This is a genomic window from Methylobacter sp. sgz302048 (assembly GCF_052162025.1).
In the GTDB taxonomy this organism is placed as follows: domain Bacteria; phylum Pseudomonadota; class Gammaproteobacteria; order Methylococcales; family Methylomonadaceae; genus Methylobacter.
In genome coordinates this window covers 1711497-1769167 of sequence record NZ_CP197401.1, presented here as the reverse complement: position 1 = coordinate 1769167, position 57671 = coordinate 1711497, and the positions used below count along the sequence as shown (strand labels likewise).

The following is a 57671-nucleotide window of genomic DNA, read 5'->3' as shown; positions in this document are numbered from 1 at the left end:
TGCTTCCAGATGCACGAAGGCCGCCGGCACCATGTATTCGGGCAGTGTCTCGGCCAGGTGCGCGCGCAAGTCTTCCACGGCCAGCCCGGCGTCGCCGGTGTAGTAGGCCACCAGCCGCTTGCCGCCGGGGCCGTCTTCGCGGGCCAGCACGGCCGTTTCCCGAACCGCCGGATGGTCGGCCAGCCGGGCCTCGATCTCGCCCAGTTCGATGCGGAAGCCTCTAATTTTGACCTGGAAGTCGTTGCGGCCCAGATACTCGATGCTGCCGTCTTCCAGCCAGCGGGCCAGGTCGCCGGTCTTGTACAGCCGGGCTTCGGGATCGCGGCTGAACGGATCCTGGATGAAACGCTCGGCGGTCAGCTCGGGCCGATTCAGGTAGCCGCGGCCGACCTGGACGCCGCCGATGAACAGTTCACCGGGCACGCCGACCGGCACCGGTTCGCCCTGCGGGTCCAGGAGGTAGATCCGGGTGTTGTCGATCGGCCGGCCGATCGGGATGCTGCTCGCCGTTGTCCTGGCCTCGCAGGCCCAGGCCGTCACGTCGATGGCGGCTTCGGTCGGGCCATAGAGGTTGTGCAGTTCCGTATCCTTGAGCAGTTCGTGAAAACGGTTGCTCAACGCGACCGGCAAGGCTTCGCCGCTGCAGATCACCCGCCGCAAGCTGGTGCAGTCGGCGGCTTTGCCGTATTCCAGAAAGATTTGCAGCATCGGCGGCACGAAGTGCAGCGTGGTGATCCGGTTCTGCCGGATGACTTCGCTGAGATAGCCGGGGTCTTTGTGGCCTTCCGGCTTCGCCATCACCAGGCGGGCACCGGTCAGCAACGGCCAGAAGAATTCCCAGACCGAGACATCGAAGCTGAACGGGGTTTTTTGCAGGACGGCATCGTCCGCTGTCAGGCCGTAGGCTTTCTGCATCCAGTTGAGCCGGTTGACCACGCTGCGGTGTTCGTTCATGGCGCCTTTCGGCTGGCCGGTCGAGCCGGAGGTGTAGATCATGTAAGCTAAATGGCGCGGCTTCAGGCCCAACGACTGCGGCGCCAGGTTCGTATCCGGCTGCTCGCCGATCCGCCCCCAGTCGCGGTCCAAGGCGATCGTATGGGCCTGCGTCTGGGGCAGGATGCCTTTGAGCCGCTCTTGCGTCAGCAGCACCTGGGGCGCAGCATCGGCCAGCATGTAGGCCAGGCGATCTTCCGGATAAGCCGGGTCCAGCGGTACATAGGCGCCGCCGGCTTTCAGGATGCCCAGCAGGCCCACCACCATTTCCAGGCTGCGCTCTGTACAGACCGCGACCAGGACATCGGGGCCTACGCCTAAACGGCGCAGATGGTGCGCAAGCTGATTGGCCCGGGCGTTCAGTTCGGCGTAGCTCAGCGCCTGATCCTCGAATACCAGCGCCACCGCATCGGGCTGTTGTGCCGCTTGCGCCTCGAACAGTTCATGCAGGCAGCGGTCCCGCGGATAGTCAGCCTGGGTGGCGTTCCAGTCGTATAGTACGCGTTGCCGCTCGGCCTCCGGCAGCACGCCGATCTGGCGCAGAGCAGTATCCGGCGCCTGCTCCAGGGCTGTAATCAGGTTGTCCAGTGCCGTATGCATCATCGCGCACAGCCGTTCCGGCGCCACCGGCGGCAGGGTTTGCGCCGTCAGCGAAAACCCTTCGCCCAGGTCGTCCACATCTAACACGATCGGGTAATTGGTGCGCTCTCCGCCCGATAAGGTTTCGATGCCCTGCCAGGCGGCGGCATGGTCGGCCGAGGCATCGGCTTGGCTATGCCGGTAGTTGAGCAGTGCGCTGAACAGCGGCGCCGGCGCGGGCACGGCGCTGCAGCGTTGCGCCAGGCTCAGCGGCGCATGTTCATGGCGCAGCAGGTTGGCCAGTTGTGTTTGCACGTCACGGGCTTGCTCCAGGACACTGCCTTGGGCCAGCTGCACGCGCAACGGCAAGGTGTTGATGAACATGCCCAACACCCGGCCGGCGCCTTCGCCGCCCTGCATGCGCCCGAACAATACCGTGCCGAACACCACGTCATCGCGCCCCGTGGTCCGCGACACCACCATAGCCCAGGCCAGGTGAAACAGGCCGGCGGCGCTGATGCCCAAGGCCCTGGCCTGTTCCCGCAGGCGTCGAGCCAGATCTGCGGCGATGGTCAGCTCGGCTTCCTGAATCCGGCTGCCGTCGCCCATTACATCGAGCAGACCGAACGGCGCGGTCGGCTCGTCGACATCGCCGAGCATCTCGCGGAAAAAGGCTTCGTGCTCTTCCCGGCTGATCCCTAGCCGCGCCTGCGCAACAAAGTTGCGGAACGGCAGCGGCGCCGGCAGTTGCTCTGCCTGTCCCAACTGATGCATCTGGATCTCCTCCAGCAGGACGGCCATCGCAGTGTGATCGAGCGCCAAATGATGGGTCAACAACAGCAGCAGCCAACGCCCTTTCCTTGAATCATAGACCGTGAAGCCGTTGATCATCGGTGCCTGACGCACATCGAGGCGGTAACGTCTCGTATCGTAACGTTCAGCCAACTGTTCGGCGGCATCGCCGGCTTCAGGGTCCAGAATGACCTCTTCAATCGCCAGTTTCGCTTCGCGCCAGACCACCTGCACCGGTTCCGGCAGGCCTTCCCAGGCCACGGCCGTGCGCAGGATATCGTGGCGTGTGATCTCGGCCTGCAGGGCGGCCAGGAACCCGTCTAGACGTTCACGCGTGTCGAACGCCAAGAGAGAGGGCAAGAGATAGGCATCCCCTTCGGACTCCATCAGGTGGTGGAACAGAATGCCTTCCTGCAGCGGCGCCAGCGGATAGATGTCCTGCACGTTGGCTGCCCCACCCGGCACGGCGGCAATGATGCGGTCGATATCGGCCTGCGCCAGATCAACCAGCGGCAGCAGGTCCGGCGTAATGGCCGTGCAGCCGTCAGGAATGCAGTTGGCCGGGATGACCAGCTGCTCGATCTGGCTGCCGTTATCGGCCAGCGCCGCCAACCCGGCCAGCGTCGGTGCGGTGAACAAGGCCTGTACGTCGGCAGCCAACCCGGCCTGACGCATCCGTGCGATCAAGGTCACGGCCAGCAGGGAGTGCCCGCCCAGCTCGAAGAAATTATCATGGCGGCCGATCTGGTCGATCTTGAGCAGTTCGGCCCAGATGGCCGCCAGGGTTTGTTCGGTCTCGCCCTGCGGCGCTTCATAGCCGCGCGCGGCATAGGCATCGCCTTCCGGCGCCGGCAGGGCCTTGCGGTCCAGTTTGCCGTTCGGGGTCAGCGGCAGCACATCCAGCTGTACGAAGGCGGCGGGCACCATGTAGTCTGGCAGCGTTTCGGCCAGATGCGCGCGCAGATCATCCACGGTCAGCCCGGCATCGCCGGTGTAGTAGGCTACCAGCCGCTTGCCGCCGGGACCGTCTTCGCGGGCCAGTACGACCGTTTCCCGGACCGCCGGGTGTTCTGCCAGCCGGGCCTCGATTTCGCCCAGCTCAATGCGGAAGCCGCGGATCTTGACCTGGAAGTCGTTGCGGTCCAGAAAATCGATGTTGCCATCGGCACGCCAACGGCCCAAATCACCCGTTTTGTAAAGCTGTGCCCCCGGCTCTCCGCCGAAAGGATCGGCGATAAAGCGCTCGGCGGTCAGCTCGGGCCGGTTCAGGTAGCCCTGCGCTACGCCCGGTCCCCCGATATAGATCTCGCCGGCCACACCGATAGGCACCGGCTGCTGTTGAGAATCCAGAATGTAGATTTGGGTGTTCGAAATCGGACGGCCAATGGGAATACTATCGGCCTGCTCGGCGATGGCTTCAACTGAATAGGAAGTCGCAAAGGTCGTGGTTTCGGTCGGGCCGTAGACATGAATCACATGGCATTGAGGCTGGCTGTCCAGGAACTGCTTCACAATAAGCGGCGAAGATCTCTCGCCACCGAAGAGCACGTGTTTTAACTGCCCCAGAACCTCGGGCAAGATAACGGCGTATTGATTAAACAACGCTGTCGTCAAAAACATGCTCGTTACGGCATGCTCGGTCAGCAGACGGGCGAACGTTGTCGATTCAAGCACGGCGGATTGCGGAAGAATCAGCATGCGCGCACCGTTTAACAAAGCCCCCCAGATTTCAAAAGTCGAGGCATCGAAGGCGGGGTTGCTGCAGTGTGCGATACAGTCTGTCGGCTCAATCTGCAGATAGCCATTGTTGATAACCAGCCGATTGATCGCGCGATGCGGAATAATCACGCCTTTGGGCACACCGGTCGATCCCGAGGTATACATGATGTACGCCGGCGTATCGGCAGCTAGTTGCAGGTGTAAATCGGCCGATGAGCAACTGGCGATGGCTTCATTTGCCTGCGCCAGGTCAAGCACCTGCACGCCTGGCCAGTTCTGGCCCGCTTCGCTGTTTTGCGCAACGATCACCTGCCTGGCCTGACAATCCTGAATCATGAACGCCTGCCGATCCGCCGGAAACTCGGGATCGATCGGTACGTAGGCACAGCCGCTCTTAAGCACGGCCAGTTGCGCCACCAGCATCTCCACACTGCGTGCCATAACGACCGGGATGAAATCGCCAGCCGCTACGCCTGAATTGTGCAAATGGTGCGCCAGACGGTTGGCCCGGGTGTTCAACTCGGCGTAGCTCAACCTTCCGCCGTCCCATATCACGGCATCGGCCTCGGGACTTTGGGCAACCTGCGCCTCGAACAGTTCATGGACGCAGCGGTCGCGGGGATAGTCGGCCTGGGTGGCGTTCCAGCCGTACAGCACCTGGCGGCGCTCGGCTTCGCTGAGCATCGGCAGGCGGGCAATGGCCTGGCTGTCGTCCGCCACCAGGCCGGCCAGCAGGGCTTGCCAGTAGCCCAGATAGCGGGCAATAGTATCAGCGTCAAACAGCGCCGTGGCATATTCAAGACCGCCGACGATGCGGTCGCCGTCTTCTTTCAGCAGGAGGCTCAGGTCAAACTGGGCGCTGGCGTGCTCAGCCTCTACCGGCGTCAGGCTGAGGCCGGGCAGGCTCAGTTCCCAGCCGGGCGTGTTTTGCCAGCCGAACATGACCTGGAACAACGGGGCGTGCGCGAGGCTGCGAGGCGGCTGCGCAATTTCGACGACTTGTTCGAACGGGATGTCCTGGTGGGCCTGGGCATTGAGAGTCTGGATTTTGACGCGTTCGAGCAGAGCCGCGACCGTGGGCGAATCCGACAGGTCGATCCGCAGGGCCAGGGTATTGACGAAGAAACCGATCAGGCCTTCGATTTCGGCTCGCCCCCGATTGGCCGTGGGGGTGCCGATCACCAGGTCGTTCTGGCCCGAGAGCCGCGACAGGGTCAGGGCCCAGCCGGCCAGCAGGGTCATGAACAGGGTCACGCCGTGGCGCTGGCTGAAGGCTTTGAGCTGCGCACTGAGGCTGGCGTCCAGCTGAACGGCCAGCAGGGCGCCGGCATAATCCTGCTGTGGCGGCCGAGGCCGGTCAGTGGGAAGTTCCAGCAGGGCGGGCGCACCCGCGAGGGTCTGTTGCCAATAAGCCGCCTGGGCGTGCAGCTGCTCGCCTTCGGCCCAGCGCCGCTGCCAGACGGCATAGTCGGCGTATTGGATGTCCAGAGCCGGCAAAGGATCATCTCCGCCGCAGCTGTAAGCGGCGTAAAGGCGGCCCAGCTCTTCGAACAGCACGCCCATGGACCAGCCGTCGGAAATGATGTGATGCATGGTGACCAGCAGCACATGTTCGTCGGCCGCCAGCCGGACGAGGCGGCCGCGCACCAGCGGACCCTGGGCCAGATCGAACGGCGCCTGGGCTTCCTGTTCGGAAAGCCGGGCCAGGGCGGCCGAAGGATCAGCGACGGTGCTGAGATCGTGTTCCAATAAAGTGAAGCTGCTGCGGTCAGCGTCGAGGATTTGCTGAAACGCCTCGCCGTCCTGCTCGATGAACAGGGTGCGCAAGGCTTCATGGCGGGCCACGATCCGGTCCAGCGCGCGCCGCAAGGCCGTCACGTCCAGATAGCCTGTCAGCCGTATCCCGCCCGCGATATGGTAGGCTTCACTGGCGCCTTCCATTTGGGCGATAAACCACAACCGCTGTTGGGAGAAGGACAGCGGCAAAGATCGGCTGCGATCGGCTCGCTCGATCGGTGCCAAAGTGCTGGCATCACTCTGCTGCAGCTGTCTGGCCAGGTCCTGCAGGACCGGATAGTCGAACAGGTCGCGCAAGGCCAATTCGCATCCAGTGCTCTGCCGGATGCGGGTGATAACCTGCACCGCCTGCAGCGAATGCCCTCCCAAATCGAAGAAGTGGTCACGGCGTCCGACGCGCTCGATCTGCAGGATATCCTGCCAGATCGACGCTAGGGCCTGTTCGGTCTCGCCTTGCGGCGCTTCATACTGCTGCGTTTGCAGGGCACTGGCATCCGGCGCCGGGAGCGCCTTGCGATCCAGCTTGCCGTTAGCGGTCAGCGGCAGCGCCTCCAGGATCACAAAGGCTGCAGGCACCATGTACTCGGGCAACCCGGCCTTCAACTGCGCACGCAGCTCGTCAATGTTCAGGCTGGCATCGGTCATGGCCGTCAGATAGGCCACCAGGCGCTTGTCGCCGGGCTGGTCTTCACGCGCCATGACGACGGCCTCGTGCACACCGGCACAGGCTGCCAGCCGGGCCTCGATCTCGCCCAGCTCGATGCGGAAGCCGCGGATCTTGACCTGGAAGTCGTTGCGGCCCAGGAATTCAATACTGCCATCTTGCCGCCAGCGGCCCAGGTCGCCGGTCTTGTACAGCCGCGCGTTGGGATCGTTACTGAAGGGATCCTGGATGAAGCGCTCGGCGGTCAGCTCGGGCTGGTTCAGGTAACCGCGGGCGATGCCGTCGCCGGCCACATGGATCTCGCCGGCGACCCCTATCGAAACCAGTTCACCCTGTGGATCAAGGAGGTAGACGCGGGTATTGGCGATGGGCTTGCCGATTGGCGGCAGCCCATCGCCTCCCGCCGGTACGGTGCAGGAGGTCGAGACGACGCTGTTCTCGGTCGGGCCATAGTTGTTGACCAGTTCGAACGGCAGCCCGGCCGGCGGATGGCCGTGCAGCCGGTCGCCGCCGGTCAGCAGGCAGCGCAGGGCCAAGTGTTCGGGCCGGGGCGAAGCCAGCATCAGTTCGGCCAGCGGCGTCGACATGAACGCGATCGTGATGCGGTCGTCGGCCAGCTGCTGCCACAGCGCCTCCGGCTGGCCCAGCCGTTCGGGCCGCACCAGGTGCAGGCAGGCGCCGGCCGACAGGTACGGCCAGGTCTCCCAGGCGCTGGCGTCGAAAGCCAGGCCCGCCAGTTGCGTGGCCCGGTCGGCGGCGCTGACCTGGAATTGGCGGTTGTGCCAGCTGACCAGGTTCATGACGCCGGCATGCGGCACCATGACGCCTTTGGGCTGGCCGGTGGAGCCGGAGGTGTAGATGACGTAGGCCAGATGTGCCGGGGTCAGGCCGACTACGGCCAAGTCCGGGTTATCGGAAGGCTGATGAGCCCACTGCGCCGCCTCCGCAAAAAGATCAATCAGCTTGGCGCCGGCTGACCGCTCCGTCAGCCGGACCTTGAGGCCCGTGTCGGTCAATAGCGCCAGCGGAGCGCTATCCTCGAGCATGTAGGCCAGGCGCTCTGCCGGATAGGCCGGGTCCAGCGGCACGTAGGCCGCCCCCGCCTTGAGCACGGCGAGCTGACTGATCACCAACTCGACGCTGCGCGCCAGGCAGATTGCCACCCGGTCGTCGGGCTTTACGCCCAGGCGACGCAGATAATGCGCCAAGCGGTTGGCGCGCGCGTTCAGTTCGGCGTAGCTCAGCTGTCGGTCTTCGAACACCAGTGCCGGCGCATCGGGCGTCTTGCGCACTTGCGCCTCGAACAGTTCATGCAGGCAGCGGTCCCGCGGATAATCAGCCTCGGTGGCATTCCAGTCGTAAAGCACCTGGCGGCGTTCGGCTTCCGGCAGCACGCCGATCCGGCGCATGGCCGTGTCCGGCGCCGTCTCCAGGACCGTAATCAGGTTGTCCAGCGCCGTCTGCATCAGGGCGCACAGCCGTTCCGGCGCCACCGGCGACAGGGTTTGCGCCGACAGCGCAAACCTTTCGCCCAGATCGTCCACGGACAGCACGATCGGATAATTGCTGCGCTCTTCGCTCGATGACAGGATTTCGATGCCCTGCCAAGCGTTTGCGCCGTCGACCATTGCCTCCGTTTGGCTATGCCGGTAGTTGAGCAGTGCGCTGAACAGCGGCGCCGGCGCGGGCACGGCGCTGCAGCGTTGCGCCAGGCTCAGCGGCGCATGCTCATGGCGCAGCAGCTCGGCCAGCCGTGTTTGCACGTCACGGACCTGTTCCAGGACGCTGCCCTCGGCCAGCTGCACGCGCAGCGGCAGGGTATTGATGAACATGCCCAGCCCCCGCTCGGCACCTTCGCCGCCCTGCAGGCGCCCGAACAGCACCGTGCCGAAGACCACGTCATCGCGGCCTGAAGTCTTTGACACCACGGCGGCCCAGGCCAGGTGAAACAGACTGGCGGCGCTGATGCCCAGCACTCTGGCCTGTTCGCGCAGACGTCGGGCAAGATCAAGGCCGAGGTCTTGCTTCGCTTCTTCGATGCCTGCACCGTCGCCCCGCACGTCGAGCAGGCCGAACGGCGCCGTGGGCTCATCAACACCCGCCAGCATGCCGCGGAAAAAGGCTTCGTGCGCTTCCGGCTTCATCCCGAGGCGTGCCTGCGCGACGAAGTTGCGGAACGGCAGCGGCGCCGGCAGTAAGTCGCTCTTGCCCAGCCGGTGCATCTGGATTTCCTCGAGCAGGATATCCAGCGCAGTGTTATCGAAGGTCAAATGGTGGGCCAACAGCAGCAACAGCCACTGCTTCTTCTTGGCGTCATAGGCCATGAAGCCGTTGATCATCGGCGCGACTCGCACATCGAGGCGATAATGCCGCGGATCGTAACGCTCCGCCAATTGTTCGGCCGCATCGCCCGCTTCAGCGTCTATGGCGACCTCCTCAACTTTCAACGGAGCCTGGCGCCACACGATCTGCACGGGCTCCGGCAGGCCTTCCCAGGCCACGGCCGTGCGCAGGATATCGTGGCGTGTGATCTCGGCCTGCAAGGCGGCCAGGAACCCGTCAAGACGTTCGCGCGTGTCGAACGCCATCAGCACCGGCATCAGGTAGGCGTCGCCTTCGGATTCCATCAGGTGATGGAACAGAATGCCTTCCTGCAGCGGCGCCAGCGGATAGATGTCCTGCACGTTGGCCGCCCCGCCTGGTACGGCGGCAATGATGCGGTCGATATCGGCCTGTGCCAGACTGACCAGCGGCAGCAGGTCCGGGGTAATGGCCGTGCAGCCGTCAGGGATGCGGTTGGCCGGAATGACCACTTGCTCGGCCTGGCTGCCGTTGTCGGCCAGCGCCGCCAGACCGGCCAGCGTTGGCGCACTGAACAGGGCTCGCACGTCAATGTTCAAGCCGGCCTGGCGCATGCGTGCGATCAAGGTCACGGCCAGCAAGGAATGCCCGCCCAGCTCGAAGAAATTATCGTGGCGGCCGATCTGGTCGATCTTGAGCAGGTCGGCCCAGATCGCCGCCAGGGTTTGTTCGGTCTCGCCTTGCGGCGCTTCATAGCCGCGCGCGGCGTAAGCATCGCCCTCCGGCGCCGGCAGGGCTTTGCGGTCCAGCTTGCCGTTGGCAGTCAAAGGCAGCGCTTCGAGGTAGACGAAGGCGGCCGGCACCATGTACTCGGGCAGCGTCTCGGCCAGATAAGCCCGCAGGTCGTCCACGCTCAGCCCGGCGTCGCCGGTGTAGTAGGCCACCAGCCGTTTGCCGCCGCTCCCGTCTTCGCGGGCCAGCACGGCCGTTTCGCGGACCGCCGGATGGCCGGCCAGCCGGGCCTCGATCTCGCCCAGTTCGATGCGGAAACCCCGGACCTTGACCTGGAAGTCGTTGCGGCCCAGGAATTCGATGCTGCCGTCGGCCAGCCAGCGGCCCAGGTCGCCGGTCTTGTACAGCCGCGCGTTGGGATCGTTACTGAACGGATCCTGGATGAAGCGCTCGGCGGTCAGTTCGGGCCGGTTCAGGTAGCCGCGGCCGACGCCGTCGCCGGCCACGAAGAGTTCGCCGGCCACGCCCACCGGCACCGGTTCACCCTGCGCATCGAGGAAGTAAATGCGGGTGTTGGCCATCGGCCGGCCGATGGTGACGCTGGCCATCTCGGGATTATGTTTGACGTAGGCGGCCGTGCAGGAGACGGTGGCTTCGGTCGGGCCGTACGTGTTGACCAGCTTGGTTTTCTTATCGGGGCAGAGCGCTTCCCAGGCTTGCAGCTTCTGCGGCGACAGCGCGTCGCCGGTTACGTTGAGCAGGCGCACGCCGGCCAATTGCGCCCGCGCCCGCTCCGGCGAGCGTTCCCATTCGGCCACCAGCGTGTGCCAGTGCGCCGCGGTCAGATGCACGAAGGTCGGGCGCAGTTCGCTGTCCATGCCGAACAGGCGCTCGCTCGGCGCCAGCGTCGCGCCTGACAGCAGTGCCGGGAAGATCTCTTCGACAGAGAGGTCGAAGTTGATCGAGTTTTGCTGCAGGACCGTATCGGCACGGGTCAGTTCAAATACTTGTGCCGCACCCAGTGCATAATTGACCAGCGCCTGGTGCTCGATCATCACGCCTTTCGGCTGGCCGGTCGAGCCGGAGGTGTAGATGACGTAAGCCAGATGCTGCGGCGTCAGACCCAGTGACTGCGGCGCCGGGTTCGTGTCCGGCTGTTCGCCGATCCGCTCCCAATCGCTGTCCAAAACGATCGTATGGATCTCCGTCTGAGGCAGGATGCCCTTGAGCCGCTCCTGGGTCAGCAGCACCTTGGGCGTCGCATCGGCGAGCATGTAGGCCTGCCGGTCGGCCGGATAAGCCGGATCCAGCGGCACGTAAGCGCCGCCGGCTTTCAGGATACCCAGCAGCCCCACTACCATCTCCAGGCTGCGTTCCACGCAGATCGCGACCCGGTCGTCGGGCTTGACACCCAGACTGTGCAGGTAGTGCGCCAACTGGTTGGCCCGGTTGTTGAGTTCAGCATAGGTCAAACGCCGGTCTTCGAACACTACCGCCACCGCATCCGGATTGTTCCGCACTTGCGCCTCAAACAGTTCATGGACGCAACGGTCACGGGGATAATCGGCATCGGTAGCGTTCCAGCCGTACAGCACCTGACGGCGCTCGGCTTCGCTGAGCATCGGCAGGCGGGCAATGGCCTGGCTATCGTCCGCCACCAGGCCGGCCAGCAGGGCTTGCCAGTAGCCCAGGTAGCGGGCAACGGTATCAGGGTCAAACAGCGCCGTGGCATATTCAAGACCGCCGACGATGCGGTCGCCGTCTTCTTTCAGCGAAAGGCTCAGGTCAAACTGAGCACTGGCGCGCGCCACCTCTACCGGAGCCAGACTGAGGCCGGGCAGGCTCAGTTTTCCGCCAGGCGTGCTTTGCCAGTCAAACATGACCTGAAATAAAGGAGAATATGCCAGGCTGCGAGGCGGCTGCACGATTTCGACGACTTGTTCGAACGGGATGTCCTGGTGGGCCTGGGCATTGAGGGTCTGGATCTTGACGCGTTCGAGCAGAGCCGCAACCGTGGGCGAGTCCGACAGGTCGATCCGCAAGGCCAGGGTGTTGACGAAGAAACCGATCAGGCCTTCGATTTCGGCCCGCCCCCGGTTAGCCGAAGAGGTGCCGATCACCAGGTCATCCTGGCCCGAGAGCCGTGACAGGGTCAGGGCCCAGCCGGCCAGCAGGGTCATGAACAGGGTCACGCCGTGGCGTTGGCTGAAGGCCTTGAGCTGTGCACTGAGGTTGGCGTCCAGCCGGACGGCCAGCAAGGCACCGGTATAATCCTGCTGTGGCGGCCGAGGCCGGTCAGTGGGGAGTTCCAGCAGGGCGGGCGCACCGGCAAGCGTTTGTTGCCAATAAGCCGCCTGGGCGTGCAGCTGCTCGCCTTCGGCCCAGCGCCGCTGCCAGACGGCATAGTCGGCGTATTGGATGTCCAGAGCCGGCAAGGGATCATCTCCGCCGTGGCTGTAGGCGCCGTAGAGGCGGCCCAGTTCGTCGATCAGGATGCCCATGGACCAGCCGTCGGAAATGATGTGATGCATGGTGACCAGCAGCACATGTTCGTCGGCCGCCAGCCGGACGAGGCGGCCGCGCACCAGCGGACCCTGGGCCAGGTCGAACGGCGCCTGGGCTTCCTGTTCGGAAAGCCGGATTAGGGCGGACGAAGGGTCAGCGACGGTACTGAGATCGTGTTCCAGGAGCGCGAAACTGCTGCGGTCGGGGTCGAGGATATGTTGGCTCGCCTCGCCGTCCTGCTCGATGAACAGGGTGCGCAAGGCTTCATGGCGGGCCACGATCCGGTCCAGCGCGCGCCGCAAGGCCGTCACGTCCAGATAGCCTGTCAGCCGTATCCCGCCCGCGATATGGTAGGCTTCACTGGCGCCTTCCATTTGGGCGAGGAACCAAAGCCGCTGTTGGGAGAAGGACAGCGGCAGGCGCTGGTCACGGTCGGCATGAGGGATAGGAGTATCCTTTAATTGCTTGCGTTTTAATTTTCCGGCTATCGCTTGTTTAACTAATGCTTCGCGTTCAAGCGTTGATAATTTATCCGTGGAATAACTTTTCATGCTACTGTCCTTGACTTAGGTTGAAACATAATTTTCGCCATGATTGATACTCCTCAAGAATCATTTATAGACTTCATAACTTGTAGATTCCATAACCTGCGCTAAATCATCCTCATCAAACTGAGCCAATTGCGCATCAATGATCCGCTCTGCAAGAAATGAAAGTACTGGCGCCATGAAGACATCATGCAGCACCAGCTCAACCTCGAATTGCTGCTTGATTTCAAGCACCAACTTGACTACCAGCAAGGAATGCCCGCCCAGCTCGAAGAAATTATCGTGGCGGCCGACCTGCTCGATCCCTAGAAGATCCTGCCAGATGTCAGCCAGGGCTTGTTCAGTCTCGCCTTGCGGCGCTTCATAGCCGCGCGCGGCATAGGCATCGCCGTCCGGCGCCGGCAGGGCCTTGCGGTCCAGCTTGCCGTTGGCGGTCAAGGGCAGCGCGGCCAACTGCACGAAGGCGACCGGCACCATGTACTCGGGCAGGGACTCGGCCAGATAAGCCCGCAGGTCATCCACGGCCAGATCGTCATCGCCGGTGTAGTAGGCCACCAGCCGCTTGCCGCCGGCCCCGTCCTCGCGGGCCAGCACGGCCGTTTCCCGGACTGCCGGATGGCCGGCCAGCCGGGCCTCGATCTCGCCCAGCTCGATGCGGAAGCCGCGGATTTTGACCTGGAAGTCATTGCGGCCGAGGAATTCGATGCTGCCGTCTTCCCGCCAACGGCCCAGGTCGCCGGTCTTGTACAGCCGCGCCTGGGGATCGTGGCTGAACGGATTGGCGATGAAACGCTCGGCAGTCAGTTCGGGTTGATTCAGGTAGCCTTTCGCCAGCCCGGCGCCGCCCACGTACAGCTCGCCCACGGCACCGACCGGGACGGGCGTAAGATGATCGTCCAGCAAGTAAACGCGGGTGTTGGCGATGGGCTTGCCGATCGGCGGCAGCCCCTCGCCTCCCGCCGGCACCGAGCAGGAGGTCGAGACGACGCTATTCTCGGTCGGGCCGTAGTTGTTGACCACTTCGAACGGCAGCCCCGCCGGCGGATAGCCGTGCAGCTGGTCGCCGCCGGTCAGCAGGCAGCGCAGGGCTAAGTGTTCGGGCCGGGGCGATGCCAGCATCAGTTCGGCCAGCGGCGTCGGCATGAACGCGATAGTGATGCGGTCATCGGCCAGCTGCTGCCACAGCGCCTCCGGCTGGCCCAGCCGTTCGGACCGTACCAGGTGCAGGCAGGCGCCGGCCGACAGGTACGGCCAGGTTTCCCAGGCGCTGGCGTCGAAAGCCAGGCCCGCCAGTTGCGTGGCCCGGTCGGCGGCGCTGACCTGGAATTGCCGGTTGTGCCAGCAGACCAGATTCACGACGCCGGCATGCGGCACCATGACGCCCTTAGGCTGGCCGGTGGAGCCGGAGGTGTAGATGACGTAGGCCAAGTGTTGCGCTGTCAGACCCAGCGCCTGTGCTGGCAGGTTTGTATCCGGCTGTTTGTCGATTTGACTCCAATCGCCGTCCCATGCAATTACCTGGGCATCGGTCTTGGGCAAACTGCCTTTGGGCGACTGCTGTGCCAGCAACACTTTGGGTGCGCTATCCTCGAGCATGTAGGCCAGGCGCTCTGCCGGATAGGAAGAGTCCAGCGGCACGTAGGCCGCCCCCGCCTTAAGCACGGCGAGCAGGCTGATCACCTGTTCGACGCTACGCGCCAGGCAGATTGCCACCCGGTCGTCGGGTTTTACGTCCAGACTGCGCAAATGGTGCGCCAATCGGTTGGCGCGCGCGTTCAGTTCGCCGTAAGTTAAAGTTCGACCGTTGTGAACAACCGCCGGCGCGTCCGGCTGCGCTGCAACCTGGGCCTCGAACAGTTCGTGGATGCAGCGGTTGTGTGGATAGTCGGCCTGGCTGGCGTTCCAGTCGTACAGCACCTGGCGGCGCTCGGCCTCCGGCAGCACGCCGATCTGACGCATGGCGGTATCCGGCGCCGTCTCCAGGGCCATGATCAGATTGTCCAGCGCCGTGTGCATCAAGGCACACAGCCGTTCCGGCGCCACCGGCGGCAAGGTTTGCGCCGTCAGTTCAAACCCTTCGCCCAGATCGTCCACGGATAATACGATCGGGTAGTTGCTGCGCTCTTCGCCCGATGATAGGACTTCGATGCCCTGCCAAGCAGGTGAGCTGTCAGCCGAGGCTTCGGCCTGGCTATGCCGATAGTTGAGCAGTGCGCTGAACAGCGGCGCCGGCGCGGGCACGGCGCTGCAGCGCTGCGCCAGGCTCAGCGGCACATGTTCATGGCGCAGCAAATCAGCCAGTCGCCGCTGCATTTCACGAGACTGTTCCAGGACACTGCCCTCGGCCAGCTGCACGCGCAGCGGCAGGGTATTGATGAACATGCCCAGCCCCCGCTCGGCGCCTTCGCCGCCCTGCATGCGTCCGAACAGGACCGTGCCGAACACCACATCATCGCGTCCCGAGGACCGTGACACCACCATAGCCCAGGCCAGGTGAAACAGGCCGGCGGCGCTGATGCCCAGCACTCTGGCCTGTTCGCGCAGGCGTCGGGCAAGATCAAGGTCGAGGTCTTGCTTCGCTTCTTTGACGCCTGCACCATCGCCCCGCACGTCGAGCAGGCCGAACGGCGCAGTCGGCTCGTCGACATCGCCGAGCATCTCGCGGAAAAAGGTTTCATGCGCTTCCGGCTTCATCCCGAGGCGTGCCTGCGCGACGAAGTTGCGGAACGGCAGCGGCGCCGGCAGTTGGTCGCTCTTGCCCAGCTGGAGCATCTGGATCTCCTCCAACAAGATGCCCTGCGCAGTGTTGTCGAGTGTCAAATGGTGAGTCAACAGCAACAGCAACCAACGCCCTTTCCTTGAGTCATAGGCCGTGAAGCCGTTGATCAGCGGTGCGACTCTCAAGTCGAGGCGGTAATGTCTGGGATTGTAACGTTCCAGCAATTTTTCGGAGGCATCGCCGGCTTCAGAACCAATTACGACATGCTCGATCTTTAACTTCGCTTCGCGCCAGACCACCTGCACCGGTTCCGGCAGGCCTTCCCAGACAAAAGCAGTGCGCAGGATGTCATGGCGCTCGATCACGGTCTGCAAAGCGGCCAGAAAACCGTCCCGGTGTTTCTCCGTATCAAACGCCATCAAGACGGGCATCAGGTAGGCATCGCCTTCGGACTCCATCATGTGGTGAAACAGGATGCCTTCCTGCAGCGGCGCCAGTGGATAGATGTCCTGCACGTTGGTCGCCCCGCCCGGCACGGCGGCAATGATGCGGTCGATATCGGCCTGCGCCAGATCAACCAGCGGCAGCAGGTCCGGCGTAATGGCCGTGCAGTCGACCGGAATGCGGTTGGCCGGGATAACCAACTGCTCGACCTGGCTGCCGTTGTCGGCCAGCGCCGCCAGACCGGCCAGCGTTGGCGCACTGAACAAGGCCCGCACATCAATGTTCAGCCCGGCCTGGCGCATCCGTGCGATCAAAGTCACGGCCAGCAGCGAATGTCCGCCCAGCTCGAAGAAATTGTCGTGGCGGCCGACCTGCTCGATCTTGAGCAGCTCGGACCAGATGGCTGCCAGGGTTTGTTCGGTCCTGCCTTGCGGCGCTTCATACTGTTGAGTTTGCAGGGCGCTGGCATCCGGCGCCGGCAGGGCCTTGCGGTCCAGCTTGCCGTTCGGGCTCAGCGGCAGTGTATCCAGGATCACAAAGGCGCTGGGCACCATGTACTCGGGCAGCGCGGCCTTTAACTGCGCACGCAGCTCATCAATGCTCAGCTCGGCATCGGTCATGGCCGTCAGGTAGGCCACCAGCCGCTTATCGCCGAGCTGGTCTTCGCGGGCGATAACAGAGGCCTCGCGCACACCGGCACAGGCTGCCAGCCGGGCCTCGATCTCGCCCAGTTCGATGCGGAAGCCTCTAATTTTGACCTGGAAGTCGTTGCGGCCCAGATACTCGATGCTGCCGTCTTCCAGCCAGCGGGCCAGGTCGCCGGTCTTGTACAGCCGGGCTTCGGGATCGCGGCTGAACGGATCCTGGATGAAACGCTCGGCGGTCAGCTCGGGCCGATTCAGGTAGCCGCGGCCGACCTGGACGCCGCCGATGAACAGTTCACCGGGCACGCCGACCGGCACCGGTTCGCCCTGCGGGTCCAGGAGGTAGATCCGGGTGTTGTCGATCGGCCGGCCGATCGGGATGCTGCTCGCCGTTGTCCTGGCCTCGCAGGCCCAGGCCGTCACGTCGATGGCGGCTTCGGTCGGGCCATAGAGGTTGTGCAGTTCCGTATCCTTGAGCAGTTCGTGAAAACGGTTGCTCAACGCGACCGGCAAGGCTTCGCCGCTGCAGATCACCCGCCGCAAGCTGGTGCAGTCGGCGGCTTTGCCGTATTCCAGAAAGATTTGCAGCATCGGCGGCACGAAGTGCAGCGTGGTGATCCGGTTCTGCCGGATGACTTCGCTGAGATAGCCGGGGTCTTTGTGGCCTTCCGGCTTCGCCATCACCAGGCGGGCACCGGTCAGCAACGGCCAGAAGAATTCCCAGACCGAGACATCGAAGCTGAACGGGGTTTTTTGCAGGACGGCATCGTCCGCTGTCAGGCCGTAGGCTTTCTGCATCCAGTTGAGCCGGTTGACCACGCTGCGGTGTTCGTTCATGGCGCCTTTCGGCTGGCCGGTCGAGCCGGAGGTGTAGATCATGTAAGCTAAATGGCGCGGCTTCAGGCCCAACGACTGCGGCGCCAGGTTCGTATCCGGCTGCTCGCCGATCCGCCCCCAGTCGCGGTCCAAGGCGATCGTATGGGCCTGCGTCTGGGGCAGGATGCCTTTGAGCCGCTCTTGCGTCAGCAGCACCTGGGGCGCAGCATCGGCCAGCATGTAGGCCAGGCGATCTTCCGGATAAGCCGGGTCCAGCGGTACATAGGCGCCGCCGGCTTTCAGGATGCCCAGCAGGCCCACCACCATTTCCAGGCTGCGCTCTGTACAGACCGCGACCAGGACATCGGGGCCTACGCCTAAACGGCGCAGATGGTGCGCAAGCTGATTGGCCCGGGCGTTCAGTTCGGCGTAGCTCAGCGCCTGATCCTCGAATACCAGCGCCACCGCATCGGGCTGTTGTGCCGCTTGCGCCTCGAACAGTTCATGCAGGCAGCGGTCCCGCGGATAATCGGCCTGGGTGGCGTTCCAGTCGTACAGTACGCGTTGCCGCTCATCAGCCTCCAGCAGACTTATTCGGCTTATAGGCACATCGAGCGTAGAGGACGCAAGCCTGGCAAGCAAACCCAGCAAGCGGCGCATATGAGCGGCTAGACTTTCTTCGCTGTAATGCAGAGGATTGCCATTAAAATCAAAGCGCAAGTCAAAACCGCTCTGGTTGTCATAAACACTCAGAGAAAGTTCGAACTCCGGTCCAGTGGAAAGATTATGGTTCTGTGCCGGATAACCCGCAAAGCTTTGAACATAATCGAAAGGCATGACATTGACAGTCATGCCATAGAAGTGACTTCCGTTTGTAGGTAACCCCAAATCCTGACGAAGATCTTCGCTCCGGTAGCTTTGATGGCGGAACGCATCCCGCATTGACTTTGTGGTTTGGCTGAGAAACTCGTCAAAATTTTGACCGGGATCAACTTTCAATCTCAGCGGCAGGATATTCGACATCATGCCGGGAATATTGCGCATTGCCGCGCCAATCCGTGCGGATACCGGCATGCCGACAACAATATCTTCCTCGCTTGTAAATCGATGCAAATAAAGCGCTGCGGCAGCCGTTATGATTTGGGCCAAACTTGCGCCATGAGCCGCTCCCAGGCTGCGTAACGCCTCTGCCGTCGAATAGGCTAAATAATCCGTCTTACGGATAGACTGACGGCATGGAATCGGGCCCGTTTGTTTACCCGATAGCGTTACCGGCTCAGGCCTGTCTTTAAGCTGGGCTAGCCAGTAATTCCGATCTCGTTCATACCTTGCCGAGTTACGGTAATTCTCTTCATTCTCCAATACATCGAGCCATGAACCGAAATCATTAAGTTCTAACGGATTAACTCCGCTTAGGGAAGCATATAAATCCGTAACTTTCTGGGCAAAAAGCGGCCCACTAAATCCATCTGCAATAATGTGGTGTGTACGTTGATAATAAATAAAGAAATCGGAACGTATTTTTAAAAGAGCAAACGTAAATAGTGGATCAAGAATAATATCGTTAGCTTTTGCCATGTCGTCTCGCATCCAATCTTTAGCAGTGACATGGGGATCAGCTTCAGTACTAAAATCAAAATAATGTATGAGCCAATTCTTATCCTTAGAAAAGTATTGCCTTGGTCCTTCGTCAGTCGCAATAAAATGAAGGTGTAGGTTATCGCTTTGATCCAAAGCGCCGCTCACTGCTAATCTGAACAATTCTGGATCGATAGCGCCTGAAATTTCGATATATTCACCAATGTTATAGGCAGGGTTTTCAGGTTCCAACATTTGAGCAAACCATATAGAGGTTTGCGCGCTAGTCAATGGATAGTATAAGGACATAATTTTTGCCAATCCTTGTAGATTGAGTTGAAATAACGCCCCAAGAAGTCAGCCATAACTTGATTAGCCAATCCCGGACAACCGTTTTTATTTTTCTTGCATCACTTTAAATTTGCTTAATGTTAATTCGATGAATTATTGAACTTTAATGCTAACGCTTGGTATAAGACGATAAACTTTGGCTATTAATTATTAAGAGGACAAACTTTATCTAACACTTACAGTAAGGCGACCAATAGGTAATGCTATCGTACTACTCATCCAATTTGGATCGCGTGCAATTAAGTAACCTTTAAGCGATTTTTGACAAATTATATAGATCTGTGGAACTGTAGGTAATCAGTATGAGCACTTATAGTATTTGCACTTATAGTAAAAGCACTTATAGAAATTCAACCAACCCTCTGGACAATTCATAATTCTGCCGCCAAGTTTGGCCGACTGGGCGAGACTGCCTAATTTAACCTCAATTCAGTTTAAGCCTCATGAAGAAAGGGTAATCGTTCGACGCAATATGCGTATAGGTGCAAATTTACCTGTACCTTTTAGGGTATTCGCACTCAACAAAAGCCTGCTGCTTTTTGGAAAGCCCGGCATGTGTCCCGGGACACATGCCATATCAGTGATAACAACAACCTGCTCCCTTTTTCATCCCGAATTCAGGTTAACTTAGGAATTGAAAGCTCAGGTGATCAGTTTTAAAGAACGACTGAAATCGCCCCTATATCCTTGCACTCTCTATTTACCCCCTTCGCTATCCCCGCCATTTACTATCTGAATCAGCTCGGCCGCAATGCTGACGGCGATTTCCTCTGGCGTATGGCTGTTGATCGGCAATCCGATCGGCCCGCGGATGCGTTGCAAAGTTTCGGCAGGCAGCTTGGCGCCGAGGTTAGACTTAATTTGCGCTATTTTGTTCCGGCTGCCCAGTAGGCCCAGATAACGCACTTTTTTGCCGGCCAACCTTTCGGCCACTTTTTCATCGGTTTTGTGGCTATGCGTCATGATGAACACAAACACCTGATTGCCTTCCGGTATGGCATCGCTTATGAAACGATACGGCATGATCTTTTTATGATGCGCGTCGGTATTGTGCTTGAGCGTATCCAGGTTGTCGCGCTCGTCAATGACGGTAATCTCGAAATCGAGCATGGCAAGAATCTTTGACAGCGCCAGGCTGACGTGCCCGCCTCCGATCAGATAGGCCTGCCTGCGGAGGCCGACGTTTTCCTCGTAGCGCCAACTGCTTGCGGTTTGCAGGAAGCTTTGTCCGGGCAGGGTGCGCGCCGGGTCGAATGCCATGCCGTCCGTGGACAATGTCAGCACGCCCTGCAAGTTGCCGGCCAGATGACAAACCGCGCTGTCGCTGGCTTGGCAGCCGTACAACAGGACCGTCTGCTCGCCGCCGCAGAGCATGCCGGTCGCCTGCCCTTCCGTCCCCAAAAGATTGTGGCGCTGCCGGCTCAAGCAGGGCTGGAACGAACCTTGCGCCAGCAGCGACCGGGCCTTTTCGACCAGGCTGTGCTCCACCGCGCCGCCGCCAATCGTGCCGAAGCACTCGCCGCTCGCCAGCACCGCCATTTTCGCGCCGGCCTTGCCGGGTGAACTGCCCTGGCTACCGACCACGATCATCAGCACGGCGGAACCGTGCCGTTCCAGCCCGTCTGCGAGCCGTTGCCAGAATATTGCCTGATTAGCCAAAGAACTTCACACTCAATGCGTAATAAACCGCCATCGAGGCGGAAAATGCCGCGCTGGCCGGAAAACGCCAGCGCAACGGGATGAAATGTTGAATCACATAATTGGCCGCGAAGCCAATCGGCGCGATCCGCACGAAGGAAGCCAGCCCGACACTCAGCAGATGCCATTGCACTTCGGCAAACCGGCCTGAAAAACAGTGAATCAGCGCCATATGCCTCGCGATCCAGAGCGGGTTAAAAAAAGCCTGGGCCATCAACGCTTTTCCGATGCGGCTGTGGATGTCATGATGGCCGAAGCGCCGCTCCAGCCAGGCAAAATACGTCGGAATTTCGATTGCATATAAAGTGCCGCCTAGCAGCAGCATGCCGATCAGGCGAGACCACTGGAATTCTCCTGTCAGCAGCGCCGCAATGCTGTCGCCTATTGCATAAACCAGCGCGCCGGACAGGCTGTTACGCAACGTCAGTAATCGCATTCATACAGCGCCAGCAGTACTTTCTCCGGCGTCATGGGTGCGATGGCTTCGGCTTGCCAGCCGGGATTGAAGGCTCGTATCGCCTTAACCAGGGCAAAGTAACCGCCGATGCCGTACATGAGCGGCGGCTCGCCGACGGCTTTCGAATGCATGAGGCCGGCCGGATTGTCGCTGTCCAGAAATTCGACGGCAATCTCCGGCGCGGAATAAATGTCGGGAATCTTGTAAGTGGTCAGGCTATCGGTCAGCAGCCGGCCCTGACCATCATAGAGGATTTCCTCCATGGTCATCCAGCCCAGCCCCTGCACGACGGCGCCTTCCACCTGCCCCCGGTCAATAGCGGGCGCAAGGCTTCTGCCGCCGTCATGAACGATGCTGACGTCGGTGACGCGATAAGTACCGCGCAGGCAATCGACCGATACTTCCACGGCGGCGCAGCCGTAGACATGATAGGCAAACGGCCTGCCCTGCTCCTTGCTCCTGTCGAAAAAAACTTCGGGCGTTGCATAATGGGCATGCGCCGACAGCGCCGAGCGGGACAGATAGGCCTCGCTGACGAGTTTATTCCAGCCTATTGCCATCGGCTGGCCGTTTAAAAAGACCTGCTCCTGCTGGATGCTGATCTGCTCAGGCCCGGCGTCGCCGCCCAGCAATCCGGCCGCAACCGTTCTAAGCTGTTGAAGAATCTGCCGGCAGGCCAGCAATGTCGCCTGTCCATTCAGATCGGCGCCGCAACTGGCCGCCGTGGGCGACATGTTGGCGATGCGCGCGGTATTGGTGCTTTCGACTCTGACGCGGGCTTCGTCGATGGCAAACGCCAGCGCGGCTATTCTCCTGATTTTCTGCTTCACGCCCTGCCCCATTTCAACAGCGCCACAGCTGACGCTGACCGAACCGTCCGCATAGACGTGCACCAGAGCGTCCGCCTGATTCAAAAAGGTGGCGGTAAAAGAAATGCCGAAGCAGATCGGCATCAGGGCCAGCGCTTTTTTTTCGAGGCTGTGGCTGGCGTTGAAGTTTTCAATGGTCCGTTGCCGCTGCGGCAGACCGAAACTTTCGTGCAGTTGCCGCCAGCACCGTTGCGCCCGGCAGTTTTCGACCTGCATGCCATACGGGAACTGCTGACCTTCCTGAAGCAGATTTTTCTGCTGAATGCTGGCCGGATCGACATTCAGCGCCGCGGCAGCCTTGAAAATCGCCGCTTCCAGAACAAATAGGGCCTGCGGCCCGCCGAAGCCTCTGAAAGCCGTATTGGGCGGCAGATTGGTCCGGCAGCTGACGGCCGTGGCGCGCACATTGGGGATGAAATAACTGTTGCCAGCATGGAACAGCGTCCGCTCCAGTATGGCGAGCGACAGATCGGCGACCGCGCCGGCATTCTGGTAGAAACAGACTTCGTAAGCCAGGATTTTGCCAGTCTTGTCCAGGCCGATCTTGAAATCCGCATCATAGGGATGGCGCTTGCCGGTCCAGCGCATGTCATCGCCTCTGTTCAGTCTGATTTTGACCGGCTTGTTCACGCGGCTGGCCGCCAGCGCCGCCATGGCCGCCCAACCGGTCGCCTGCTCTTCCTTGCCGCCGAAACCACCGCCCAGGCGCACGACATCGACTTCCACCTGATGCATGGCGCAATCCAGTACTCGGGCGATAACGCGCTGCACCATGCTGGGCGATTGCGTGGCCGACACGACCTTGAGGCAATCGTTCTCCAGCGGATAGGCGACAGCAACCTGCGTTTCCAGATACACATGCTCCTGCGCGCCAGACGCGGCCGAGCCTTCGACAATCACATCGCAGACCTGCCAGGCTTGATCGACATCGCCAAGCGAGAAAATGCGCGGCGGCGCGATATGCAGGCCTTGCGCGTGCGCCATGCGGGCATCGAACACGGCCGGCAATTCGCTATAGCTGACGCGCACCAATCCGGCCGCCTGCCTGGCGATGGCTGCGGATTCAGCCACGACCACGGCGATCGGCTGGCCCTGATAAACGACCTCTTTTTCAGCCAGCAGCACTTCATCGGGTGCGGCATTGCCGATGTTGTTGCTGCCCGGAATATCCTTGGCCAGCAGAATTGTAACGATGCCAAGTTGCTCTAAGGCCTCCTGCAAATCGATCCGCTCGATCAGGCCGTGGGCGATATTGGATACGACCGGACAGGCATGCAGCAGGCCGGCCGGTTCGGCCATGTCGTCGGTAAAAATGGCTGCGCCCTGTGCGTGCAAATCGATATCGCTAGCGTGCATGTAACTGCTTCCAGTAGAGGGTGTCGGGAAAAAGCTTCAGAAAATGCGCGAATATCAGCTGCCTTAGCAGCAAGCGCTTGTAGCCGGCGGAGCCGCGGCTGTCGGAGATCGGAGCTATCTCGCCCTGGGCGATGTCGACGGCTTCCAGGACGGTTGCGGCCGTGATCGCTTTGCCCTGCAGATAGGCGCTGGTTGCCGCCAGATAAAACGGAACCGGCGCAATGCCGCCGGCGGCCAGATGGGCTTTGATGATGCGCCCGCCGGCATGCTCGATGCTCATGGCCGAGTTGACGCTGGCGATATCCAGATACGTGCGCTTACTGACTTTCTCGTAGCTGAAACTCTGCGCGACGGCTGTATCAAACCGGATTTCCAGAACCTGCTCGCCGGCCTGAAGGTCGGTTTGTCTGTAGCCCCGGAAGAAGTCCTTCAAAGCCACTGTCCGGCGGCCGGTTGCCGATGCGATGACCAGCCGCGCATCCAGGGCTAGGAAAAACACAGCCAGATCGCCGATCGGCGATGCATTGACCAGGTTGCCGCCGACTGTTGCGCGCGCCCGGACCGGTGCCGAACAGATCAGTTCAAAGTCCTGCGCCACGGATGGAAACCACTGCTGAAACAGTGGCGATGTCCGCAGCTGCTCGATCGTCGCCGCGGCTTCGATGACGCATTCGCCGCCCTCATGGCGAATGCCGCCTTCCGAAGCGGGCAAGAAATTCAGCGGCTGCGCCTGCAGCCAGGCCGGTTTCTGCACGAACAGGTCCGTGCCGCCGGCCACGAACACGACATCGGGCGATGCTTTTTCCTGATGCGGCGGCAATGCCGCCAGCGTTTCTTTTACCGTTAAGAAATATGCCGGAAGGATCTGCCAGTGTACGAGATCCTCAATTCGGCGATCCATCGACGAACCGGCCAGGTCAAATTGCCGGCACAGCTGTTTAATGGCTCGCTTGATGCCGGCATAGCCCGTGCAGCGGCACAGATTGCCCGCTACTGCATCGACGGCGGCATGTTCATCCGAGATCAGGCTGTTCAGGAAAAAGCCGGTCAATGCCATGACCAGCCCAGGCGTGCAGTAACCGCACTGGATCGCGCCATTGTCGACCAGCGCCTGCTGGATCGGATTCAGGCGTTCGCCGTTCAGGCCTTCGATCGTCACGACATGGCCATCGGCCACGGCGCCCAGCGGCAGCAGGCAGGCATTGACGGCCTGATAGCGCAGCCCGCCGGCCAGCCGTTTGCCCAGCAGGATCTGGCAGGCGCCGCAATCGCCTTCGCGGCAGACGTCTTTCGTGCCGGTCAGACCGCGATGGCAGCGCATCACATCCAGCATGACCATGCCGGCCGGCAATTGTTCTTCGACCAGATGCTGATTAAGCAGAAACTGGCTCATGGTCTTACACCGTCAACGACGTAAAGGTAAACGTCCGGCCGTCAAACAGGCCCTGATCGCTCAGCTTTAATTCGGGAATCACCAGCAACGCCATGAAAGACAGTGTCATGAACGGCGCGCGCAGCGGCGAGCCCATCTTCTTGGCGATCGCGTTCAGCTCCGCATAGCGCGCCGCGACCGTATCGCCATCGTCATGGCTCATCAGGCCAGCGATCGGCAGCGGCAGCAGCTCGACGCCGTCCTGGTCGGCTGCCGCAATGCCGCCCTGCGCGGCAATGACCGCATTGATGGCCCGGCAGACGGATTCGGCGTCGGCGCCGACCGCGATAATATTGTGGGAATCATGGGCAACGCTCGAAGCCAGGGCGCCCTGCTTCAGTCCGAAGCCTTCGATAAACGCCAGCGCCGGCTGGGCGTCCTGGTAGCGGTTCACGACGGCCAGCAACAGCAGGTCGCGTTCCGGATCGGGCACTATCCTGTTATTTTCAATTCTGGGCGCATGCAGCATTTCCTGCGTGAACAGATCGCCATCGGCCGCTTTGATGACGCGGATTTGCCTGCCCTTCGCCTCCACGTCCAGATGGGCGTCCGTTATAGGACTGGCATTAAAGCGATTGATGGGCTCAGGCTTGATGCGGGTCAGCAGGCTTGTACCCTGCTGCGCGACTTTCTGCCCAGCTATCCAGGTGCTGATCGGTTTGAATGTGTTGATATTTTCGACTTCCACGGCGTCCATGCGGTCGCCGACCCGCAATTGGCCAACGGCCAAGCCATAGTGTTTTATCGGATTCAGGCAGGCGCAGCGCAGCACGTCAAAAACGGCATGGCCGTAGGCGACGGCTCTGGCTACCAGCAGATTGATATGGCCTGCGACCAGATCATCGGGATGCTTGTCATCGCTGCAGAACATCACGCGCTCAGGATATTCGCTGATCAGCGTATGCAGGGCATCGAAATTCCGCGCCGCCGAGCCTTCCCTGATCAGGATATGCATGCCGGTCGCCAGTTTGGCGCGCGCTTCGTCGAGCGTGCTGCACTCATGGTCCGTGGAAATGCCCGCTTCGGCATAGCGCCGCATGGCGTCGCCTTTCAAGCCGGGCGCGTGGCCGTCGATCGGGCAGCCGTAACGTTTGGCCAGGTCCAGCTTCGCCATGATCTGCGGATCGTTGTTGAGCACGGCCGGATAATTCATCATTTCCGACAGATAGCCGGTCAGCTTGTTCTGGAACAGATAGTCCAGCTGTTCGCTTTCCAGACGCGCGCCGGCCGTTTCAAACGGTGTGGCCGGCACGCAGGACGGTGCGCCGAACAGGATCGGCAGCGGCGTCAGCGCGGCGTTGTCGCACATGAAGCGAATCCCCTCCAGCCCGAGCACATTGGCGATCTCATGCGGGTCCGAAACCGTTGCCACGGTGCCGTGCCGGCAGGCGATGCGCGCAAACTCGGCCGGCGTCAGCATCGAGCTTTCGATATGGACATGCGCATCGATGAAACCGGGCAACAGGTAAGTCTTGTTCGGGTCTTCATAACCCAGTTCGGCTATAGCGGTGATAATGCCCCGCTCCCAGCGTACTTCAGCCAGAAAAATCCGCCGCTCCAGCGGCTGAACAATATTTGCTATCACACTGCCTTGGTGCATATCCCCCTCTTATTCACTGATGTTACGCACGTGCGGTTTCATCCCGTCTGCCGCATCGAGCACCGGCGCTTTTAGCGGCGGTAGGCAGGGTTGATAACCCCAGCATTTTGGCCATCCATGCTGGGTTTTCGCTAAAGCTCCAACCCAGCCTACACAGGCTGTTAAAAGCAAGTAACTCGCCTTCGGGTGCGATAAACCCGATTAAATAAAACCGTCGCGCCAGCGACACTTTAATTAAATCTCAACTAACTGCGTAACATCAGTTATTCACTGACGTTACGATGCCAATTCATTGAGCATAATACATCAGATTCGCTGCTGCGGCGAAAGCCGACTGGTTTTTCCGCCATTGCACGTTGCTGCAGAGAGGCTGAACAGATTCTTAAGTATTTGTACCCATTGTCAGGTTCAATAAGAACGAGGAATACTTATGCCCCTAAAGCACGCCTAGCGCGTTGATAATATGAATAATACCGGAATTATCTATGCCTCAACCTCTATGCAGAAGGCGAAGAATTAGCCTGTTGCCTTCGAGATAAAAAGGCATTTCGCAAATGCCAACCAAGCGACCTGGAGGCCGAACAAATCGCAGAAGAATATTCAGACATAAGAAACTGGCAACGTCCAACTTGCCTGCCTTCCCGCACGGTATAAGCTGACCGTGATTAAGCCAGGCAATTCATATGACGACATAAGGGCGCGCATCACTGATGCACTGATCTATTCTGCCTAAGCCGCAGAGAGTCTTGACCTTGGCGTATGGAAGCGGCTATTCGATTTGCCAGCCGAGCCTGTAATTACTTAGATTTCTAAGGAGTCTATATGTCTAGTAAGACTATTCTTGTCTCACTCTTGGCAATAAGCAGCTTTTCCGCACCCGCCCCCGGCACAGCCGCCGAGCAGTTGCCTGATTTATGGAATATCATCCCGGCAGAGGAGATGAAGATTGTGCCGACAAATACCGGACTGGAGTTCCGTTACACGCACAATATTGCCAATGCGGGTCCAGGCCCGTTCGAGATCCAGCCCAATTACAATGAGGCGTCCGGCAATTTCCAGGGCCTCCAGCATATTTACTCACTCGACGCCGGCCAATGGTCGATCAGCCGAAAGATTCGCATAGCCGGCGCGTTCGAGTTTCACGCCGAGCATGGGCACTTCCACTACCCCTTGGCAGCCTTCGGGCTTTACTCGGTTGCTCCGGATGGCGGCCTCGGAGCACCCGTTGCGCTGAGTCCCAAAATCGGTTTTTGCATCGTCAACTCGTTCGCCTATGATAAAACACTGCCGAATTTTGGTGCCTTCACCAATCAAGGACCGTGTACTGACCCAAGGTCTCTGCGGGGTATAGCTGTCGGTTATGTAGATAATTACGATTACAATGATGAAGGCCAATCTATTCCCCTCCCCATTAATCCCGCTACCAAAAAGCCAGGCCTGCCCGATGGCACTTATTGGTTCCGGGCGATCGCTGACCCGAACAATTTCATCGTCGAGAGCAACGAAAAAAACAACATTACCGGCATCAAGATCGTCATCAAAGATAATGCGGTCATACAAACATCCGATCCCGTATTCCCGGATTCGACACCGCCTGACATTGTCATGATATCACCTCCGGACGGCGATCACCTGTTCGGCACTATCTCTCTCAGAGCAAATGCGCATGCAACCGGCAATGCTGGCGTACAGTATCTTCTCGACGGCGCGCCATTGGGTAAAAGCACCCAGGCGCCGAATTACCCCTTTGCCTGGGACACGACGACCGTAACGAACGGCACCCATTGGCTGGCCGCCCAAATCACTGATGCGGCCGGGCGCACCGGCACCTCACCCGTCGTGGTAGTGCTACCTGCGGCCCAGGGCGAGAAAGATGCCACGGTCCCGACCATCACATTAACTCAACCTAAGGCTAATTCAACAGTGTCCGGCATTGTTGAGGTTGGCGCGACAGCGACCGATGACAGGCACGTTGCGCGCGTTCAGTTCTTTATCGATGGCAAACCGCTAGGTTCTGCGATCACCAGACCACCCTTCATGACTCGATGGAACACCAAGACTGCAGCTGACGGCTCACACGTGCTGACCGCCTCGGCCACCGATGCGGCCGGACAAACCGGCAATACCGACAATGCGGGCAATCCGGCAAAACAAACCGTCACCGTGGACAACACTGCGCCGCCGCCAGACGTTATCGGTAAAGAAGTCGTTGTGGTCCAGGAAGGTCCTGGGGCACTAACCACGCCCCCGTTTTCCACTACGACAGCGGGCGATTTGCTCATTGCTTTTGTAGCCTATGATGGTCCGGCCAATCAGGCTCAGACGACCACGGTAAGCGGCGCCGGCCTGAGCTGGCAACTTGTCAAACGCAGCAATACTCAAGGCGGTACGGCAGAAATCTGGTCAGCACGAGCACCTGGCATACTGACCAACGCCACAGTCACGTCAGCCCCCGAGAAAGGTTCTTTTGACGGTTCGCTCATTGTCGTTGCATTCACCCACGCCGCCGGCACAGGCATTCAAGGCATCACAGGCGGTTCATCCGGCGCACCTAATATCACCCTGCCCGGCATAGCGGCAGGTAACTGGGTATGGGCGGTCGGCAACGATTGGAGCGGTGCAGCAGCCCGAAAGCCCGTACCTGGGCAAGTACTCGTCTATCAGGGAATCGATACAGGAGCCGACAATACTTTTTGGGTGCAATCGACCAGTGCACCATCCGATGCCCTCGGTCTGGTGGATATCCATGACAGCGAGCCGACCGGCAATCATTGGAACTATGCCGCTGTAGAGATCATCGCAACACGCGGCGGCTCCGGGACAGGCGCGGGTCTTAACGCCTCTTTTGACGGCACCATGCTGACGCTCCCGGTCGTCAAGGTCGGCAATCAAAACTACCGGGTAACGCTGAGAATCACCCCGCTCAAAGGCAGCCCGACCGGCTACGGCTTTGTACTGGATAGCGCCGTACCGACTACGGCTTCTTCGGATACTGCCGCGACTTATGACCCTAAATCCGGACAACTGCTTTTACCTTCGGTAACGTTGATGTCCGAGGGCGTCAGTCAAGGCAGCGGGGATGCCCGACTAAAATGGGTAGCTGGCTCTGCCTCAATGCTCTTTGCCCTGGAAAGCCCCAATCTTCCGAATATTTCGCCCCCGGCTGTTTACTCTTCTGATAGCGGTGTCATGACGCTGCCGGTTGTCAAGGTCGGCAATCAAAAGTACCGTGCAACGCTAAGGCTCATTCCGCTCAAAGGCAGCCCGACCGGCTACGGATTCCAGCTGGATAGCGCTGAACTGACCACAGTGTCTTCGAATACTGCCGCAACTTTTAACCCCGACAATGGACAAATCGATCTGCCCGAAATAAGGCTGATACAAAATGGCGCCAGAATGGGCCAGACGACTGTATCTGCCAAAATGGAGTTAGTAGCAGGCTCTGACCCTGTGGTGTTTAAATTGACCAGTTTGCCTCCCATCGATGAAAAACCGTGGCAGTAATTAAGGACGGGCTTCTCATTATGGGCGTGAAATCGATTTATCTTTGCTTATTTAACCATCGCGCCCACCACAGGCAGAGCCAGCACTCGCGCCACGAGCCGATATTACGATCAGCACAATCGCCATTTTTTAATACATGCGCCGCCTGAACAGCCAGGAGGCGCAGATCAGCGTGACGCTGCCGATCACGGCCAAAGGCCAGTATTGCGAAAGCAATACGGACATCGGCAGGCCTTCAAGAAAAACGCCGCGGACGATAACCAGGAAATAGCGCAAGGGATTGAGCAATGTAAGCTCCTGTACGAACGGCGGCATATTGGCGATCGGCGTGGCAAAGCCGGACAGAATGACGGACGGCACTAAAAACAGGAATGCCCCCAAAAGACTCTGCTGCTGAGTGACAGACAGCGATGAGATCATCAGGCCGATGCCGATATTGGCAAGCACAAACAGCACCACGCCCAGATACAGCGCAGCCAGACTACCGATCATCGGAACCTTGAACCAGAACACGGCCATGAAAATGATGAATGAGGCTTCAAGAATGCCGATAATCATCGCCGGCAACGCTTTGCCCACCAATATCTGAAAAGGCGTCAGCGGCGTCACCAGCAACTGGTCAAAGGTGCCCTGCTCGCGTTCGCGGGCAATGGAAAGCGCTGTGACGATGACGGTCACGACCTGCGTCAGCAGTCCCACGATGCCGGAAACGATAAACCACTGGCTTTCCAGGTTCGGGTTGAACCAGGCCCTGATCTGCAATTGCGCGGGCGGCAGCGGCAGGCGATGCCGCTCGGCCCAGTCCAGATTAAACGCCGCCACTATGCTTTGCATGTAATTCAGGGCGATCAGCGCCGTGTTGGAATCGCGGCCGTCGATCAGAATCTGCACTTCGGCAGGCTTCCGGCCCAAATACAGATCGCGGCTGAAATGCGGGCCGAGATGCAGTACGGCCAACACCTTCTTCTCGTCAATGGCCGGCGCGATCTGTTCCTGACGGGTGATTCTCAAAACTTCCGTAAACGCCGGCGCCGCGGTAAAGCGCTCAATAAAATCGCGCGAGGCAATGCCCGGGTCCTCGTTATAGACCGCAATGGGAATATGGCTGAGATCGAAAGTGGCGGCATAGCTGAATATGAAAAGCTGAATCATCGGCGGACCGATCAAAATGAAGCGGCTTTTCCTGTCCCGGAGCACAGCCAGAAATTCCTTGATCAACAGCGCATGAATCATGGCCCACATAATTACTCCAGCCGTTTCGGGGCTTTCTTCGCAGCCAGCGCGAACAACACGGCCGCCATCAATGCCAGCGCCAGCGCATTGGGCAGAATGACGGGCCAGACATCGCCGGCCAGGAATACCGTCTGCAAAATCGCCACGAAATAACGCGCGCCCACCAGATACGTGAACGCCTGTATGGCCGTCGGCATGCTGTTAATATTGAAAATAAATCCGGATAAAAGAAAGGCCGGCAGATAAGTGACGACAATGGCAGCCTGGCCGGCGACGAACTGGTTTTTGGCGATAATCGAGATCAACAGCCCCATGCCCAGGGCGACCAGCAGAAACAGCGTGCCGGTCAGCAATAATACCCAAAACGAACCGCGCAACGGCACGTCGAACAGAAACACCGCCATGGCAATGGACAGCAGCATCCCACCCATGCCGAGCAGATAATACGGAACCAGCTTGCCCAGCAGGACTTCGCCCATCGTGACCGGCGTCGCGATCATGGCCTCCAGCGTGCCGCGCTCCCATTCGCGGGCCATGACCATGGCCGTCAACAGCGCGCCGGTCAGCGTCATGATCATGGCAATCAGGCCCGGCACCAGAAAGTCCTTGCTCAGCACCGCACTGTTGTACCAGATCCGCTGCTCGGCGATGACCGGCCTCGACAGAGTTGTGCCGCGCGACCTGGACAAATGGCTCAGCCATTCATTCCATGTGCCTTGCACATAGCCCGAAACCAGGCGCGCGGTATTAGCATCCACACCATCGACAACGACCTGGATGGCCGGCGAATTCTGCTTGAACAACTGGCTGCTGAAATTTTCGCGCAGCCGGATAATGCCCATGATTTTTCTATTCAGGAGCGCGTGTTCTGCGGCCGCCATATCGGCAAAATAAAATGATTGGAAATACTCGGACTGCTGAAAGGCCGCCGTGAAACTCGCGGCCTCAGGCGTGGTATTCTCCACGACCCAACCTATCGGCACCCGTTTGGCGTCCAGCGAAACACCATAACCGAACATGAACAACAAAAGCACCGGCAGCAAGAAAGCAATGGCCAAACTGCTCGGATCGCGCCAGATTTGCAGGAACTCCTTGGCGATCAGTCCCTTCAGGCGCATACGCTTTCTGGCTCTTGAATCGCTCATGGCCGTTTTGCCTGTATCAGTTGAATAAACGCATCCTCCATGGTCGGATCGGGCAAGAGCGGCGTGCGCGCCTGCCGCTTGATCTCAGCCGGCGTGCCAGCCGTTAAGATATCGCCTTCGGCCATGATCACCAAGCGATCGCAGTATTCGGCTTCCTCCATGAAATGCGTGGTCACCAGCACCGTGACGCCGGCTGCAGCCAGACGATTGGTGCGGTTCCAGAACTCCCGCCTGGCCAGCGGATCGACGCCGGACGTGGGCTCGTCCAGAAACAGGATTTCCGGCTCGTGCATCAAGGCGCATGCCATGGCCAGACGCTGCTTGTAGCCCAGCGACAAATCGCCGCTGTTGGCGTCTTTGTTGGCTTCCAGTTCAAATTGTTGCAAGGCCCATTGGATTCTGTTGTCACGGCGCGCATTGCTCAAACCGTAAACACTGCTGAAAAACGCCAAATTCTGACTCACGCTCAGATTCGAATACAGCGAAAACTTTTGCGACATGTAGCCGATCCGCGCACGGGCCTTGGCCGCCGCCTTGCGCAGATCGACGCCGGCGACCCGCAGTTGGCCGCTGCTGGCCGGCAACAATCCGCACAGCATACGAAAAGTCGTGGTTTTGCCGGCGCCGTTTGCGCCCAACAGTCCGAAGACCTCGCCGCGCCTGACCGTGAAGCTCAATTTTTTTACCGCCTGAAAGTCGCCGAACCAACGGTCGACGCCGTCAACGCGAATGACCTCTTCATCGGCGGCAGGCGCGGACGGTTCCGTTATCCTGTCTGCTTGCCGGATCGGCGCGCGGCGTTTATTCAACAGCTCGATAAAGGCATCTTCCAGCCGCGGGGCGATAGTCTCGATTCGGGTTTTGCCGTTGTCTGCCCTTGACAGCGCAGCATTGACCGCATCTTCACTGTCGCAAACGATGCGTACCGCCTCGCCCTGAATGACGGCATCGGTAATGCCGGGCTGGCCGCTCAGGCGGTTTTGCAGGTCGCGGTTGGAAAGCCCGGGATGCGTGATGCGATAACAATGCCCTTGGACTTTTCGCCTGAAAGCTTCCGGTCTGCCGTGGTCCAGCAGTTCGCCTTCATCCAGCAGCATGACTTCCATGCAGCGCTCGGCCTCGTCGAGATAAGCCGTGCTTAACAGCACGGTCGTGCCGCTCGTTTTCACCTGCTGATCGATAATGCTCCACAACTCCCGTCTCGACACCGGATCGACACCGACGCTGGGCTCATCCAGCAACAGCAATTGCGGCTGGCTGAGCAGCGTGCAGGCCAACCCGAGTTTCTGCTTCATGCCGCCAGACAAGCGGCCGGCCAGGCGTTCGGAAAAAGGCGCGAGGTTCGTCATGCGGGTCAGGTCCTGAAAGCGCTGTTGCCTCGCCTCCTGACCGATGCCGTGGAGATCGGCATAAAGGTTCAGGTTTTCCGCCACGCTGAGGTCTTCGTACAGGCCGAAGCGTTGCGGCATATAACCGATCAAACTGCGAAGCTGTTCGGCCTGACTATCGCTGTCGGATCCAAATACAGTGACACGGCCCGAATCCGGCAGCAGCAATCCCGCCGCCAGCCGCATCAGCGTGGTTTTGCCGGCGCCGTCCGGCCCGACCAGACCGGCCACCGTGCCTTTCGGCAACGCCAGCGACACATTCCGCAAGGCACTGACGGTGCGCTGGCTGGCAATAAAACTTTTGCTGACGCCCCGGAATTCGAGTGCGAAAACTGGCTGATCGATGCGTGAATCGGGCATTACCGCTCCTTGCAGGGGGACGGTGCATTGCTTTCAGCAAGAGGAATGTTGACTGTAACCGGCATACCAAGGCGCAATTCGTTTTGCGGGTTGCAGGCGAAAACGCGCACCTGATAAACCAGACTGGTGCGAAGCTCCGGCGTTTCCACGGTTTTCGGCGTGAACTCGGCCGTTGGCGAAATGAAACCGACCCAGCCGTCATAGACTTTATCGGGATAGCTGTCCGTCCTGATGCGCGCCGGCATGCCGTATTTCAGCCTGCCCAGCCGGTTTTCGGGCACATAGGCTCTCGCCCAGACCGGATCGACCAGCGCCAGCGTATAAACCGGCGTGTTGATGTTGGCCATATCGCCGGGCTCCAGAATCCGGTCCTGGATGATGCCGTCGGCAGGCGCGTAGAGATGGGCGTCCTGCCAGGCTTTTTTCGCCAGCTTGAACGCGCTTTCAGCGGCTTCCAGCTGCGCCCTAGCTTCAGCAATGTCTTCCACGCGCGGGCCGATAACCGCAAGCTCATGCAGTTCTTTCAAGGCGCGCATCCGCTCGCGGGCCGCATCCAGCTCCGAGCGGGCGCGGTCCAATGATTGCTGCGGCGCCGATTTCCTCCGGACCATCTCCTGCATCCGGTCGAATTCCTTTTGCGCGAACGCCACGGCTGCCTGCGCCGACTTGACATCCGCCTGCGCCTTGCGGATGTCTTCAACACGCGAGCCGGCCTCCAGTCTTGCCACCACCTGACGCTGGGCCTCGGCCTTGGCTTTGGCGTTGTCCATCGTATACTGAAAACGCTCCAGATCCTGCATGGCCAGCAGCTGGCCTTGTTTGACCTGATCGCCTTCCTTCGCATGCATCTTTGCTATGTATTCGGTGTCATGAAAACTCAACTCAACCTGGCGGATGTCGATATTGCCGTATAGCGTCAAGCTGTTTTTGTCAGCCGGTTTGGGACGGCTGGCATACCAGGCGGCAACCGCAATGCCGGCTATAATCGCCAAGATAATGATAATTTTCAGTGATCTCATGCCGAATCCAAATATTGATAATCTATCATCTATCCTACGCCGTCAGGGTGCAATACGCTCGCGCTATTGCGCCCTACGGATTGCGCCTTATCGAGTTACGGATTATACAAACCTCGGCCTTCGTGAACAGCCCAAACGTTTGAGCCTGCGTAGCACAAGGATCGTGCAGGAGTTTACTTGTTAGCTTCAGGATAGTTTTTTAAGTAATGCAATAGCTCAACCACTCTATTCTTTATAATGGCTGTTTGATATGCACTGCGAGAAATAGCCGACGACGATCCAAAATTGTCTAATGTCCAGTTATTATCGATAAAGTTGTACTCCGCATCGCGGAACTGAATCCATAGACGCTGCGAACGCAGCAAGGACTTTCTGCTATTGGCATTAAGTTGTTTGCTTAAAGCCGTATAGGCCTGGTTGAGTTCTTGATCGAGAAAGTCACCGTACTGAACATATGCCTTGAGGATTTCCTCTTGGTTTTGCGCTTGTTTCTCAACAACGAGTTCATATTTTTTGCTGCGCGATTCAAAGTCTGCAACGAGATCGGGCACATCCGGATTATCGATGGCAAAGCAAAAAGACGCCTGTGCGAGCAACCATGCTGCTAGAAAAAAAGTTTTTGCTTTCGGCCCGATTAAAAACATTGTCTCACCACTTTTTGTAAATACCTTGTGAATAAACATTCCATTCGCATGCTCTTCTATTTTCGAGCCCTTTCATCACCTTACCTTGGGATTTACTCCAAGCTTTCCAAGCTGCTTCAAGATTTTTGTAATTGGTCTCAACTTCAGGATCATTCACCAGCTTAACGACTGATGAACCGGAAAAGCCACTTGCTCCAGCACCGATATTAAAGGCTAGCATAACTAGCGCATCAAATTGCTGCGGCTTTAATTTAACTTTTATATTTGAACGGACGGCATTGACAAAGGGAGATAGATCCTGCTCAAACAATATGCTTGCGGCGCTAACCGTAATACCGTCCTTGTAAGTATCCCATTCGGTCCTTTTAATTAAATGGCCATAGCCTATAGTTGCGCCGACGGTCCATGCGATAATTTCCTTACCAGTTTGATCATCATAAGGTTGCAAGCGAAGCTGCTCTATATCTTTGAGCAGAGTTAATCCTCGATCACTAAGCGAAAGCTCATTAACTGCTTTCATATCGGATGTTGATATTGTTTCAGACACGTTAGGCATTCGGCTAGCGATGGCAGGTTTATAAGAGTCGTCAAGAGTCGCTCCCAATGTTTCGATCTGAAGCTACTTGATTGGGATATAGTATTTTTGTCAATATAGTCTATTGATTCTCCTAAAGGTCCAGGCCTTGGACTAGCTGTCCTGCACATGGTGCCTTCGTCGATATCCTCTGTTATTAATCCCCCTAGAGGCCCTGGAATACGGTATGAAACCATAATTAACTCCCTAAATGATAGCCAACGATAAATAATAGCGTAGGTTGGGTTAGTTGTTAAGTAATCCAGTATTTGACAGAACTCGGTGAGGCGCAATCCGTAGGGCGCAATAGCGCAAGCGTATTGCGCCCTACGGATTGCGGAAGCGGAATTTACGTCTGGTGGCGCCTTGTTAGCAGCTTTCAAATAACACGAGATAAATATGGCGTTTTATATATTAACCACGCTCCAATTAAAGATAAACAAAAAACAACTATAGCTATGAGCGGAATGGATATTGCTGGGTAGAAAATGAATGGACCATATCCGAGATATTGAATGGTTTCCAGGATTACAGGGTGTATTAGATAAACCCCCAAAGTTAAAAGCGATAACTTTCTGCTTAGGGCTACATTGCCAATAGGCAAAGTCCACGACTTTAAAAGATACATAACGCTGACCGACATGGGAACCACAGTGATACCGGTGTAATTATAAAAATATAGCCCAGCATCTAAACCTTTTCTGCTTGCCACAACGTAACACCCCACTGCTGTTAAGATGAATGAAACTATAAACACACCCCATAAAATAAGCTTTGAATGATTGCGCTCATCAGATCGGATTAAATAACCAAGAAAGAAAAATGGTATGTAGGATAAGAACCAGTTAGTAAAAAGTGGAGATTCCTTGTTACCAATACCGCTTAACACCGATAAAAACATGGCAATAATAACTAGGGTGGTAATTTCGTTGCGAGTAGAGTTGACTAAAATCTTCCGAAAGAATGGTGTAAACAAGTAAAGCGGTATAATCATGTATAAAAACCACATATGGTAATGCGGTTTCCCCGATATAAGTTTTCTGGCTAAGTAAGCCAAGGACAAAGGCTCTGCTTTAACGAAGCCCTTTAACACTGCCCATAATAGAAAGAAAAGAGACCAAAAAAGAATAGGAATAAATATTTTTGATAGCCTTTTTATGTAAAAAGTCTTTAGATCTTCCTTTTTGTGTGGATCAAGTAACACTGCTCCACTAATCATCACGAAAACGGGAACACACCACCTAACAAGTGAATCATAGAGGTTGCCAACCCACCAACTTTCTGTGCCAATAACACTTTCAATCACAACGCCAGCCGCTACATGTAAAAAAACTACGGCGAAAATTGCGATTATTCTCGAATTATCCAACCAAACCATTTGAGCACCCTTTTGACTGCTAACAAATAAGCATTTTATCTGTCGTGCGCGAGCATGACAGATAAATGTGTGTTGGACTAAGCCGGCCTGGATGTTTAGCTTAGCCCGCATTCTTTATTAATGGGGATTGTATTGCTTTCGCTCAGGGCTGTCTAAGCCTTATCGACTTTTTTGGGACGTTAGCCTTATTGGTAGCTGATAGCTTAGCGTCTGTTTTGTCTCTCTGGAGAATAATTTTTTCCATTTTGCTCTCCACAAGCGGGACGGGGTTTGCAACCCCGTCCCTAACGTTTCTATACCGCCCAAGCTAAGCGACTACGCTCAACATAACGCATCATGTTACAAGCAGTTTGGTAAGGAGCGGCGAGGCCGGGTTAGCCGATGACCAAAACCAATATTCAGGCCTTGAAACATAACTTTTCCGCACCGGATTTTCATGGATATAGTTAAGCTTTTGCAAATAGAAAGCAGGGTTTTCAATCTTCTTCGGCGCATTAGTCTCCATCCAAAATTGATAACTGCCCTGCTCATCCACAAACAGTTTCAATACATTTGGCTCCGTGCTTTCAAGATTGCGCCTGAGTTTACCGGAAGTGAAGCGCTTGAAATCCCGTAAAAATCCCGCCATATCTGGCGAAGTCACTATGAGATGGATATGATTCAGCATAAAAACATAGCCGTTCAATTCCAGCCCTTTGAACCGCCCCGATTTTCTCGGAGGCTCCAACTTATGAGAAAATGGAGCTATGACCAAGAAAACCAACACCAACTTTTCACCGGAAGTCCGTGAGCGCGCAGTTCAAATGCTGCATGAACATCAAAGCGAATATGCCTCACAATGGGCCGCCATTCAATCAATTGCCGCTAAAATCGGCTGTACCGCTGAAACCCTGCGTCGCTGGGTACGTGAAACCGAAAAAACGAGTGGTGCACAAGAACAGCTGACAACGTCAGAGCGAGAGCGGTTGAAAGCCTTGGAACGCGAAGTACGTGAGCTCCGGCAAGCCAATGAAATTCTGCGTAAGGCGTCCGCTTATTTTGCCCAGGCGGAGCTCGACCGCCCGTTCAAACGATGAAAGCCTTTATTGACGATCACCGTGATGTCTATGGGGTCGAGCCGATCTGCAAAGTATTGCCGATTGCCCCGTCGACGTATTATCGGCATGCGGTGTGTCAGGCCAATCCTAATCTGCGATCAGCCCGTGCTAAACAGGATGAGAGTTTAGGCCATCAGATCCGCCGGATTTGGGAGGACAATTTCCAAGCGTACGGTGCGCGTAAGGTCTGGCGACAATTGCAGCGTGAAGGGAAAAACGTGGCTCGTTGTACAGTGGAACGTTTGATGCGCCAGCTAGGGTTACAAGGCGTGGTGCGCGGCAAAACAGTCAAGACAACGATCAGCCGCCCTGATGAGGCTTATCCATTGGACCGCGTCAATCGGCAATTTAAGGCAGAGCGTCCGGATGCGTTGTGGGTAGCCGATTTTACCTATGTTTCCACTTGGCAAGGTTTTGTCTATGTCGCCTTCGTGATCGACGTCTTTTCCAGGTTTATTGTCGGCTGGAAGGTTTCCGCTTCCGCTCGCACTGATTTCGTCTTGGATGCACTCGAACAAGCGGTCTATGCCAGGAGACCGGCAGGTGGTTTAATTCACCATAGCGACAGAGGCGTGCAGTACGTGTCGATCCGCTATACCGAGCGTTTGGCCGAAGCCGGTATCGAAGCCTCAGTAGGGAGCGTAGGCGATTCCTATGACAATGCGCTAGCCGAAACCATTAATGGCTTGTATAAAGCCGAGGTGATTTATCGACAGGCCTGGAAAAACCGGGAAGCCGTGGAGCTGGCGACACTGGCCTGGGTTGATTGGTTTAACCATCGACGCTTGCTGGAACCAATCGGTAACATTCCACCGGCAGAGGCTGAAGAAAAGTATTATCAACGACTGACTGAGTCTGCTCAGGCGGCATGACTCACAACCATCGGCCTCCGAAAAATCCGGGGCGGTTCACCTTTGTTGTCTTGGCAATAACGGATTGAATCGGACAGGATCTGCCAGCGGTTATGGCGATCGAACAGGTAATACCAGCGTTGAACGGTTAGTGTGAGATAGTAAGTGCCGGCATTAAGCCCGGCAGCTATGCGTCGGGATGGCATGGTGAATCCTTTCTAATTTGGTTGTGGGGTATGTGTTTCCTTTCCCATATATTAATCAAGAACGTCAGTGTTAAACGTTAAGGACGGGGTTACAAACCCCGTCCTGCGCAAAATATTACTGGAAATATCTTCTCTACCTTCAAAGAACTCTTTTTGAATATATTGAATATATCGCGTGATCTGATATTTCTGGTCAACTGCACTAAGCTTATTCTCTACTATCAAGAAGTTGTTATCATCATGTATAAGTAGGTCAATCTTGCCTTTCTCCTTGAATACTCTGGCACTTTCAGGATCAATAAAACTTTTGAGCTCACCAGGAAGCAAATCAAGAAAAAACTTTAAAAATTCATTGCCGCAATAATGAAGTCCATCAGGATTGATCATTGAGAAAATAAATCTTGAGTGAAGACGGACCTCATCATTAGATTTTAGCAAAGAATTTATTAAGCTATAGTCATGAACTCCCTGTTCTATCAGGTTTTTATTATTAGCTTTCAAATCCTGATATACCGCTAAACATTCCTCTATCTTTTGTGCTTCCAATCATTATCTCCTCTATGCTATTTGTCGCCTATATAGAAGTTATAGCGCATGCTGAATATCACCCGTTCTAACAACACCGCTTCACCCCCCGCCACTTCTCCTCCTGCCACTGCTTAAAAAACTCCTTTTTGCTCAACGGCTGGCAATGGACATGATCAGAGTCGGTCTGATGATGCATGGCAAAGTGCTCCAGATAGCGCTCATAGGCGTCGTCTCCGGAGAGACGCCGCACAATCTGCCAGAATGATTTGAACCGGCTGATCATCAATCCCTCGCCCATTCTGCCGCCAGCTGACTCGGGCTGTGCGGTACTTCAGTCAGCGGCCGCACCGGCTTGCCGGCCAGATGGAGAGCGCATACGCGCACCATGTCGAACACGATCGTCCACAGCAGCGTAACGAAAAACAGCGTCAGATAGGCATCCAGGTGCAGGTTGAAGATCAGCTGCGGCGCGATGGCAGCTTTCTCGGGCGGCAGCGTGCCGGCGGCCAGCTTGTCGGACAGATCATTCGCGGCCGAAAAAAAGCCGATGCGGATGTCGTCGCTGACGATTTTCTGCCACGAGGCGGTGCTGGTGATAATGATCAGCCACGACAGCGGCAGACCGGTCACCCAGGCATAGTTGAATTTGCCGGACTTGACCAGAATGCCCGTCGCCACGCACAGGGCAATGGCCGCCAGCATCTGGTTGGCGATGCCGAACAGCGGCCACAGGATGTTGACGCCACCGTTCGGGTCGATGACGCCGATATAGAGGAAATAGCCCCAGCCGCCCACGACCAGCGCACTGGTCAGGATGACCGAAGGCGCCCATGAGGTCTCCGCCATTTTCGGCCAGATATTGCCGAGCATATCCTGCAGCATGAACCGGCCCACGCGCGTGCCGGCATCCAGCGTGGTCAGGATGAAGATGGCCTCGAACATGATGGCGAAGTGATACCACAAGGCCAGCAGCCCGTCGCCGAACGCGCTGCCGAAAATGCTGGCCATGCCGACGGCCAGCGATGGCGCGCCGCCCGTGCGCGCGAACAGGCTGACCTCGCCCATTTGGCTGGCGAGCACCTGCATCTGCTCCACGGATACCGGAAAACCCCATGAGACGATCGTGGCGACGGCCGCGGCCGCTTCCTTGCCGACCACACCGGCCGGGCTGTTGATAGCGAAATACACACCCGGATCGAGCACGGTCGCCGCGATCATGGCCATGACCGCCACAAACGATTCCAGCACCATGCCACCATAGCCGATCATGCGGATGTCGCGCTCGTTGGTCAGCAGTTTCGGGGTCGTGCCGGAAGACACCAGGGCATGGAAACCCGAAATCGCGCCGCAGGCAATCGTAATGAAAACGAACGGGAACAGCTTGCCGCCAAAAACCGGCCCCGTGCCGTCGATGAATTGCGTCACGGCCGGCATTTTCACGTCCGGCTGCAGCACGACGATCGCCACAGCCAGCAGCGTGATAGTGCCCAGCTTCATGAACGTCGATAAATAATCGCGCGGCGCCAACAGCAGCCAGACCGGCAGAATGGCCGCCGCGAAGCCATAAGCCATGACCCACCAGGCCAGGGTCAGCCCTTCGTGATCGAACAGGCCACGCAATGTCTCGCTGCCGTCGATCCAGCCGCCGCCCGCAACCGATAGCAGCAGCAGCGTCACGCCCAGAGCCGAGGCTTCCAGCACCTGACCGGGGCGGAAGTGGCGCATGTACAGGCCGACGATCATCGCGATCGGAATCGTCGCAGCCACTGTGGAAGTCGCCCAGGGGCTGTGCTTCATGGCATTGACGACCACCAGCCCGAGCACGGCGATCAGGATAATCATGATGGAAAACGTACCGATCAAGGCCGCCGTGCCGCCCAGAGGCCCGAGCTCGTCGCGCGCCATCTGCCCCAGGCTTTTGGCGTTGCGACGCGTGGACAGAAACAGCGTCACCATGTCCTGCACGCAGCCGCCCAGCACCGAGCCGAACAACAGCCACAGCGTGCCGGGCAGATAGCCGAACTGCGCGGCCAGCGTCGGCCCGACCAGCGGGCCTGGGCCTGCAATCGCCGCGAAATGATGACCGAAGACGATCCATTTATTGGTCGGCACGAAGTCGCGGCCGTTGTCGAGGCGTTCGGCCGGCGTCGCGCGGGTATGGTCAACAGCCAGCACGGACGCGGCAACCCACGCGGCATAAAAGCGGTAGGCGATCGCATAGACGCACAGCGCCGCGGTAATGAACCATAGCGCGTTGATGCTCTCGCCGCGGTTCAGCGCGATGCCGCCGACCGCCGCCGCCCCCAGGATAGCGATGAGTAGCCAGATGGAATTTTTCAATAAGTTATTCATAGCTTTTTATTAGGTTATTGTCATTTTATTCTTCTTGAACACAGGCCGGAGCTGGCCGTTACTATAAATGCTGTCTGACTTCGGCGAGCACTTTCTCCAGCAAGTCCGGCTGCCCGGTCTCAAAACCGGCGGCATCGGTTTCCCGGCGCAACCAGGTGAACTGGCGCTTGGCCAGTTGCCGCGTGGCGACGATGCCTTTCTCGACCATGGTGGCGTAATCGTATTCGCCCGACAGATAAGACCAGACCTGGCGATAACCGACAGCCCGGATCGAAGGCATTTTTTCCGTCAGGTCGCCGCGCTTGAACAGCGCTTCCACTTCAGCAACCAAGCCCTGCTCCAACATTTTTCTGAAACGCTGGGCGATGATATCGTGCAGGATCTTTCTGTCCGGCGGAGCGATGATCAGCTTGATTTTCCGGTAGGGAATATCTTGCACCTGGCCTTCTTCGAAGAAAGAAGTCATCGGCCTGCCGCTGATCTCGTAGACTTCCAATGCGCGCTGTATGCGCTGAGGATCGTTGGGGTGAATTCTGGCTGCGGCTTCGGGGTCGACTTGGGCCAACCGCGCATGCAGGGCCTCTTTGCCGAACTGCTCCAGTTCCTGATCGAGCTTTGCCCTGACGGCTTCATCGGCCTCGGGCAGCACAGCCAGTCCGCTGTTCAAGGCGTTGAAATACAGCATGGTGCCGCCGACCAGAATCGGCAGTTTGCCGCGTTCAGTAATATCGGCCATCAATGTTAAGGCCTTGTCTCTGAACTGGCCGGTCGAGAACGATTCCGCCGGGTCCAGAATGTCTATCAGATAATGCGGGATGCCGCCTCTTTCCTCCAGCGTGGGCTTGGCGGTGCCTATATCCATGCCTCTGTACACGAGCGCCGAATCAACGCTGATGATTTCGCCATTGAGCGTTTGAGCCAGCTGCACGGCCAGGGCGGTTTTCCCCGAGGCTGTGGGGCCCATCAGAAAGATAGCCGGGGGATGCGTGTTTTTTTGCATAGTGCCTAAGATAAATTTTATTGGCCGCGCAGGAAGAATTTGTCGAGCTCATGGGTCGACAGCTCTATCCAGGTCGGCCGGCCGTGATTGCATTGGCCTACTCTTTCGGTCTGTTCCATTTCGCGCAACAAGGCGTTCATTTCATCGACCGTCAGGCGGCGATGCGCGCGCACGGCGCCGTGGCAGGCCATCGTAGCCAGGAGTTCATTGATCTGTTCCTGCACCCGGGTACTAACGCCGTGCTCGATGATGTCGGCCAGCACATCGCGTATCAATGTCTCCATATCGGCATTGTGCAGCAACGCCGGCGTCGAGCGCAGAATGACCGTTTCGGGGCCTGAACGGTTCAGATCGAACCCCAGCGACATGAAGAATTCGTGTTCCTGCTCGGCCAGATCCGCCTCAGCCGGGCTGACTTTTACCTTGATAGGCAGCAGCAGCGGCTGGCTGGGCACATTGCCATTGTGATACTGCTTCTTCAAGCGTTCATAGGTCACACGCTCATGCGCGGCATGGGCATCGACCAGGATGATGCCGTTCGGCGTCTCGGACAGAATATAAATATTGTGCAAATGCGCAATGGCGTAACCCAGCGGCGGCGTACCTTTTGTCTGCGCTGCCGGTTGCGGCTGCGCCGGTTTGTGCACGGGTTCGGGTTTTGAATACAGCGCGGCATACGCCTGTATCGTTTCCTCCACATTCAAAGGCAACGACTCCTGCTGTGGCGATCTGATGTTGTAAACCGGCTTATAGCTTTCCGGTCTATGGCTTTCGACAGCTTCCGCCTGCGGCTGGGGCGTAAATTCTTGCACCGGTGCCGGAATCTGCTCCTGATGCCCAGGCCTCAAGTCGGCCAGTGACCGGTGCAGCGCCGAGAACAGGAAATCATGGACTAGCCGCCCTTCCCTGAATCTGACTTCCAGTTTTGCCGGATGCGCATTGACATCGACCAGCGCCGGGTCCAGTGTCAGGAACAGAACAAAGACCGGGTGCCGCCCGTGGAACAGCACGTCCTGATAAGCCTGCTTCACGGCATGGGCGACCAGTTTGTCCTTGATCAGACGCCCATTGACGTAGAAGAACTGCATGTCCTGCTGACTGCGCGAAAAGGTCGGCAAGCCTACCCAGCCGGTTAAGTGCAGGCCGGATGATTCGAAGTCGATTTTGACGGAATTCTCGATGAAAGCCGATCCGCAGATGCCGGCGATCCGGCGTTCCTGTTCGATTTCGGTGGCCGATGGCTTCAGGCTCAGGATTTCCCGCTGGTTGTGCGTGAGCTTGAAGCCGATATCGAAACGGCTCAGCGCCATTCTTTGCACCAGGGTTTCAATATGCGCGAATTCGGTTTTTTCGGCTTTTAAAAATTTGCGCCGGGCCGGCGTGTTATAGAACAAGTCACGCACCTCAACCGTCGTGCCTTCAGGGTGCGGATCGGGCTGCGGGTCATAATCCCGCTCCGTGCCGTCGGCATTGACGCGCCAGGCGCAATCAGCGCCGGCAGTGCGTGAAATCAATGTCAATCTGGCCACGGAGCTGATACTGGGCAGCGCCTCGCCCCGAAACCCCATGCTGACGACATGTTCCAGATCTGCTAACGTGGCGATTTTGCTGGTCGCGTGCCGTGACAGCGCCAGCGGCAGGTCTTCTTTTACTATGCCGCAGCCGTCATCCCTGATTTTAATCAGGCGGGTGCCGCCCTGCTCTATATCAATCGATATTTGCCGGGCGCCTGCATCAAAACAGTTTTCAACCAGTTCCTTGACGACAGACGAAGGTCTCTCAACGACTTCACCGGCGGCAATCTGGTTGACGAGTTGAGTGGGAAGAGAATGAATACGCATAGCCAACACAAAATAAAAGCCATATTTTATATGACTTGGACATTGGCCGGGGAAATTTTAACGGCTGGATTCACGCCATTGGAGAGCAAGGGCGGCCTGAGGCCGCCCTTGTATCAGGCTTGTTACATACTTAATTCAGTATCGGCTTCAGCCATATGGGTATTGATCGGCGTATGCTGTTGACTGAAATAGCTCACGATTCCTTTAAAGATAGCCATCGCCATCTTCGATTGATGCGCGCTGCTGCGTAATTTCTGTTCTTCCGACGGATTCGAGATATAGGCGGTTTCAACCAGAATGGACGGAATATCGGGCGATTTCAGCACCATGAATCCGGCCTTCTGCACCGCATCATGATGTAGCTCGCCGATTTTTCCGAAATTCTCCAGTACGTTCGCCGCCAGGTCTACGCTCGCATCTTGTGTGGCGGTCTGAGACAAATCCAGCAATACCGAAGCCAAAACATCATCTTTGTCATGAAGTTTGACACCGCCCACCAGATCGGAGGCATTCTCGCTGTTGGCCAGCCAACGCGCGGCTTCGCTGGATGCGCCTTTTTGCGATAAGGTGAATACTGAAGCGCCTTTAACGCCAGGATCTTCAAAGGCATCGGCATGTATGGAAATAAACAGGTCAGCTTTTGCCGTGCGGGCGATTTTCATTCTTTCGCGCAGATTGACGAAATAATCGCCGTTGCGCACCATGACCGCGGTCATGCCAGGCTGCCTGTCGATCAATGTTTTCAGGCGGCGGGCAATCGAAAATACCACGTCCTTCTCCTGGGTGCCGCTATATCCTTGAGCGCCAATATCTTTGCCGCCATGTCCGGCGTCTATGGCAATGACAATGCCCTTACTTTTATGGGCAGCCATCTTTGTTTTGAGCGATCTGTTCGCGACTTTTATCAGCCCGGCCGACTTACCTTCAACGGCTTTCTTAATGGCCGGCTTCGGCTCAACCGGTTTAGCCATATCGGCTTTTCTGGCAACTGTTTTAGGTTCGGTGGTTTTACCGGCAAAAGATGGAGTTGCGCCTGGCTTGGCTGCATTGGCAAGCGGCCCTTTATCGGTCAGTTCCACAACCAGATGCGAACCGTCCTTGAAACTTTTGGGCTCGATCTGTTTTTTTAAATCAAAAACGACTCTTAGATCGGTATCGTTTCTGAGCGCCGTGCGTACCCGGTGAAACAATGGGTGCGATGCGGGAGGCTGGCTCAGTGCCTGACCTAAATGAACATCCAGGATATCAATCACTAACCGTGACGGGTTTTCGAGCTGAAAAATTCGGTATTTAGGGGCGGAGGTCAAATCAAACACCATGCGCGCCTGATCGGGACCGGAAATATAATTCAATGAATTGACGCTGATTTGCTGTGCATAGCCGGATACAGACAGGAGCTGTAACCCAGCGATAGATAAGACCTTCCAGTAATTTTTCATAGCTATGATCCCTAATGACAACAATCTTGTTTAAATTATATCAGTATGTCTTTGTTTTTCCACTCCCTATAGACTATTTTTCATCATTTTGAGTTCCAGCAACCGGCCGTTGTCTTCCGGAGTCAATGTGATGACCACATCCGGTTCCGGGAGGAAGCCCACGCCCATATCAGGCCATTCGATAAAACACACGGCGTTCTGATCGAAGTAATCCCTGATGCCTATCCATTCCAGCTCTTCGGGATCGGCCACCCGGTATAAATCGAAATGAAATACCTGACGGTCGGCCAGGGCATATTCTTCCACCAGCGTATAGGTAGGACTCTTGACCGCGCCGGAAAAACCCGCCGCGCGCAGAAATCCCCTGACCAGGGTGGTCTTTCCCGCTCCTAAATCGCCGTGTAAAAAAACCAGGCATTTCGGCGGCAACAGTTGCCACAATTGCGCGCCGAACTGTTCTGTCTCTTCAGTATTGCTTAAATGTTGTTTCATGAATTTACCAATTGCCTGAGAGGCTCCATCAGATCGCCGGCCAACAGGCCTCTTTCTCCGTCTTTTTCCACTGCCAGGTCCGCCGCCAGACCATGTATATGAACACCCTGTTGAGCCGCGTCCTTCAACGCCAGCCCCTGAGCCAGCAATCCTGCAATCACGCCGGAGAGCACATCACCCATGCCGCCCGAAGCCATGCCCGGATTTCCCGAGGTCGAAACGGCCAATTCATGATCTGAAGCGACCAAAGTGCCGGAGCCTTTCAGAATGGCGACACCGCCGAATTTGGCTTGAAGTGCCGTGGCCGAGGCAAATCTGTCCTGTTGCACCTCGGTAGTGGAGCATTGCAATAAGCGCCCGGCTTCGCCGGGATGCGGCGTCAAAATCCAGTTGGGCTTTACAAAAGGCGCACGGGCCAGCAGATTCAGGCCATCGGCATCAATAACCAGCGGCTTTGGGGAATTCACGGCAGCGCTGAACAGATCACTAGCCCACTCGCTTTGCCCCAGCCCCGGCCCTATAACGATGACATCGGCTTTTTCCAGCAATGCCTGCAGTTGCCCGGCATTTTCCACGCCATGACACATCAGTTCCGGCCTGTTCAAATTCATGAGTCCGGCATGCTCTGGCCGCGTTGCAATGCTGACCAGTCCCGAGCCGACGCGCAAGGCCGCCTCGCCGGCCATTCTGGCGGCTCCGGTATATCCCAGATCGCCGCCGATTATCAGCACATGTCCGTAATTGCCCTTGTGCGAATAGCTCTCGCGATTGGGAAGGCGTGTTTTAACGACTCGAACCGTCCTTGACGGCACCGCTTCAAACACATCGTCAGGCACCGCCAGAGATGCATAGAAAATCTCGCCGCAATAATCAGCCGCCTGCCCGGTAAACAAGCCCTGCTTCAAGCCGATAAAGGAAACCGTACAATCCGCCTTTACGGCGCAAGCCATTATATTGCCGGTGTCGGCATTCAGGCCCGAAGGGATATCGACGGCAATAACATGTTTTTGATTTTTATTGATGAATGCGATGGCTTCTGCATAAGCGCCTGTTACCGGTCTGTCCAGTCCGGTGCCCAAGAGTGCATCGACAGTTACATCGGTTTCGATGTCCAGATCGGACTGAAATGGAACCACCGTCCCCTTGGCTTCGGCAAACTTCCGGTAGGCCGTCAGAGCGTCGCCTGTGAGCTTCTCCGGGTCCGACACAGAGTAAACGGTCACGCTGAGCCCGGCTTCCCGCGCCAGTCTGGCAATAATATAGCCATCGCCCGCGTTATTGCCGGAGCCGCAAAAAACCGCCGCAGAACGGGCATAAGGCCATTTGTTGCGAAGGCACTGAAATACGGCGTATCCGGCCCGACTCATCAATTCAATACCGGGAATGCCGCGTTCCTGAATGGCGATCCGGTCAAGTTCCCTGACTTGCGCAGCCCGATAGAGTTTTATTGGTAATTTATGCATGTCATCAAGCTCCAAAAAGCTTACCACTTGCATTTGAGTGCGCAATCATAAAGAATTTCCCATAACCGTATATTTTGTACCTCATCTATTATATTTCCTGTATTCGTCGATGGACACAACCAGCGCTGAAAAAATGGCTGCCCTCGCCAGGCAAATCAAACAATGGGGGCAGGAATTGGGCTTCCAGCAAGTGGGCATTACCGACACCGATCTAACGGATGCGGAAGCCCACCTGCAAAACTGGCTCGCCGATCACTTTCATGGCGGCATGGACTATATGCAGCGCCACGGCGATAAACGTAGCAGACCTGCTTTACTGCAGCCGGGAACCGTCAGCGTGATTTCGGTACGCATGGATTATCTGCCCGAACTGGCTGAAGCCCTGCATAAGACGCTTGAAGAGCCTTGTTCAGCCTACATTTCGCGCTATGCACTCGGCCGCGATTATCACAAAGTGCTGCGCAACCGCTTGCAGAAACTGGCCGATAAAATTCAACAGGACTATGGCCCGTTCGGTTACCGGGCTTTCGTCGACAGCGCCCCGGTCCTGGAAAAAGCGCTGGCCGAAAAAGCGGGGCTGGGCTGGATAGGCAAGCATTCGAACCTGATTAACAGCAAAGCAGGGTCGTGGTTTTTCCTTGGCGAAATTTATACCGATCTGCCGCTGCCGGCCGACTCCAAGGCCGCATCGCATTGCGGCAGCTGCTCGGCCTGCATGGACGTCTGCCCGACGCAGGCGATTGTCTCGCCCTACCGGGTAGATGCCAGACGCTGCATATCCTATCTGACGATTGAACTGCACGGATCGATTCCCGAGCCGTTCAGGCCGCTGATCGGCAACCGAATTTACGGCTGCGACGATTGTCAGCTGATCTGCCCGTGGAATCGTTTTGCCAAACTAGCCGGTGAAAAGGATTTTCATCCCCGGCATCGGTTACATACCCAGCAATTGCTCACTGTCTTCGCCTGGAACGAGGAAGAATTCCTGGCCAAAACGGAAGGTTCGGCCATACGCCGGATCGGCCATGAGCGCTGGCTAAGAAACATTGCCGTTGCTCTGGGCAATGCGTCGGCCTCTCAACCTGTCATTGACGCCTTAAAGGCCATGCTCTCTCATCCTTCGGAACTGGTGAGAGAACATGTCCGGTGGGCTTTGGACAGACAGATGGACCGGTTATCGACCGATTAATGTTTGCCAAGCCGCTGTTCGGTTTCCAGCACCAGTTGCGTGGTTTTGAGCACGGTATCGGGATTCAGGCTCATCGAATCGATCCCGATTTCCACCAGAAACTCGGCCATTTCTGGATAATCCGACGGCGCCTGGCCGCAAAGACCGGAGTGGCTTCCGGTTCGCCGCGCACCTTCAACAGCCAGACGTATCATTTCTTTTACGCCGGGATCGCGCTCGTCAAAATCTTCTGCGACAATTTCAGAATCGCGGTCCACGCCCAGAGTAAGCTGGGTCAGATCGTTCGATCCTATCGAAAAACCGTCAAAGTGTTCGGCAAAGGCATCAAGCTGGATGACGTTATTGGGGATCTCGCACATCACGTAGATTTTGAGGCCGTTCTCGCCGCGCTTCAAGCCGAGCTGCGCCATATACTCGAGTACGCGCCGGGCCTCCTGCACGCGCCGGCAGAATGGAATCATCAGGATGACGTTGGTCAGCCCCATCTCGTCGCGCACGCGCTTCATGGCCTCGCATTCCAGCGCAAAGCCTTCGGCATAGGCCGGATGCGTATAACGCGAAGCGCCCCGGAAACCGATCATCGGATTGGCCTCATCGAATTCAAACCGGCGCCCGCCCAGTAAGGTAGCGTATTCGTTGGTTTTGAAATCCGACATGCGCACGACGACAGGCTTTGGATAGAACGCTGCTGCAATCGTACCCACGCCCTCCGACAGTTGCCGGATAAAAAACTCTTCGCCTGTATCATAAGGTCCAATTAACTGCTTGAGCTGCTCGCGCTCGCCCGAATCCTGAACTTTGTCGGGATGCAACAGCGCCATCGGATGCGCTTTGATATATTCGGTAATGATGAATTCCATGCGCGCCAGGCCGACGCCGTCGTTAGGCAAAAAACTGGTCTTGAAGGCCAGCTCGGGATTGCCGATATTCAGCATGATTTTGGTTTGCGGCCGCTGCAAACCGGATAGGTCCGTGCTGGTTATCTCGAAATCAAGCCGACCTTCATAAATCTTGCCAGTGTCGCCCTCGGCACAGGATACGGTCACCAGCATATTGTTTTTGATGGCAGTCGTGGCATTATCGCAACCGATCACAGCCGGCACGCCCAATTCCCGCGCAATAATCGCCGCATGGCATGTGCGTCCGCCGCGGTTGGTGACTATCGCCGAGGCGATTTTCATGACAGGCTCCCAATCGGGCGTGGTAGTGTCTGACACCAGCACATCACCGGGCTTAAACTCGGACAACTGCTCGAGTTTCTCGATAACGCGGGCATTGCCAACGGCAATCTTGGCCCCCACCGAACGTCCCGTAACGATCGGATCGGCTTTTTGTTTAAGCGTATATTGTTCCAGCACCATGCCGCGCTTTTGTGATTCCACAGTCTCAGGCCGGGCCTGAACAATATACAGCTGGCCGTCGATACCGTCCTTGGCCCACTCCATATCCATGGGCCGCGTCTGCCCGGCCTTGGCGCTGTAGTGTTTTTCGATTTTGATGGCGTAATCGGCCAGCGTCAGGACATCCTGATCGTTAATGCAAAAATGCCCGCGCTCCAGGGCCGATGTGACGATGTTGCGTATCGGTTCGCGTGTCCGCCCCTCGCTGTAAACCATTTTGATTTTTTTCGCCCCGAGCGTGCGCCTTAACACCGCCCGATGGCCCTGCTCAAAAGTCGGTTTATGTACATAAAATTCGTCCGGATCCACGGCACCCTGCACGACATTTTCGCCTAGACCATAAGCGGCGGTAATGAAAACCACATCGCTGAAACCGGATTCGGTATCCAACGAAAACATAACGCCACTGGCATCCAGGTCGGATCGCACCATTTTCATGACGCCTATCGACAGCGCCAGTTTGAAATGATCGAAGCCTTGGTCTATACGATAATGAATGGCCCGATCGGTAAACAAGCTGGCAAAACAGCGTTTGCAGGCATCCAATAAAGCCTGATCTCCACGTATATTCAGATAAGTATCCTGCTGGCCGGCGAAACTGGCAGTCGGCAAGTCCTCAGCCGTTGCCGAGCTGCGTACCGCAACGCTCAAATCCTCGCCATATTCCTGCTGCAACTGTGCGAACGCATTCAGAATCTGGTTTTCAAGATCCTCCGGCAGAGGCGCGCCATAAATGATATCGCGCGCCTTGCGCGCCCGTTTGGCAAGATCGGCGACATTGTCCGGATCAAGATCATCCAATGCTTCATGAAGAGAGCGCCAGACATTGGCCTGATCCAGCACATAACGATAAGCTTCCGCCGTAATGGCAAAACCGTTGGGAATCTTAATGCCTTGCGGCGTCAATTCGCGATACATCTCGCCCAGCGATGCGTTTTTGCCGCCAACCAGAGGTACATCATCGATAGTTAATTCATTAAACCAGCGGATGTAGTTTGTTTGTTCAGTCATTATGTTTATTCTCCTTTAGCATATTCCCCTGCTGCCTTGTGACGTGGGTTGTAAAGAAGGTACAGCATTTACCGGCTTCAGCCAATAATTTTGTCTGCAAAGAAAAACCTTAAAAAAATTGTGTGACAATTTGCCACATTATCATTCCCTCAAGGCGTTGCTAGCATATTAGTATGCGCTCTTACTTGCCTTCGGCTTTGAGCAGGGAGCTTAATCATCTATATTTAAGCTCCCTTTTTTTGATTTTCCGCTTGACTTCCAGTTCAAATTTAACAATCAAGCACATACAGTTTTATCCACAAATCCTGTGGATAACCCTGTGCATAACGACTAAATAACTGCTTTCAGGCCCTGCCCTGCCTATGCTTTTATTAGATTGTAGCGTTTTTGTACAAAAATAATTATATTTATTTATCAATAGCTTATAAAAATAACCTTAACAAATAATGTCTGTTTTTTGGAATCGACTGCCATATCGACACTATAAAAATATCTGTGCATAAATAGATCATGTTAAGCTTATGAAAACACTTCATGTCAAGCATTTTTAGCGTTACTTTAGACCATGCCATTGTTTATTTCGTTAAGCCTCGCCTTCAGTTTTATAGTGCAAAGCGCCAGCCCACTACAAAGCCTGCTGGAATCTACGACATTCAATTACACTGGCATAACATTAGCCGTCTGCAGTATTGCAGGGATTGTTTTGAAAAAATTGCCAACGAAAATCTGCTATGACGTATTTGCCAGCGGCGCATTATTGGCTTGGTTTAGCCATTGGAAACCTTTGTTTAATGATGATTCGCCGATATTTTTCTTCTATCCGCTTTATTTCGCCTTTATGATGGCCTTTGTATCGTTGTTTTTTATCCAGAGGCCCCAAGTCATCGACTATGACACTTTTCGCTATATAAAATATGTTTCCCGCAAGTACAAACTGCCGCCTTGGCTTGTGATGGCGGGCGTTTTGGTGAGCCTTGCATTGCATCAGCATTTCCTGTTGTTTCCGATCATGATGACCCTCCTGATCATACGCTTTGCTTTAACAAGTTATCTCGAACAACACTTGACGAATCGATTGTGATGATAAAGCCCGCCTTGATATGAGCTATCCGCCAGCCAATGAATTTTTGATGAGTAAAAGGCGATACTTGCCTGTAATGCTTCAACCAACTCAGAAACCATTTGTGGCGTCAACCTTTAAAACTTGATCATGCAGAAGACGTCTACTCTAATGACGACGATATTCTCCGTCATCATCTGGGTAATACACATCCAAAGGCCGGTCGAAGGTGTATTTGGCTGGCTTCATGATTAACAGATCAGCCGTTTTTTCAAATGCATCGTGCGGTGGAGAAATCGCCGCGAAGGCCGTAAGCGGGCTAATAGCCACAAAAGTAGCTGAACCAACCACAGTCGCGACAAGACCTAATGGCCTGTATAAAATAACATCAATTAGAGCGACTACTGGAGGCTGCTCATTTTGAGCATGCGCTGTGTTCGTCATCTCTAGCATCACAATAGCGAGAACCAGAATTTTTATTTTCATATGAGTGTTACCTTAGCCTCTGTTCAGGATAAGGAAAGCAGGCAGATTTTTTTGTAAAAAGCAGAAAAAGCATGGATTTCCACCGTGTCATTTCCTCAAAAAACCCGCTAACCATGAAATTAGTACGTATCTCTGCAATATAGATGATTTTTGCCGGACATTTATCCGGCATTACACAAAAAATAATTGATAAATGGTGAAATCTATACATTGCATGAATTATGGGCGCAATGCTCAATTGTTGCATTGTAATCTATCAGCCTGCGGTATCTTTGAGTCGCTTTATCAAAAACATATTCGGAAATATTCGCTATTAAAATTTCTGCTCTACTGAATCATGCTTTTTCTAAAGTTCGCGTAGGATCGTAGGATCTCTTGAGACAATTGATTCCTCTCCCTTACAGGTCTGCAAAAATAACTGCATTTTAGCGGCACAAAACTTTTTATCAGTGAAACTGGACAAGGTAGACCCTTGGCGATAAACAGATTTCAATTTTAAATGGCGCTTTATTACTAATGATTAAGGCCAAAGCAAAGAAGTCCGGCGGCTCAATAATTAAAATCATTAACCGTAGGCTATTACAAGACTGGAACTGTATTTCAAAAAATTACCCGGCTACTTACCGGCTAACGTGATTAAATAAACTGAACTACCACTTTGGTTTGTATCTGTGATGCAGTAATTTTTTTATTACTTCTTGAGTAACTGTAAAAAATTACAATAAAAAACATCGGGGCTTACCGAGCCAGCCTATTTTGCTGGACAATAAAAAACCCGCTAAGCCAGATAACTTGCGGGTTTTTGAACTTTGGTGGGTCTCGTTGAACCCTTGATTGGTGCCGATGGTCGGATTTGAACCGACACGACTTGCGTCACCACCCCCTCAAGATGGCGTGTCTACCAATTTCACCACATCGGCTAATAAATTATCAGAATGTCATATTAAACACTGTTTTGAATTATTTTTCCACTTTATCTTTAGTTTGATCAACTGGCTTTTCAGCAGGCGTTGCCGCTGGCGCTGGTGCCACTGGCGCTTTTTCTGATCCGGCCTCAGGTATAACGGGAACACTCTTCATATCTGTGGCTCCATCCACTTTAGGAATACCGGAAGTATCCTCTACTTCAGGAGTACTCATCAGATCAGTAGTTTTGCCCTGTTGACCACTTAATACAGCGAGCCCTAAGCTGGTCGTAAAAAACAAAGTTGCCAAAATTGCTGTTGCCCGAGACAAAAATGAAGCAGCGCCCTGAGCACCAAAAACGGAACCTGAAGAGCCGGAACCAAAAGCCGCGCCCGCATCTGCGCCTTTTCCTTGCTGCATTAGAACTAATCCAACAACGCCTATACCCAACAACACATGAACAACAATGATTACCTGATACATAAAAAGTCTAAACTACTCTAAGTCGAATGATAAATCTGTAAAAGGACCCGCATCCTGCGAAGCCTCACCTATTAAGCTGCTATCAATATTCTCATGACAAGCAAGTCTTTTCCCTATCCGGCTTAACACTACCTCAGCATACTTAATAATTGCATTTCGCATCGGTAATGTCCTTATCTTTCCAGTTATAAGTGTTGATCTTAGGGATTGAGTCCGCTCATCCGTTGCTGTTTCTTAAAATTCTCACAACCAGAGACTGGAGCATTTCTACGCTCAAGCAGGAAATAAACGACGTATAATATATGCTAATTACTTATAGTTCAAGCTCCTATTGCCTTCTTGACATCGCCCGCCAAGTAATTTGCGTACTCTTTTACCAAGCCTTCGCTTTGTCCTTCTACCATTACACGAATCAGGGGTTCTGTCCCTGAAGCTCTTAACAGCACTCGACCGGTATCGCCCAGTTTCTTCTCAATGGACTTCACTGCTTTTTGTATGGACTCATCCTTATCCGGATCTACTTTTTTGCTTGTTTTGACATTCACTAGAACTTGAGGATATTTTTGCATTCCGGATTTCAATTCGTACAAATTTTTCCCGCTGCTTTGCATCTCCGCCATAACTTGTAGCGCCGCAATGATACCATCCCCTGTTGTCGTTCTATCCAAGCAAATAATATGACCGGAATTTTCCCCGCCTAATATGCCATTATTGATTGTCAACATTTCCATGACGTACCGGTCGCCTACTTTCGCCCTCATCAGATCTATGCCCAGTTTTTTCAAACCGTGCTCCATGCCCAGATTTGTCATTAATGTACCGACCACAGGACCGGACAATTGGCCTGACTTCAGTCTTGATTTAGCGATAATATAAATGAGTTCATCACCGTCAACGATTTCACCTTTATGATCCACCATTATTACACGGTCACCATCGCCATCAAATGCGATGCCTAAATCTGCTCTGTACTCCAGAACAGTCTCAGCTAACTTCTCCGGCCTGGTCGATCCGCATTCATCATTAATATTAAGCCCATCCGGCTCTGCGCCAATCGTGACAACTTCTGCGCCTACCTCGCTAAACACATGAGGCGCTATATGATAAGTTGCCCCATGAGCGCAGTCGATTACAATCCGCAATCCTTTAAAATCAAGCCCAGAAGGAACACTTGCCTTGCAAAACTCAATATAACGGCCGGCCGCATCGACCAATCGTTTTGCTTTGCCTAATTTTGAGGACTCTACCGTAGTCATCGACGAGTCAATGTAATGTTCTATTTTTTTCTCTATTTCATCAGGCAATTTTGTGCCTTGCACCGAGAAAAACTTTACGCCATTATCGTAATAGGGATTGTGAGAAGCACTAATAACAATGCCTGCACTCGCTCTCAATGTACGAGTTAAGTAGGCTATACCCGGCGTAGGCATAGGGCCCAATAGCCGAGTATCGACACCTGCCGCAGTCAAGCCCGCTTCCAACGCGGATTCAAACATGTAGCCTGAAATACGAGTATCCTTTCCAACCAAAACAAAGCCGTGCCCTTCCTCTGCAAAAACACGTCCGGTAGCCCAACCCAGCTTCAGCAAAAAATCTGCCGTGATGGGGGCATCCCCTACTCTGCCTCTGATACCATCAGTCCCAAAATATTTTTTTGTCATAATCCTACAAACCTCTACCTGAAAAATATGGAAGCATTAATGCTTTCATAGATTATTATGCGATAAAAACATGCATTATTCTCGAATTCAGTTCACTTTATCGCATTCCTTGCCAAAAATTACGCATAAAAAAAGGAGAGATATCACTCTCTCCTTTTTTTCAAGCTAGAGAATTGCTAGATCTGCTCGGCTGCGCCGCCAATCGGCTTCTCCGTCGCTCCTTTGGAATCATCTGCCTTAACATCAGCATGAGGAGGCGTGTCATCCCAACCTTGAGGCTCTCTGACCGGTTTACGGGCCATCAGATCGTCAATCTGATATTTATCGATAGTCTCATACTTCATTAACGCTTCCGCCATAGCATGCA

General features: G+C 56.1%; 33 protein-coding genes, 1 tRNA gene and 1 other annotated feature (2 of these 35 cut by a window edge). Of the genes, 4 read left to right on the top strand and 30 right to left on the bottom strand.

From position 1 onward, the window contains the following. The 7 genes from ACTNE6_RS08210 to ade all read right to left on the bottom strand — a co-directional run. On the bottom strand, positions 1–12633 hold the 5' portion of the coding sequence (locus ACTNE6_RS08210; RefSeq protein WP_442499290.1) for an amino acid adenylation domain-containing protein. It extends 330 nt beyond the left edge of the window; 12633 of the gene's 12963 nt are visible here — the first part of the coding sequence; the start codon lies at positions 12631–12633; its stop codon lies beyond the left edge, outside the window. Between the two features lie 60 nt (positions 12634–12693). Next, positions 12694–19140, bottom strand: coding sequence for an amino acid adenylation domain-containing protein (locus ACTNE6_RS08205; protein ID WP_442499289.1), 6447 nt, complete (start codon positions 19138–19140; stop codon positions 12694–12696). Positions 19141–19878: 738 nt separating this feature from the next. Next, positions 19879–20841: an XdhC family protein gene (locus tag ACTNE6_RS08200; RefSeq protein WP_442499288.1), complete on the bottom strand. Its 963-nt coding sequence runs from the start codon at positions 20839–20841 to the stop codon at positions 19879–19881. Further along, positions 20834–21316 (bottom strand): hypothetical protein, encoded by a 483-nt coding sequence (locus tag ACTNE6_RS08195; RefSeq protein ID WP_442499287.1) that lies wholly within the window; start codon positions 21314–21316, stop codon positions 20834–20836. Before ACTNE6_RS08195 ends, ACTNE6_RS08200 begins: the two co-directional genes overlap by 8 nt. After that, positions 21304–23562, bottom strand: a complete 2259-nt coding sequence (locus tag ACTNE6_RS08190; protein ID WP_442499286.1) for a xanthine dehydrogenase molybdopterin binding subunit — start codon at positions 23560–23562, stop codon at positions 21304–21306. The genes ACTNE6_RS08195 and ACTNE6_RS08190 overlap by 13 nt, the downstream gene beginning before the upstream one ends. After that, positions 23552–24955, bottom strand: coding sequence for an FAD binding domain-containing protein (locus ACTNE6_RS08185; RefSeq protein ID WP_442499285.1), 1404 nt, complete (start codon positions 24953–24955; stop codon positions 23552–23554). Before ACTNE6_RS08185 ends, ACTNE6_RS08190 begins: the two co-directional genes overlap by 11 nt. A 4-nt stretch (positions 24956–24959) precedes the next feature. Beyond that, entirely contained in the window at positions 24960–26594 is a 1635-nt protein-coding gene (gene ade / locus ACTNE6_RS08180; RefSeq protein ID WP_442499284.1) for an adenine deaminase, read from the bottom strand. 822 nt (positions 26595–27416) lie between these two features. Between ade and ACTNE6_RS08175 the strand changes: the two genes are divergently transcribed. Beyond that, on the top strand, positions 27417–30098 hold the full coding sequence (locus ACTNE6_RS08175) for an Ig-like domain-containing protein (RefSeq protein WP_442499283.1): 2682 nt from the start codon (positions 27417–27419) through the stop codon (positions 30096–30098). A gap of 129 nt (positions 30099–30227) precedes the next feature. On the opposite strand, the gene ACTNE6_RS08170 is transcribed toward ACTNE6_RS08175, so the two are convergent. The 8 genes from ACTNE6_RS08170 to ACTNE6_RS08135 all read right to left on the bottom strand — a co-directional run bounded on the left by ACTNE6_RS08170 (position 30228) and on the right by ACTNE6_RS08135 (position 38506). Further along, positions 30228–31340 carry an ABC transporter permease gene (locus tag ACTNE6_RS08170; RefSeq protein WP_442499282.1) on the bottom strand — a complete coding sequence of 371 codons (1113 nt, stop codon included), beginning with the start codon at positions 31338–31340 and terminating at the stop codon, positions 30228–30230. Positions 31341–31342: 2 nt separating this feature from the next. Further along, complete coding sequence (locus tag ACTNE6_RS08165; RefSeq protein WP_442499281.1) at positions 31343–32476, bottom strand: ABC transporter permease; 1134 nt, start codon at positions 32474–32476, stop codon at positions 31343–31345. Next, complete coding sequence (locus ACTNE6_RS08160; RefSeq protein WP_442499280.1) at positions 32473–34224, bottom strand: ATP-binding cassette domain-containing protein; 1752 nt, start codon at positions 34222–34224, stop codon at positions 32473–32475. Before ACTNE6_RS08160 ends, ACTNE6_RS08165 begins: the two co-directional genes overlap by 4 nt. Continuing rightward, on the bottom strand, positions 34224–35243 hold the full coding sequence (locus ACTNE6_RS08155; protein ID WP_442499279.1) for an efflux RND transporter periplasmic adaptor subunit: 1020 nt from the start codon (positions 35241–35243) through the stop codon (positions 34224–34226). Before ACTNE6_RS08155 ends, ACTNE6_RS08160 begins: the two co-directional genes overlap by 1 nt. Before the next feature lie 173 nt (positions 35244–35416). After that, a complete protein-coding gene (locus ACTNE6_RS08150) occupies positions 35417–35887 on the bottom strand; it encodes a lysozyme inhibitor LprI family protein (RefSeq protein ID WP_442499278.1) in 471 nt (156 codons plus the stop codon). 4 nt (positions 35888–35891) lie between these two features. Then, on the bottom strand, positions 35892–36434 hold the full coding sequence (locus tag ACTNE6_RS08145) for a lysozyme (RefSeq protein ID WP_442499277.1): 543 nt from the start codon (positions 36432–36434) through the stop codon (positions 35892–35894). Positions 36435–36840: 406 nt separating this feature from the next. After that, on the bottom strand, positions 36841–37839 hold the full coding sequence (locus ACTNE6_RS08140; RefSeq protein ID WP_194972250.1) for an acyltransferase: 999 nt from the start codon (positions 37837–37839) through the stop codon (positions 36841–36843). Positions 37840–38173: 334 nt separating this feature from the next. Further along, entirely contained in the window at positions 38174–38506 is a 333-nt protein-coding gene (locus ACTNE6_RS08135; RefSeq protein WP_442499276.1) for a transposase, read from the bottom strand. 79 nt (positions 38507–38585) lie between these two features. On the opposite strand from ACTNE6_RS08135, the gene ACTNE6_RS08130 reads away from it, so the two are divergent. Continuing rightward, positions 38586–39808, top strand: a protein-coding gene (locus ACTNE6_RS08130) for an IS3 family transposase (protein WP_442498787.1) whose coding sequence is annotated in 2 segments (ribosomal slippage) — positions 38586–38877 and positions 38877–39808 — 1224 coding nt in all. Because the reading frame shifts where the segments join, the coding sequence is not laid out codon by codon here. Then, positions 38870–38986, top strand: a sequence feature (AL1L pseudoknot). Its footprint overlaps the gene before it by 117 nt. Here ACTNE6_RS08130 and ACTNE6_RS08125 read toward each other — a convergent pair. The 9 genes from ACTNE6_RS08125 to ACTNE6_RS08085 form a co-directional block, all read right to left on the bottom strand. Continuing rightward, on the bottom strand, positions 39796–39993 hold the full coding sequence (locus ACTNE6_RS08125) for a hypothetical protein (RefSeq protein ID WP_442499275.1): 198 nt from the start codon (positions 39991–39993) through the stop codon (positions 39796–39798). The two genes, ACTNE6_RS08130 and ACTNE6_RS08125, sit on opposite strands and share 13 nt — an antisense overlap. Before the next feature lie 51 nt (positions 39994–40044). Continuing rightward, the gene (locus tag ACTNE6_RS08120) at positions 40045–40539 is read right to left on the bottom strand and encodes a PD-(D/E)XK nuclease family protein (RefSeq protein WP_442499274.1); all 495 of its coding nucleotides are present in this window, start codon (positions 40537–40539) and stop codon (positions 40045–40047) included. Positions 40540–40606: 67 nt separating this feature from the next. Next, positions 40607–40732: a CstA-like transporter-associated (seleno)protein gene (locus ACTNE6_RS08115; RefSeq protein ID WP_442499682.1), complete on the bottom strand. Its 126-nt coding sequence runs from the start codon at positions 40730–40732 to the stop codon at positions 40607–40609. Between the two features lie 71 nt (positions 40733–40803). Beyond that, the gene (locus ACTNE6_RS08110) at positions 40804–42873 is read right to left on the bottom strand and encodes a carbon starvation CstA family protein (RefSeq protein ID WP_442499273.1); all 2070 of its coding nucleotides are present in this window, start codon (positions 42871–42873) and stop codon (positions 40804–40806) included. Positions 42874–42934: 61 nt separating this feature from the next. Beyond that, positions 42935–43873, bottom strand: a complete 939-nt coding sequence (miaA, locus tag ACTNE6_RS08105; protein WP_442499272.1) for a tRNA (adenosine(37)-N6)-dimethylallyltransferase MiaA — start codon at positions 43871–43873, stop codon at positions 42935–42937. A gap of 17 nt (positions 43874–43890) precedes the next feature. After that, positions 43891–45714 (bottom strand): DNA mismatch repair endonuclease MutL, encoded by a 1824-nt coding sequence (gene mutL, locus ACTNE6_RS08100; protein WP_442499271.1) that lies wholly within the window; start codon positions 45712–45714, stop codon positions 43891–43893. Positions 45715–45836: 122 nt separating this feature from the next. Beyond that, complete coding sequence (locus ACTNE6_RS08095; RefSeq protein ID WP_442499270.1) at positions 45837–47153, bottom strand: N-acetylmuramoyl-L-alanine amidase; 1317 nt, start codon at positions 47151–47153, stop codon at positions 45837–45839. Positions 47154–47219: 66 nt separating this feature from the next. After that, positions 47220–47645: a tRNA (adenosine(37)-N6)-threonylcarbamoyltransferase complex ATPase subunit type 1 TsaE gene (gene tsaE / locus ACTNE6_RS08090; protein ID WP_442499269.1), complete on the bottom strand. Its 426-nt coding sequence runs from the start codon at positions 47643–47645 to the stop codon at positions 47220–47222. Then, positions 47642–49108 (bottom strand): NAD(P)H-hydrate dehydratase, encoded by a 1467-nt coding sequence (locus tag ACTNE6_RS08085; protein WP_442499268.1) that lies wholly within the window; start codon positions 49106–49108, stop codon positions 47642–47644. The genes tsaE and ACTNE6_RS08085 overlap by 4 nt, the downstream gene beginning before the upstream one ends. Before the next feature lie 109 nt (positions 49109–49217). On the opposite strand from ACTNE6_RS08085, the gene queG reads away from it, so the two are divergent. Continuing rightward, on the top strand, positions 49218–50297 hold the full coding sequence (gene queG, locus ACTNE6_RS08080; protein ID WP_442499267.1) for a tRNA epoxyqueuosine(34) reductase QueG: 1080 nt from the start codon (positions 49218–49220) through the stop codon (positions 50295–50297). On the opposite strand, the gene ppsA is transcribed toward queG, so the two are convergent. After that, positions 50294–52708 carry a phosphoenolpyruvate synthase gene (gene ppsA / locus ACTNE6_RS08075; protein ID WP_442499266.1) on the bottom strand — a complete coding sequence of 805 codons (2415 nt, stop codon included), beginning with the start codon at positions 52706–52708 and terminating at the stop codon, positions 50294–50296. The genes queG and ppsA overlap by 4 nt on opposite strands. A 565-nt stretch (positions 52709–53273) precedes the next feature. Between ppsA and ACTNE6_RS08070 the strand changes: the two genes are divergently transcribed. After that, positions 53274–53789: a hypothetical protein gene (locus ACTNE6_RS08070; protein WP_442499265.1), complete on the top strand. Its 516-nt coding sequence runs from the start codon at positions 53274–53276 to the stop codon at positions 53787–53789. Between the two features lie 147 nt (positions 53790–53936). Here ACTNE6_RS08070 and ACTNE6_RS08065 read toward each other — a convergent pair whose 3' ends face one another. From ACTNE6_RS08065 to ftsH, 5 genes are all read right to left on the bottom strand, one after another. Then, entirely contained in the window at positions 53937–54254 is a 318-nt protein-coding gene (locus ACTNE6_RS08065) for a hypothetical protein (protein WP_434482952.1), read from the bottom strand. An 835-nt stretch (positions 54255–55089) separates the two neighbouring features. After that, positions 55090–55174: transfer RNA gene (locus ACTNE6_RS08060), tRNA-Leu, on the bottom strand. A 40-nt stretch (positions 55175–55214) separates the two neighbouring features. Beyond that, positions 55215–55643, bottom strand: coding sequence for a preprotein translocase subunit SecG (secG, locus tag ACTNE6_RS08055; RefSeq protein ID WP_194970479.1), 429 nt, complete (start codon positions 55641–55643; stop codon positions 55215–55217). 320 nt (positions 55644–55963) lie between these two features. Next, complete coding sequence (glmM, locus tag ACTNE6_RS08050; RefSeq protein WP_194970478.1) at positions 55964–57304, bottom strand: phosphoglucosamine mutase; 1341 nt, start codon at positions 57302–57304, stop codon at positions 55964–55966. A gap of 176 nt (positions 57305–57480) precedes the next feature. After that, positions 57481–57671, bottom strand: partial view of an ATP-dependent zinc metalloprotease FtsH gene (gene ftsH, locus ACTNE6_RS08045; RefSeq protein ID WP_442499264.1) — the 3' portion only. It continues 1717 nt past the right edge of the window; only the last 191 of its 1908 coding nucleotides appear in the window; the start codon falls outside the window, past its right edge — the gene reads right to left on this strand; its stop codon occupies positions 57481–57483.

Coding starts and splice junctions, on each gene's coding strand:
- ACTNE6_RS08125 (WP_442499275.1), bottom strand. CDS start 39,993: ATGCCATCCCGACGCATAGCTGCCGGGCTTAATGCCGGCACTTACTAT.
- tsaE (WP_442499269.1), bottom strand. CDS start 47,645: ATGAAACAACATTTAAGCAATACTGAAGAGACAGAACAGTTCGGCGCG.
- ACTNE6_RS08140 (WP_194972250.1), bottom strand. CDS start 37,839: ATGGTTTGGTTGGATAATTCGAGAATAATCGCAATTTTCGCCGTAGTT.
- ACTNE6_RS08110 (WP_442499273.1), bottom strand. CDS start 42,873: ATGAATAACTTATTGAAAAATTCCATCTGGCTACTCATCGCTATCCTG.
- ACTNE6_RS08195 (WP_442499287.1), bottom strand. CDS start 21,316: ATGCGATTACTGACGTTGCGTAACAGCCTGTCCGGCGCGCTGGTTTAT.
- ACTNE6_RS08065 (WP_434482952.1), bottom strand. CDS start 54,254: ATGAAAATAAAAATTCTGGTTCTCGCTATTGTGATGCTAGAGATGACG.
- ACTNE6_RS08095 (WP_442499270.1), bottom strand. CDS start 47,153: ATGAAAAATTACTGGAAGGTCTTATCTATCGCTGGGTTACAGCTCCTG.
- ACTNE6_RS08165 (WP_442499281.1), bottom strand. CDS start 32,476: ATGAGCGATTCAAGAGCCAGAAAGCGTATGCGCCTGAAGGGACTGATC.
- ACTNE6_RS08160 (WP_442499280.1), bottom strand. CDS start 34,224: ATGCCCGATTCACGCATCGATCAGCCAGTTTTCGCACTCGAATTCCGG.
- queG (WP_442499267.1), top strand. CDS start 49,218: ATGGACACAACCAGCGCTGAAAAAATGGCTGCCCTCGCCAGGCAAATC.
- ACTNE6_RS08175 (WP_442499283.1), top strand. CDS start 27,417: ATGTCTAGTAAGACTATTCTTGTCTCACTCTTGGCAATAAGCAGCTTT.
- glmM (WP_194970478.1), bottom strand. CDS start 57,304: ATGACAAAAAAATATTTTGGGACTGATGGTATCAGAGGCAGAGTAGGG.
- secG (WP_194970479.1), bottom strand. CDS start 55,643: ATGTATCAGGTAATCATTGTTGTTCATGTGTTGTTGGGTATAGGCGTT.
- ACTNE6_RS08135 (WP_442499276.1), bottom strand. CDS start 38,506: ATGCTGAATCATATCCATCTCATAGTGACTTCGCCAGATATGGCGGGA.
- ACTNE6_RS08085 (WP_442499268.1), bottom strand. CDS start 49,108: ATGCATAAATTACCAATAAAACTCTATCGGGCTGCGCAAGTCAGGGAA.
- miaA (WP_442499272.1), bottom strand. CDS start 43,873: ATGCAAAAAAACACGCATCCCCCGGCTATCTTTCTGATGGGCCCCACA.
- ade (WP_442499284.1), bottom strand. CDS start 26,594: ATGCACCAAGGCAGTGTGATAGCAAATATTGTTCAGCCGCTGGAGCGG.
- ACTNE6_RS08205 (WP_442499289.1), bottom strand. CDS start 19,140: ATGTCCTTATACTATCCATTGACTAGCGCGCAAACCTCTATATGGTTT.
- ACTNE6_RS08185 (WP_442499285.1), bottom strand. CDS start 24,955: ATGAGCCAGTTTCTGCTTAATCAGCATCTGGTCGAAGAACAATTGCCG.
- ACTNE6_RS08150 (WP_442499278.1), bottom strand. CDS start 35,887: ATGTTTTTAATCGGGCCGAAAGCAAAAACTTTTTTTCTAGCAGCATGG.
- ACTNE6_RS08070 (WP_442499265.1), top strand. CDS start 53,274: ATGCCATTGTTTATTTCGTTAAGCCTCGCCTTCAGTTTTATAGTGCAA.
- ACTNE6_RS08170 (WP_442499282.1), bottom strand. CDS start 31,340: ATGTGGGCCATGATTCATGCGCTGTTGATCAAGGAATTTCTGGCTGTG.
- ACTNE6_RS08190 (WP_442499286.1), bottom strand. CDS start 23,562: ATGCACGCTAGCGATATCGATTTGCACGCACAGGGCGCAGCCATTTTT.
- ppsA (WP_442499266.1), bottom strand. CDS start 52,708: ATGACTGAACAAACAAACTACATCCGCTGGTTTAATGAATTAACTATC.
- ACTNE6_RS08155 (WP_442499279.1), bottom strand. CDS start 35,243: ATGAGATCACTGAAAATTATCATTATCTTGGCGATTATAGCCGGCATT.
- mutL (WP_442499271.1), bottom strand. CDS start 45,714: ATGCGTATTCATTCTCTTCCCACTCAACTCGTCAACCAGATTGCCGCC.